The 57671-nt window shown below is 60.8% G+C and carries 53 protein-coding genes and 1 tRNA gene (2 of these 54 only partly in view); 29 read left to right on the top strand and 25 right to left on the bottom strand.

Annotated elements, in window-relative coordinates:
* Window positions 1–188 carry the 5' portion of an iron-sulfur cluster insertion protein ErpA gene (gene erpA, locus N434_RS08130; protein WP_065115845.1) on the bottom strand. It extends 145 nt beyond the left edge of the window, so only the first 188 of its 333 coding nucleotides appear in the window; it begins with the start codon at window positions 186–188; its stop codon lies off the left edge, out of view.
* Window positions 189–402: 214 nt separating this feature from the next.
* Between erpA and N434_RS08135 the strand changes: the two genes are divergently transcribed.
* The 13 genes from N434_RS08135 to N434_RS08195 all read left to right on the top strand — a co-directional run bounded on the left by N434_RS08135 (window position 403) and on the right by N434_RS08195 (window position 16218).
* Window positions 403–1620 carry a deoxyguanosinetriphosphate triphosphohydrolase gene (locus N434_RS08135; RefSeq protein WP_110757222.1) on the top strand — a complete coding sequence of 406 codons (1218 nt, stop codon included), beginning with the start codon at window positions 403–405 and terminating at the stop codon, window positions 1618–1620.
* A gap of 76 nt (window positions 1621–1696) precedes the next feature.
* Window positions 1697–3454 (top strand): arginine--tRNA ligase, encoded by a 1758-nt coding sequence (gene argS / locus N434_RS08140; RefSeq protein ID WP_065116225.1) that lies wholly within the window; start codon window positions 1697–1699, stop codon window positions 3452–3454.
* A 66-nt stretch (window positions 3455–3520) separates the two neighbouring features.
* A complete protein-coding gene (locus N434_RS08145; protein WP_110757068.1) occupies window positions 3521–6517 on the top strand; it encodes an SPOR domain-containing protein in 2997 nt (998 codons plus the stop codon).
* 247 nt (window positions 6518–6764) lie between these two features.
* Window positions 6765–7781 (top strand): beta-N-acetylhexosaminidase, encoded by a 1017-nt coding sequence (gene nagZ / locus N434_RS08150; protein WP_110757070.1) that lies wholly within the window; start codon window positions 6765–6767, stop codon window positions 7779–7781.
* A 58-nt stretch (window positions 7782–7839) separates the two neighbouring features.
* A complete protein-coding gene (locus N434_RS08155) occupies window positions 7840–8688 on the top strand; it encodes a segregation and condensation protein A (protein WP_110757072.1) in 849 nt (282 codons plus the stop codon).
* Window positions 8678–9412 (top strand): SMC-Scp complex subunit ScpB, encoded by a 735-nt coding sequence (gene scpB / locus N434_RS08160; RefSeq protein ID WP_065115842.1) that lies wholly within the window; start codon window positions 8678–8680, stop codon window positions 9410–9412. Before N434_RS08155 ends, scpB begins: the two co-directional genes overlap by 11 nt.
* Window positions 9413–9540: 128 nt before the next feature.
* Window positions 9541–9747, top strand: coding sequence for a twin-arginine translocase TatA/TatE family subunit (locus N434_RS08165; protein WP_003509722.1), 207 nt, complete (start codon window positions 9541–9543; stop codon window positions 9745–9747).
* 57 nt (window positions 9748–9804) lie between these two features.
* Window positions 9805–10524, top strand: a complete 720-nt coding sequence (tatB, locus tag N434_RS08170) for a Sec-independent protein translocase protein TatB (RefSeq protein WP_065115841.1) — start codon at window positions 9805–9807, stop codon at window positions 10522–10524.
* Window positions 10521–11324, top strand: coding sequence for a twin-arginine translocase subunit TatC (tatC, locus tag N434_RS08175; RefSeq protein ID WP_003495662.1), 804 nt, complete (start codon window positions 10521–10523; stop codon window positions 11322–11324). The genes tatB and tatC overlap by 4 nt, the downstream gene beginning before the upstream one ends.
* Window positions 11325–11429: 105 nt before the next feature.
* On the top strand, window positions 11430–12713 hold the full coding sequence (gene serS / locus N434_RS08180) for a serine--tRNA ligase (RefSeq protein WP_110757074.1): 1284 nt from the start codon (window positions 11430–11432) through the stop codon (window positions 12711–12713).
* 173 nt (window positions 12714–12886) lie between these two features.
* Window positions 12887–13657 (top strand): 5'/3'-nucleotidase SurE, encoded by a 771-nt coding sequence (surE, locus tag N434_RS08185; protein WP_065115839.1) that lies wholly within the window; start codon window positions 12887–12889, stop codon window positions 13655–13657.
* Window positions 13654–14307, top strand: coding sequence for a protein-L-isoaspartate(D-aspartate) O-methyltransferase (locus N434_RS08190; protein WP_065115838.1), 654 nt, complete (start codon window positions 13654–13656; stop codon window positions 14305–14307). The genes surE and N434_RS08190 overlap by 4 nt, the downstream gene beginning before the upstream one ends.
* A gap of 345 nt (window positions 14308–14652) precedes the next feature.
* Window positions 14653–16218, top strand: a complete 1566-nt coding sequence (locus N434_RS08195; protein ID WP_181423911.1) for a peptidoglycan DD-metalloendopeptidase family protein — start codon at window positions 14653–14655, stop codon at window positions 16216–16218.
* A gap of 298 nt (window positions 16219–16516) precedes the next feature.
* Here the strand turns inward: N434_RS08195 and mobB are convergent, their stop codons facing one another.
* From mobB to moaA, 5 genes are all read right to left on the bottom strand, one after another.
* Entirely contained in the window at window positions 16517–17032 is a 516-nt protein-coding gene (mobB, locus tag N434_RS08200; protein ID WP_110757078.1) for a molybdopterin-guanine dinucleotide biosynthesis protein B, read from the bottom strand.
* Between the two features lie 36 nt (window positions 17033–17068).
* Complete coding sequence (mobA, locus tag N434_RS08205) at window positions 17069–17707, bottom strand: molybdenum cofactor guanylyltransferase MobA (RefSeq protein ID WP_110757079.1); 639 nt, start codon at window positions 17705–17707, stop codon at window positions 17069–17071.
* Window positions 17704–18903 carry a multidrug effflux MFS transporter gene (locus tag N434_RS08210; protein ID WP_110757081.1) on the bottom strand — a complete coding sequence of 400 codons (1200 nt, stop codon included), beginning with the start codon at window positions 18901–18903 and terminating at the stop codon, window positions 17704–17706. The genes mobA and N434_RS08210 overlap by 4 nt, the downstream gene beginning before the upstream one ends.
* A gap of 1 nt (window position 18904) precedes the next feature.
* Window positions 18905–19873: a DMT family transporter gene (locus tag N434_RS08215; RefSeq protein WP_065115833.1), complete on the bottom strand. Its 969-nt coding sequence runs from the start codon at window positions 19871–19873 to the stop codon at window positions 18905–18907.
* Window positions 19874–20046: 173 nt separating this feature from the next.
* Complete coding sequence (gene moaA, locus N434_RS08220) at window positions 20047–21096, bottom strand: GTP 3',8-cyclase MoaA (RefSeq protein ID WP_110757224.1); 1050 nt, start codon at window positions 21094–21096, stop codon at window positions 20047–20049.
* Window positions 21097–21203: 107 nt separating this feature from the next.
* Between moaA and N434_RS08225 the strand changes: the two genes are divergently transcribed.
* The 3 genes from N434_RS08225 to N434_RS08240 all read left to right on the top strand — a co-directional run bounded on the left by N434_RS08225 (window position 21204) and on the right by N434_RS08240 (window position 24354).
* Window positions 21204–21572: a gamma-butyrobetaine hydroxylase family protein gene (locus tag N434_RS08225; RefSeq protein ID WP_110757083.1), complete on the top strand. Its 369-nt coding sequence runs from the start codon at window positions 21204–21206 to the stop codon at window positions 21570–21572.
* 312 nt (window positions 21573–21884) lie between these two features.
* Window positions 21885–23696: a monovalent cation:proton antiporter-2 (CPA2) family protein gene (locus tag N434_RS08235; RefSeq protein ID WP_110757085.1), complete on the top strand. Its 1812-nt coding sequence runs from the start codon at window positions 21885–21887 to the stop codon at window positions 23694–23696.
* A 49-nt stretch (window positions 23697–23745) separates the two neighbouring features.
* Window positions 23746–24354 (top strand): pyridoxamine 5'-phosphate oxidase family protein, encoded by a 609-nt coding sequence (locus N434_RS08240; protein WP_110757226.1) that lies wholly within the window; start codon window positions 23746–23748, stop codon window positions 24352–24354.
* A gap of 226 nt (window positions 24355–24580) precedes the next feature.
* Here the strand turns inward: N434_RS08240 and N434_RS08245 are convergent, their stop codons facing one another.
* The 8 genes from N434_RS08245 to N434_RS08280 form a co-directional block, all read right to left on the bottom strand.
* On the bottom strand, window positions 24581–25651 hold the full coding sequence (locus N434_RS08245) for a GGDEF domain-containing protein (RefSeq protein WP_065115830.1): 1071 nt from the start codon (window positions 25649–25651) through the stop codon (window positions 24581–24583).
* A 499-nt stretch (window positions 25652–26150) separates the two neighbouring features.
* Window positions 26151–27368, bottom strand: coding sequence for a molybdopterin molybdotransferase MoeA (locus tag N434_RS08250; protein ID WP_110757087.1), 1218 nt, complete (start codon window positions 27366–27368; stop codon window positions 26151–26153).
* Window positions 27369–27860 carry a cyclic pyranopterin monophosphate synthase MoaC gene (gene moaC, locus N434_RS08255; protein ID WP_110757089.1) on the bottom strand — a complete coding sequence of 164 codons (492 nt, stop codon included), beginning with the start codon at window positions 27858–27860 and terminating at the stop codon, window positions 27369–27371.
* Between the two features lie 7 nt (window positions 27861–27867).
* The gene (trpC, locus tag N434_RS08260) at window positions 27868–28683 is read right to left on the bottom strand and encodes an indole-3-glycerol phosphate synthase TrpC (RefSeq protein ID WP_110757091.1); all 816 of its coding nucleotides are present in this window, start codon (window positions 28681–28683) and stop codon (window positions 27868–27870) included.
* Between the two features lie 19 nt (window positions 28684–28702).
* Complete coding sequence (gene trpD / locus N434_RS08265; RefSeq protein ID WP_110757093.1) at window positions 28703–29737, bottom strand: anthranilate phosphoribosyltransferase; 1035 nt, start codon at window positions 29735–29737, stop codon at window positions 28703–28705.
* Between the two features lie 16 nt (window positions 29738–29753).
* Window positions 29754–31646 (bottom strand): peptidyl-prolyl cis-trans isomerase, encoded by a 1893-nt coding sequence (locus N434_RS08270; protein ID WP_077767593.1) that lies wholly within the window; start codon window positions 31644–31646, stop codon window positions 29754–29756.
* 270 nt (window positions 31647–31916) lie between these two features.
* Window positions 31917–32051, bottom strand: coding sequence for a hypothetical protein (locus N434_RS26085; RefSeq protein ID WP_256387174.1), 135 nt, complete (start codon window positions 32049–32051; stop codon window positions 31917–31919).
* 40 nt (window positions 32052–32091) lie between these two features.
* Entirely contained in the window at window positions 32092–32271 is a 180-nt protein-coding gene (locus N434_RS08280; RefSeq protein ID WP_003503030.1) for a hypothetical protein, read from the bottom strand.
* 437 nt (window positions 32272–32708) lie between these two features.
* On the opposite strand from N434_RS08280, the gene coaD reads away from it, so the two are divergent.
* From coaD to N434_RS08315, 6 genes are all read left to right on the top strand, one after another.
* Entirely contained in the window at window positions 32709–33203 is a 495-nt protein-coding gene (gene coaD, locus N434_RS08290) for a pantetheine-phosphate adenylyltransferase (RefSeq protein ID WP_110757098.1), read from the top strand.
* A gap of 29 nt (window positions 33204–33232) precedes the next feature.
* A complete protein-coding gene (locus N434_RS08295; protein WP_065115823.1) occupies window positions 33233–33802 on the top strand; it encodes a peptidylprolyl isomerase in 570 nt (189 codons plus the stop codon).
* 36 nt (window positions 33803–33838) lie between these two features.
* Window positions 33839–34348, top strand: coding sequence for a peptidylprolyl isomerase (locus N434_RS08300; RefSeq protein WP_065115822.1), 510 nt, complete (start codon window positions 33839–33841; stop codon window positions 34346–34348).
* 237 nt (window positions 34349–34585) lie between these two features.
* Complete coding sequence (queA, locus tag N434_RS08305; RefSeq protein ID WP_110757099.1) at window positions 34586–35668, top strand: tRNA preQ1(34) S-adenosylmethionine ribosyltransferase-isomerase QueA; 1083 nt, start codon at window positions 34586–34588, stop codon at window positions 35666–35668.
* Entirely contained in the window at window positions 35668–36798 is a 1131-nt protein-coding gene (gene tgt / locus N434_RS08310; RefSeq protein WP_110757101.1) for a tRNA guanosine(34) transglycosylase Tgt, read from the top strand. The genes queA and tgt overlap by 1 nt, the downstream gene beginning before the upstream one ends.
* Before the next feature lie 196 nt (window positions 36799–36994).
* On the top strand, window positions 36995–38152 hold the full coding sequence (locus N434_RS08315; protein ID WP_110757103.1) for an aminodeoxychorismate synthase component I: 1158 nt from the start codon (window positions 36995–36997) through the stop codon (window positions 38150–38152).
* Here the strand turns inward: N434_RS08315 and N434_RS08320 are convergent, their stop codons facing one another.
* From N434_RS08320 to N434_RS08340, 5 genes are all read right to left on the bottom strand, one after another.
* Window positions 38153–39430, bottom strand: a complete 1278-nt coding sequence (locus N434_RS08320) for a type III PLP-dependent enzyme (protein ID WP_181423912.1) — start codon at window positions 39428–39430, stop codon at window positions 38153–38155.
* Window positions 39414–40946, bottom strand: a complete 1533-nt coding sequence (locus N434_RS08325) for an AMP-binding protein (protein ID WP_110757105.1) — start codon at window positions 40944–40946, stop codon at window positions 39414–39416. The genes N434_RS08320 and N434_RS08325 overlap by 17 nt, the downstream gene beginning before the upstream one ends.
* Window positions 40943–41206, bottom strand: coding sequence for an acyl carrier protein (locus tag N434_RS08330; protein WP_020810249.1), 264 nt, complete (start codon window positions 41204–41206; stop codon window positions 40943–40945). Before N434_RS08330 ends, N434_RS08325 begins: the two co-directional genes overlap by 4 nt.
* Before the next feature lie 104 nt (window positions 41207–41310).
* On the bottom strand, window positions 41311–42051 hold the full coding sequence (locus N434_RS08335) for a hypothetical protein (RefSeq protein ID WP_110757230.1): 741 nt from the start codon (window positions 42049–42051) through the stop codon (window positions 41311–41313).
* 283 nt (window positions 42052–42334) lie between these two features.
* Window positions 42335–43462 carry an S-(hydroxymethyl)glutathione dehydrogenase/class III alcohol dehydrogenase gene (locus N434_RS08340; protein WP_110757107.1) on the bottom strand — a complete coding sequence of 376 codons (1128 nt, stop codon included), beginning with the start codon at window positions 43460–43462 and terminating at the stop codon, window positions 42335–42337.
* Window positions 43463–44101: 639 nt separating this feature from the next.
* Here N434_RS08340 and N434_RS08350 point away from each other — a divergent pair.
* The 3 genes from N434_RS08350 to N434_RS08360 are packed head-to-tail and all read left to right on the top strand — an operon-like array spanning window position 44102 to window position 46318.
* Window positions 44102–45223 (top strand): pilus assembly protein, encoded by a 1122-nt coding sequence (locus tag N434_RS08350; protein ID WP_286172160.1) that lies wholly within the window; start codon window positions 44102–44104, stop codon window positions 45221–45223.
* Complete coding sequence (locus N434_RS08355; RefSeq protein WP_110757112.1) at window positions 45204–45743, top strand: TadE/TadG family type IV pilus assembly protein; 540 nt, start codon at window positions 45204–45206, stop codon at window positions 45741–45743. The genes N434_RS08350 and N434_RS08355 overlap by 20 nt, the downstream gene beginning before the upstream one ends.
* Complete coding sequence (locus N434_RS08360; protein WP_110757114.1) at window positions 45740–46318, top strand: TadE/TadG family type IV pilus assembly protein; 579 nt, start codon at window positions 45740–45742, stop codon at window positions 46316–46318. Before N434_RS08355 ends, N434_RS08360 begins: the two co-directional genes overlap by 4 nt.
* 46 nt (window positions 46319–46364) lie before the next feature.
* Here N434_RS08360 and trmFO read toward each other — a convergent pair whose 3' ends face one another.
* From trmFO to N434_RS08380, 3 genes are all read right to left on the bottom strand, one after another.
* Window positions 46365–47822: a methylenetetrahydrofolate--tRNA-(uracil(54)-C(5))-methyltransferase (FADH(2)-oxidizing) TrmFO gene (gene trmFO, locus N434_RS08365; protein ID WP_174031545.1), complete on the bottom strand. Its 1458-nt coding sequence runs from the start codon at window positions 47820–47822 to the stop codon at window positions 46365–46367.
* Between the two features lie 599 nt (window positions 47823–48421).
* Entirely contained in the window at window positions 48422–48565 is a 144-nt protein-coding gene (locus tag N434_RS08370) for a DUF1127 domain-containing protein (RefSeq protein ID WP_003495735.1), read from the bottom strand.
* A 480-nt stretch (window positions 48566–49045) separates the two neighbouring features.
* The gene (locus N434_RS08380) at window positions 49046–49192 is read right to left on the bottom strand and encodes a DUF1127 domain-containing protein (protein WP_004433052.1); all 147 of its coding nucleotides are present in this window, start codon (window positions 49190–49192) and stop codon (window positions 49046–49048) included.
* Between the two features lie 662 nt (window positions 49193–49854).
* Between N434_RS08380 and N434_RS08390 the strand changes: the two genes are divergently transcribed.
* From N434_RS08390 to N434_RS08405, 4 genes are all read left to right on the top strand, one after another.
* Window positions 49855–49937 (top strand) — tRNA-Leu (locus N434_RS08390).
* A gap of 239 nt (window positions 49938–50176) precedes the next feature.
* Window positions 50177–51655, top strand: coding sequence for a trigger factor (gene tig / locus N434_RS08395; RefSeq protein ID WP_004433050.1), 1479 nt, complete (start codon window positions 50177–50179; stop codon window positions 51653–51655).
* A 214-nt stretch (window positions 51656–51869) separates the two neighbouring features.
* Window positions 51870–52397 (top strand): AAA family ATPase, encoded by a 528-nt coding sequence (locus N434_RS08400; protein ID WP_110757117.1) that lies wholly within the window; start codon window positions 51870–51872, stop codon window positions 52395–52397.
* Window positions 52398–52658: 261 nt separating this feature from the next.
* Window positions 52659–53309, top strand: a complete 651-nt coding sequence (locus tag N434_RS08405; protein ID WP_110757119.1) for a hypothetical protein — start codon at window positions 52659–52661, stop codon at window positions 53307–53309.
* Window positions 53310–53540: 231 nt separating this feature from the next.
* Here the strand turns inward: N434_RS08405 and sthA are convergent, their stop codons facing one another.
* From sthA to N434_RS08425, 3 genes are all read right to left on the bottom strand, one after another.
* The gene (gene sthA / locus N434_RS08410; protein ID WP_004433043.1) at window positions 53541–54944 is read right to left on the bottom strand and encodes a Si-specific NAD(P)(+) transhydrogenase; all 1404 of its coding nucleotides are present in this window, start codon (window positions 54942–54944) and stop codon (window positions 53541–53543) included.
* A gap of 600 nt (window positions 54945–55544) precedes the next feature.
* Entirely contained in the window at window positions 55545–56078 is a 534-nt protein-coding gene (locus N434_RS08420; RefSeq protein WP_065116220.1) for a DUF1003 domain-containing protein, read from the bottom strand.
* A 114-nt stretch (window positions 56079–56192) separates the two neighbouring features.
* Window positions 56193–57671: the 3' portion of an LTA synthase family protein gene (locus N434_RS08425; RefSeq protein ID WP_181423913.1), read on the bottom strand. It continues 462 nt past the right edge of the window; only the last 1479 of its 1941 coding nucleotides appear in the window; its start codon lies off the right edge, out of view — the gene reads right to left on this strand; the stop codon is at window positions 56193–56195.

Raw genomic sequence — 57671 nt, forward strand, 5'->3', positions numbered from 1 at the left:
GCGTCGCCGCGGGCGATCACGATATCGTCATCGGCGGGGTCTTCGGCCAGATCGAACTTGTAGGAGAAGCCCGAGCAGCCGCCGCCTTCCACCGAGACGCGCAGCGCCTGTTTGCCCGCATCCGCTGCGACGATCTCGGCGATTCGCTTCGCTGCGGCTTCCGAAAGGGTAATGTCGCTGTTTTCCATGTCGTTTCTCCTGCCGGGGTCAAGAACCGGAGAGCAATAATCTCGTTGTCACTATTATAAACCGGTCAAATTAGCGGTCTATAGCCTGTTGAAGGCGGTCCGCGCGGCGATGATGCTTTGCGCTGACCTCTGCGATAGGTATGAAGGGTGAATGAAAAGGTCAATGGCCGAGACCAAAAGGAAGTTCCGGCCGGAGAAGACAACAGGTGGATGCATGATCATAGACCAGCGCGCATTGGGTTTCGGAAGCGGCGAGAGGGCGGTTTTCGCCTCTGATCCATGGACCACGCGCGGGCGTCTTTTTTCCGAAACCGGAAGCCTGACGCGCTCGGAGTTCCAGCGCGACCGCGACCGCATCGTCCACACGACGGCCTTTCGCCGCCTGAAGCACAAGACGCAGGTCTTCATCAGCCCTGACGGCGACCATTATCGCACGCGTCTCACCCACACCATCGAAGTGGCGCAGATCGCCCGGGCGCTCGCCCGCGCGCTGAAGCTCGATGAAGATCTGGCTGAGGGCGTGGCGCTGGTGCATGATTTCGGCCACACGCCCTTCGGCCATACCGGCGAGGATGCGCTGGATGCGGTGCTGCTGCCCTATGGCGGCTTCGATCATAACGCCCAGTCGCTGCGCATCGTCACCAAGCTGGAGCGCCGTTATGCCGAATATGACGGTATCAACCTGACATGGGAGACGCTCGAAGGGCTGGTCAAGCACAATGGACCGCTGGTGAATGCGAAGGGCGAGGGGATCAAGGGACCGGTTCCGTTGCCCATTCTCGAATATTGCGAGCTGCAGGATCTGGAGATCGGCAGCCATGCCAGCCTTGAGGCGCAGGTGGCGGCGATTGCCGACGACATTGCCTATAATACCCACGATATCGATGATGGGTTGCGCGCCGGTTATCTCACCTTCGAGATGCTGGAGGAAGTGCCGTTCCTGAGCGGCCTGATGGCCGAGGTTCGGGGAAAATATCCCGTGCTCGACAAGGAGCGTTTCGCCAATGAGATCATGCGCCGTCAGATCACCCATATGGTCGAGGACGTGATCGGGGTCGCGCAGCAGAATCTTGCCCGTCTGAAACCGCAGAGCGCTGCCGATATTCGCGCCGCCGATTTCACCGTCGCGACGTTCTCGCCCGAGATGGCCGAGACCGACCGGCAGATCAAGAAGCTGTTGTTCGGCCATATCTACCGGCATCCGGAAATCATGCGCATCCGCGCCGGCGCGACGCAGATCGTCACCGATCTCTTTAACCGTTATATGGAAACGCCGGCGGAAATGCAGAGCCACTACTGGGTGGACAGCATTTCCGGCATGAGCGTGGCCGCCAAGGCCCGCCATGTGGGCGACTATCTGGCCGGCATGACCGACAGTTATGCACTGCGCGCCCACCAGCGGCTGTTTGACCACACCCCCGATTTGCGATAGGGCAGCGGGCGATCGCGAAGCCGACCCGGTTATGATGGCCGGACATAAACAGAAGCCCTTCGCGCAGGTTGGAACGATGAACATTTTTGCCGATTTCGATACCAGGATCAAAAACGCGCTCGAGACCCTCGATCTCGTGAAAGAGAACCGCGAAAAGGTCGATTTCAGTCGAATTACCGTCGAATCCCCGCGTGATCTGAGCCACGGCGACGTCGCAACCAATGCCGCCATGGTGCTGGCGAAGCCGCTCGGCACCAATCCGCGCGCGCTGGCCGAACTCATCGTGCCCGCCCTTCAGGCCGATGGCGATGTCGATAGCGTCAATGTCGCAGGTCCGGGCTTCATCAATCTCAAGGTTTCCGTCGGTTACTGGCAGCGTCTGCTGGCCGACATGATCGGGCAGGGCATCGATTTCGGCCGCTCCACCATTGGCGCGGGCCAGAAGATCAATGTCGAATATGTCTCCGCCAACCCGACCGGCCCGATGCATGTCGGCCATTGCCGTGGTGCCGTGGTGGGTGACACGCTGGCGAACCTGCTTGCTTTTGCCGGTTATGGCGTCACCAAGGAATATTACATCAACGATGCCGGCTCGCAGATCGATGTGCTGGCCCGTTCCGTGTTCCTGCGTTACCGCGAGGCGCTCGGCGAAGATATCGGCACCATTCCGTCCGGTCTTTACCCCGGTGACTATCTCGTTCCTGTCGGCCAGGCGCTGGCGGATGAATATGGCATCAAGCTGCGCGCCATGCCGGAAGAAAAATGGCTGCCTATCGTAAAGGACAAGGCAATCGACGCGATGATGGCGATGATCCGCGAGGATCTGGCGCTGCTCAACGTGCGTCACGACGTGTTCTTCTCGGAGCGCACGCTGCATGAGGGCAATGGCGGACCTATTCTCTCGGCGATCAACGATCTCACCTTCAAGGGCCATGTCTACAAGGGCACGCTGCCGCCGCCGAAGGGTGAATTGCCTGAGGACTGGGAAGACCGCGAGCAGACGCTGTTCCGTTCCACGGAAGTGGGCGACGACATGGACCGGGCGCTGATGAAATCGGACGGTTCCTACACCTATTTCGCCGCCGACGTCGCCTATTTCAAGAACAAGTTCGACCGTGGTTTCTCCGAGATGATCTATGTGCTCGGCGCCGACCATGGCGGTTATGTGAAGCGTCTGGAAGCCGTTGCGCGTGCCGTATCGGAAGGAAAGTCGAAGCTGACGGTTCTTCTGTGCCAGCTTGTCAAGCTGTTCCGTGATGGCGAGCCGGTGAAGATGTCGAAGCGCTCCGGCGACTTCGTCACGCTGCGCGATGTTGTCGACGAAGTGGGTCGCGATCCCGTGCGATTCATGATGCTTTATCGGAAGAATTCCGAGCCGCTGGACTTCGATTTCGCAAAAGTGACCGAACAATCGAAGGATAATCCGGTTTTTTACGTGCAATATGCGCATGCCCGCTCGATGTCGATCTTCCGGCAGGCGCAGGAGGCGTTTCCTGGGCTTTCTCCCTCTGCGGAAGAGATGGCGGCATCCGTTGCTTTGATCAGCGATATCAATGAGTTGCAGCTGGTTGCGAAGCTTGCCGAATATCCGCGCCTGATCGAATCCGCGGCCCTTTCGCACGAGCCGCACCGGCTTGCTTTTTACCTCTACGATCTCGCCAGTTCCTTCCATGGACACTGGAACAAGGGCAAAGACCAGCCGGAATTACGTTTTATTAACGATAAAAACCGAGAATTGAGCATTGCCAGACTTGGGCTGGTGAATGCTGTCGCGAATGTTTTGAAGTCGGGCCTTACGCTTTTGGGAGCGGACGCACCTGACGAAATGCGATAACATGTCACCATTATTTGCTCACAATACGCTGGCAAGAGCTGCAATGCGTAGATGGTGGAACACGTAATGGTCGAAAAAAATGTCGCGTATAACCGGGACGCCCGGTCCGAAGGGTTCGCTGACAACGATCCTCTGGCAGAACTGGCGCGTATCGTCGGCTTCGAAGATCGTCCTTCGCATGCGGGTTCCGAGGCTGCGCCAGCGGTTACCCGCCGCGAACCCGAATTCAATCTCGAAGACGAGCTGCTTCGGGAATTCGAGGTTTACGATGCGCCGCACGCCGATCCGGTCGTTCTTGATCCGGCGAACGATGTCCGCGCAGGTATCCATCCAAACGATTTCATGCAGCGTGTCGAATCGGTTTTCGCCCGCCGCGAGCCGGAGCTTGAGCCGGTGGCCGAGGCCGCGTCTCAACCCGAGGTGAGGGAAGAGCGGCTTCCGGAGATCGATCAGGCCTATATCCACAATTACGTTGAAACGTCGGCGCAGCAGGATATTCGTGCGGATTTCCGCGACGATGCCGGTGCTGTGGCGGAAGTTTTCGATGTGCATTCACGCCAGCCGCGCGCCGCCGAGCCTGTTGCCTATCAGCAGGCCGCGTGGGAAGAGCCGCAGGCCGTGGAGCCGTCCCAGCCCGAATGGCATGCCATGCCGGAGCTTCCGGCCGATGTGTCGAGCAATGTTGCTTCGGCGGCTCATGTCTATACGCCGGAGCCGCAGGCTTTCGATCTCGCTGACGAGGTCGAGATTGCCGTCGCGGAGGAGGCGCCTGCGCCGCTTTCCGTGCGCCCGCCGTCGCATGGTGGCCGCTCGTCGCTGGAGTTCTCCAGCCTGCGCCTGCCGCTTGCCAATTTCGGCGCCCGCCGGGACGTTTCTGCCGCTGATCCGCGAAGGGTGGAGCCGCGCTCCGAGCCGCAGCCGGTTGCGGTGCGTCCAGAGCCGCAGGCCGAGCCCGCTCCCGCACCTGCCGTCGTTCAGGCGGAGGAAACCGCGCCGTCTTTCGCGCCTTCCGTCGCCGAGACCTTCACGCCTGCCGAGCCGCCCGTTGCGCCTGCGGTTGCCGAACAGCCGGTCGCGAGAAATCTCTCGCCGATGGACGAGCTGATCTACGACGTTGCCAAATATTCCATTCCCGGACGCGGTGAAGAGCCCGTGGTGCAATCCGCGCCGGTCGTGCAGGCTGCGAAAGCCGAGCCGGTGGCTGTCGCCGCCGCGGCTCCTGTCGCCGCAGCGGCCGTCAAGCCGACGCCGGTTGCTTCCACTGCGCCCTCATCGCCTGCTCCGGAACCGGATTTTACGGATTTCGCCGGCTTCAACGATGATGATTTCGAACTGGCGCTCGATGATCTCGATCTTGATCTCGACCTTTCGGAGATCGCCGAAGCCGAGGTTGCGCCCGCACCCGCGCCGCAGCCGGTTCGCCAGGAGCCCGCCGCGCCCGTTGCTGTTGCCGCGCCCCAGCCGGTGAGGGAACAGCCTGCACCGCAGCCGCGCCCGGCGCCCGTCGCCGTCGCCGCACCTGTCGCTCCGCCTCAGCCGCGTCCGGCAGCGGCCGCGCCGCAGCCGGCTGCACCGCAGACGCTGGAAAGCCTGCCTTTCGATCCCTCGCAGATCGGCGAGACGGAAGAGCACCCGGAAAACATCGTCGAGATGGATGTTCCGGAACTGCCGGTCGGGGTTTTCGAACCCAAGCCGCAGGTTCGCCGTCACGAGGAAGACCTTGATATCGATACCGAGCTTGCGACGCTGTTTGCACCGGCTGTTGCCGGTGGCCTCGACCGTCACAAGCACGCCGAAAACCGTGGTGCCGCGCAGGCGCGCCCGGCACAGGCCCCGGAAGAAGCCGACGAGTTCGAACGGGCGCTGGAAGAGGATTTCCGTCGCTCCATGCAGGAGGCTGCGGCTTCCCGTGGCAACGCCTCGCGCGATGCCGAGAATACCTATGTCGATCATCAGGCGGCTTATCGCGATGAAGACGAACGCGGCGGTCGCCGCTGGATCATGCCGGTGGCAGCCGCCATCGGTCTGGTGCTTGTCGGCGGCGGCGTTTACGCGCTGATTTCCGGCGGTTCGTCCAGCACCGGCTCGAACGGCGCGCCGGTCATCATTTCCGCTGATAACGATCCGATGAAGGTCGTGCCGGAAAATCCGGGTGGCCGCGTCGTGCCTAACCAGGACAAGGCGGTCTATGATCGCGTTGCCGGTGGCAGCGCCGCCGATCCGAAGCAGCCGGCGCTGATTTCCAGCAACGAACAGCCGGTGGATGTGGTGCAGCGCACCCTGATCCCCGAGCAATTGCCGCTGGAAGGCGAGAATGACGGCGATATGCAATCCGCCGGTACGCCGGTTGGCGAGACGGAAGATCCGCGCCTGCTTTCGCCGGAAGAAAAGGCCGCCCAGAACGAAGCTGCCGGTGCAACCGGCGTTTCGCCGCGCAAGGTCCGCACCATGATCGTCAAGCCGGACGGCACGCTCGTCGCCCAGGAAGTCGATGCGCCGGCAGCCCAGCCGCCGAAGGCCGAAAAGGTCGAGGAGCTTGCCGCGCCGCAGACCGCCAAGCCGGGTGAGGGCGCTCCTGCCGTCATCGCCGCTTCGCGGGTTCCGGTAGCGCCAGAGCAGCCGCAGGCCAATACGCCTGCCGCCGCCGCCACGCCGGCCGCGCAGTCTGCCGCACCCGTTCCTTCGGCGCGTCCGTCCTCGCAGCCCGCCAACGTGGTGGCAACGGTTACCAATCAGGGCAATGTCCGCCCTGCGGCGACCGCTCCGGCTGCGCAGCAGACCGCCGCCGCCACGCCTGCCGCGACAAGCACGCCATCTGCCGGTGGTTATTACATCCAGATCGCGTCGCTGCCGAGCCAGGCCGAGGCCCAGAAGTCCTACCAGAACATGTCGGCCAAGTTCGGCTCGGTCATCGGTGGACGCGGTGTCGACATCAAGGCGGCTGAAATCGCCGGCAAGGGCACCTTCTACCGTGTCCGCATCCCGGCGGGTGACAAGAACGAAGCCGTGGCGCTGTGCGAGAAGTTCCGCTCGGCCGGCGGCAGCTGCCTGGTGGCACGCTGATAGCGGCCAATGTGGCTCGCAAGATTGGGGTTGCCGTCTAAGGCAACCCTTCTTTGGGTGGGGAAGGGTTTTCCCCACACACGACGTCATCCTCGGCCTTGTGCCGAGGATCTGCCAACGTTTCGCCAGCCGGTCGGTTGCAGATGCTCGGGACAGGCCCGAGCATGACGGCGGAGAGTTTGACACTCCTCCCCACGCCTTTCGGTACAAGGCCATTTCCCATTCCATTTCCTGCGAGCGTGACACCATGACCGATTGCAAAGCTATGATCCTCGGATGCAGCGGGCTTTCGCTGACCGCCGACGAGATCGCCCTTTACCGCGACCAGCAGCCGTGGGGTTTCATCCTGTTCGGCCGCAATATCGGCGAGCCGCAGCAGATCACCGATCTCGTCGCCGCCATGCGTGATGCCGTCGGGCGGCCAGACGCGCCGGTGCTGATCGATCAGGAAGGCGGGCGCGTGCAGCGCATCAAGCCGCCGATCCTGCAGGCCTATCCGAATGCCCGTATTCTCGGTGAAATCTACGAGCGCGACCGGGGCGCCGGCCTGCGCGCCGCCTGGCTGATGTCGCGCCTGCACGCTTTCGACCTGATGAGATTCGGCATCAATGTTGATTGCCTGCCGGTGCTCGATGTGCCGGTGGAAGGCGCCAGCAATGTCATCGGCAACCGCGCCTATGGCTACACGCCGACCATGGTGGCGGAGATGGGGCAGGCGGCGGCCGACGGTCTGAAGGCGGGCGGGATGCTGCCTGTCATGAAACATATGCCGGGCCATGGCCGCGGCATGGTGGATTCGCACCATGAACTGCCTGTTGTCGATGTGCCGCTCGATGAGCTGGACGCCCATGATTTCGTGCCGTTCCGGGCGCTGAACCGCGAATTGATGGCGATGAGCGCGCATCTGGTGTTCAACGCCGTCGACCGCGAGCGGCCGGCGACGACCTCGCCAAAGGTGATCGAGGAGATCATTCGCGGCCGCATCGGCTTTGACGGCCTGCTGATGTCCGACGACAGTTCCATGAATGCGCTGAAGGGCACGCTTGGTGAAAGAGCTGCGAATATTGTTGCGGGCGGCTGCGATATAGTCTTGCATTGCAACGGCGTGATGGGTGAAATGCTGGAGGTCGTGAAGGAGGTTCCCATTCTTTCCGGCCGTTCGCTGGAGCGGGTGCGGGCCGTGGAAGCGGGTTTCCCCGCTGCGGACCCTTCCGACGAAGCGGAGCTGAGAGCCGAATTCAACGCCATGTGGGCCGTTTCCTGACGATCGGGCGGCGGCCCGTTACTCGGGACGACAGGCCGGACGCCCGGCGGATGGAACAATGGCCGCAGACAAGTCTCGCAATTCGACACCGATGGACAAGCTCTGGCAGGATGTGACGCCGGAGCGGCTGACGGGTGAGGCCGGGCTGGTCATCGATGTCGCGGGTTTCGAAGGCCCTCTCGATCTACTGTTGCATCTTGCCCGCACGCAGAAGGTCGATCTGTCGCGCATTTCGGTGCTGGCGCTTGCCGAACAATATCTGCAATTCGTGGAAAGCGCGCGGCGCGTGCGTATCGAGCTTGCCGCCGATTATCTCGTCATGGCGGCGTGGCTCGCCTTCCTGAAATCCAAGCTTCTCATTCCGCAGCAATCGAAGGATGACGGTCCCTCGGGTGAGGAAATGGCCGCGACGCTCGCCTTCCGGCTGAAACGCCTGGAAGCGATGCGCGAGGCGGCCGAACGCCTCGTCAACCGTGCCCAGCTCGGCCGCGATGTTTTTGCCCGTGGTGCGCCGGAGCATATTCCGCATGTCAACCGCTCGGCCTATGAGGCCAATCTTTATGATCTGCTCAGCGCCTATGCCAATCTGCGCCAGCGGCAGGCGATCACCCAGGTCACGATTGAAAAGCGGCAGGTCTGGTCGCTGGTCGAGGCGCGCGAGCTTCTGACCAATCTGCTTGGCGATGTCGGTGAATGGACCGTGCTCGATCAATATCTGCTGCAATATGTGCCGGATCCCGCCATGCGGGTGACGGCGATCGCCAGCGCCTTTGCCGCCTCGCTGGAGCTGGTGCGCGAGGGGTCGCTGCAAATCCGGCAGGAGGGGGCATTCCAGCCCATCTATATGCGCCGGGGCACAAGGGACGACCGTGCGGTGAATGCCGAAAGGACTGGCAATGATGAATGACGATGAGACCGCCGAGGCCACCATCGTGACAGATGGTGCGGGCGCCGAGCCCCCGGTATTTTCCGAGCGCCAGCTTAAGGAGGCCGAGCGTATCGCCGAGGCTTTGGTCTTTGCTTCCGCCGAACCGGTGTCAGTAGGCTTCATCGCGGAACGTCTGCCGCGCGGCATGGATGTCATCGCCATCCTGCAACGCCTGAAGGTTCTTTATGCCGAGCGCGGCGTCAATCTCGTGCAGGTGGGCGGGCAATGGGCCTTCCGCACCGCCGGCGATCTCTCCTTCGTCATCCGCGCCGAGGAAAAGGAGCCGAAGAAGCTGTCACGCGCCGCGCTGGAAGTTCTGGCGATTATCGCATATCATCAACCGGTGACACGCGCCGAAATCGAGGAAATCCGTGGTGTGCAGACCTCGCGCGGCACGCTTGATGTGCTGATGGAGGCGGGCTGGGTCAGGTTCCGTGGCCGCAGGCGCACACCCGGCAGGCCGGTGACGATCGGCACCACGGTGGAGTTTCTCGACCATTTCGGCCTTGAGGAATTGCGCGATCTGCCGGGCCTTGAGGAGCTGAAGGGCGCGGGGCTGCTTTCCGGCCGCATACCCTCGAATTTCGGCGTGCCTCTGCCGATGATGAGCGATGAATTGCGTGAGGACGAAGACCCGATCACGCAGCTCGATCTCGAGGAACTGGGCCTGCTCGCGCCGGGCGGCGGCGATGGCGACGACTGATATTGCCGACATGCGGGCGATGCCACGAAAACTTTATGTACACTCGCTGTAGAAGCGACGATTTGTCGTTTGAAAAAGCGTTTCAAACGTCTTACATCGTCTGAAAGCGAAATTCAGGAGTTTCAGTTATGGGTTCTTTTAGTGTGTGGCATTGGCTCATCGTGCTGGTGATTGTTCTCGTCCTTTTCGGACGCGGCAAGATCCCGGAACTGATGGGCGATGTCGCGAAGGGCATCAAGAGCTTCAAGAAGGGCATGGCTGACGAAGACCAGACGCCGCCGCCGGCCGATGCCAACACGAAGACCGTCGACCACAAGGCTGACGAGATCAAGTAAGCGGCCTTTGCCGCTTGGTGTGAGACTGACTGGCGTTAGGGTCTCGGGAGCATATTGATGTTTGATATCGGCTGGAGCGAGCTTCTGGTGATTGCGGTCGTGCTGATCGTGGTCGTCGGACCAAAAGACTTGCCGCCCATGATCCGCGCCTTCGGCAAGACGATGGCCGGCCTTCGCAAGATGGCGGGGGACTTCCGCACCCAGTTCGATGAGGCCTTGAAAGAGGCCGATATGGACGATGTGCGCCAGACGATTTCAGATGTCCGCAATCTCAACCCCACCAATTCGCTGCGCGATGCGATGAACCCGCTTCGCCAGCTCGGCAACGAGATCAAGTCCGATCTCCAGAAGGCGACCACTCCGCCGGAAGGCCTTTCGTCCACACCGGCACCGGCGGCAAGCGAGCCGGTCGCGCCGCTTGTGAGCGTGCCTGAGTCAGAGATGAAGCTGCCGGATGCGCCGCCTGTCGCCGCCGCACCTGTCGCTGCGGCCGAGAAGCCGAAGCGGGCACGGGCGAAATCGATTGCGACCGTGGAGGCCGAAGCGGTTGCCGCCAAGCCGAAACGCACCGCCCGCAGCAAGGCCGCCGCAACGCCGGAAACCGTCGCTGCTGCGAAGACCAGCGAACCCGCCGCTCCGAAACCTGCCGTGAAGGCCGTCGCCAAAAAGGCGGCCGTCAAGAAGGCTGAAGCCGAGAAGGCCACGGTGGTGGCCGATGCCAAACCGGCGAGAGCGGCAAAAACAAAGGCTGCAAAGCCGAAAAAGGATGAAGCATGAGCGGGGATATCGAGGATAAGCCGCAGCCGCTTATCGAGCACCTCATGGAACTGCGCACGCGGCTGATCTGGTCGCTCGGCGCGTTTTTCGTCGCCTTCATCGCCTGTTTTGCCGTTGCCAAACACCTCTTCAACCTGCTTGTCATCCCCTATAAATGGGCGGTGCTCTGGGCGGGGCTGGATGTGACGAAATCGTCGCTGATCTATACCGCGCCGCAGGAATTCTTCTTCACGCAGATCAAGGTCGCGATGTTCGGCGCCATGGTGATCTCCTTTCCGGTGATCGCCTCGCAGCTCTATAAATTCGTGGCGCCCGGTCTCTACAAGAACGAGCGCGCCGCCTTCCTGCCGTTCCTCATCGCATCGCCGATCCTCTTCCTCATCGGTGCGGCGCTCGTCTATTTCTTCTTCACGCCCATGGTCATGTGGTTCTTCCTCGCCATGCAGCAATTGCCCGAGGATGGCGAGGTGGCGATTTCGCTGATGCCGAAGGTGTCGGAATATCTCAGCCTCATCATGACGCTCGTGCTCTCCTTCGGCCTGGTGTTCCAGCTGCCGGTCGTCACCACGCTTCTGGCGCGCGTCGGGCTTCTGACCAGCGACTGGCTGCGTGAAAAGCGCAAGTTCGCCATCGTCATGGCCTTTGTGGTCGCGGCCGTCCTGACGCCGCCCGATCCCATGTCCCAGATCGGTCTTGCGCTGCCTGCGATCATTCTCTACGAGATTTCCATCTACATGGCTCGACTCGTGGAGAGGAAACGTGCGGCGGAATCCAAAAGCACGGAGCTGGAAGAGACCTGACGGGTTCGCCCCGGTCTTCCCGCTCATTCAATCTCCTCGCGCCGGGCCTTTCGCCCGGCGTTTTGCTGATAAACACGGGTGAAGCAACAACGGTCTGGAACGACGATGCACGACATTAAATGGATACGCGAAAACCCCGAAGCCTTCGATGCGGCTCTTGCACGGCGTGGCGTTGAGCCTGCCGCGAGCGGCCTGATCGCCCTTGATGAAAAGCGCCGTTCCGTCATCCAGTCCCTGCAGGACATGCAGTCTCGGCGTAATGCCGCCTCCAAGGAAATCGGCGCCGCCATGGCGCAGAAGAACACGGAGCTTGCGGAGAAACTCAAGGCCGAAGTCGCCGACATCAAGGAAAACATGCCGCGCGCCGAGGAGGAGGACCGTCAGGTCACCGCCGAGCTGAACGACGCCCTGTCGCGCCTGCCGAACATTCCCTTCGACGATGTGCCCGACGGCAAGGACGAGCACGACAATGTGGTCACCCGCGTTGTCGGCCAGAAGCCCGGCTGGAACCATGCAGCCAAGGAACACTTCGAGATCGGCGAAGCGCTCGGCTACATGGATTTCGAGCGTGCCGCCAAGCTGTCGGGTTCGCGTTTTACCGTTCTGACCAGCCAGCTGGCGCGGCTGGAGCGGGCGCTCGGCCAGTTCATGATCGACCTGCACACGACGGAACACGGTTACACGGAAGTTTCCTCGCCGCTGATGGTGCGTGACGAGGCGATGTTCGGCACCGGGCAATTGCCGAAATTTGCCGAGGACCTGTTCAAGACCACCGATGGCCGCTGGTTGATCCCGACGGCGGAGGTGACGCTGACCAACCTCGTGTCCGGCGAAATTCTCGAGCAGGAAAAACTGCCGCTGCGCTTCACTGCGCTCACACCGTCCTTCCGTTCGGAAGCGGGGTCGGCCGGCCGCGACACGCGTGGCATGCTGCGCCAGCATCAGTTCTGGAAATGCGAACTCGTCTCCATCACCGATGCGGAAAGCGCTGTTGCCGAGCATGAGCGCATGACGGCCTGCGCCGAAGAAGTGCTGAAGCGTCTCGGCCTGCATTTCCGCACCATGACGCTGTGTACTGGCGACATGGGTTTTGGCGCGCGCAAGACCTACGATCTGGAAGTCTGGCTGCCGGGCCAGGACACCTATCGCGAAATTTCCTCCTGCTCGGTCTGCGGCGATTTCCAGGGCCGACGCATGAATGCGCGTTATCGCGGCAAGGACGACAAGGCGACGAAGTTCGTGCATACGCTGAACGGTTCCGGCACGGCCGTCGGCCGCTGCCTGATCGCGGTTCTCGAAAATTATCTGAATGACGACGGTTCCGTCACAATTCCAGACGTGCTGCTGCCCTATATGGGCGGTCTGAAGCGCATCGAGAAGGCGGCTTGAGAATTACACTACCGTCATGCCGGACTTGATCCGGCATCCAGCCAGCCCAAGTCCTTGGGCTGAAAAGAGTGCTTCCCGCCGCGCAGACGCGCGTCGGCTGGATGCCGGATCAGGTCCGGCATGACGGAGGAGAGGATGCGTCGTCCCCTGCGACATGAAAGCGGAGAAAAAACATGCGGATTTTGCTGACGAATGACGACGGTATCCACGCCGAGGGTCTGGCCGTGCTGGAGCGTATAGCCCGCACGCTGTCCGACGATGTCTGGATCGTCGCGCCCGAGACCGACCAGAGTGGCCTCGCTCATTCGCTGACGCTTTCCGAACCGCTGCGCCTGCGAAAAGTTTCCGACAAACATTATGCGCTACGCGGCACACCGACCGATTGCGTCATCATGGGCATTCGCGAAGTTCTGCCTGAGAAGCCCGACCTTGTGCTGTCAGGCGTTAATGCCGGCGCCAACATGGCCGATGACGTGACCTATTCCGGCACCATTGCCGGCGCCATAGAAGGCACGCTGCAGGGCGTGCGTTCCTTCGCGCTCAGCCAGGCCTTCAGCCATGCCGACGGTCGTGTCGTGCCTTGGGAAGTCGCCGAAACCTATGCGCCGGATCTTCTGCGCAAGCTGATGAATGTCGATCTGCCTGATGGCACCTTCCTCAATCTCAATTTCCCCAATTGCGCGCCCAAGGATGTGCAGGGCGTTTCCGTGACCGGGCAGGGCAAGCTCGATTTCGGCCTGACGGTGGAAGAACGACAGGACGGCCGCGGTTTCCCCTATTACTGGCTGCGCTTCGGCGAGCGTCTCGGCACCTTCCGCGAAGGCACAGATATCCACGCCCTGAAGCATGGCAAGATTTCGGTCACGCCGCTTAAGCTTGACCTGACGGACTACACGGTGAAGGATCGGGTTGCGCAAGCACTTGGATTCGGAGTCGCCGATTGAAATCCGCAATGGTCGAAAAGGAAGGTTTTGCCGCTCTTGTTCTCCGCCTAAGGGGCGAGGGGATTTCCGACCTTGATCTTTTGACGGCGGTCGAGCAGACGCCCCGTTCGAAATTCGTGCCGCCGCAATTTGCGGCCGATGCCTATTCCAGCCGCACGATCCCCATCGACTGCGGCGCCTTCATGGAAGGCGCCGACATGGCGGTGAAGATCCTGGCCCGCCTGCAGCTGAAACCCGGCCAGCGCGTGCTGGAAATCGGCACCGGCAGCGGTTTCATGACGGCGATCATTGCCCGCCGGGTGGAGCGGGTGTTTTCGCTGGAGCGTTACAAGACGCTGGTGCAGCAGGCGCAGAACTGTCTCGATGATCTTTCCATCCGCAATGTCGTCATTCGCCAGGCCGACGGCAGCAACGGGCTTGTGGGCGAAGGCACCTTCGACCGGATTGTTTCCACGGCTGCCTTTACCACCATGCCCCGCTTCTTTGCCGAGCAGATCGTTTCCGGTGGAATGATGATCGCGCCGATCATCGTCGAGGACGACCGTTGCGTGATGACCCGCTTTTCCAAGACCGGCAGCCGCTTCGAAAAGGAAGAGCTGTTTGAGGCGCCTTATCTGCCGCTCAGCACCCATATTGCGCGGCATTTGTGACAAAATGAAAATTTTGAAGGCAATTCATTTTTGTCTTCTAATGTTCTGAATTCTCGCAACTATCTGATTTTCAATATCATTATTGTCCCGACATGACGCACCCTGTTTTCGTCATGGTTATCGAAGTGTCAAAAAAGCTCCAGGTGGCTTAACGTTTTAACGGCGTGGTAACACTAACGCGCTTTAATCATAAACATCGACGCATGGTTTTCCCCACCTTGGGAAATGGGCCTTGCAAGAAGTGAAATTTGTGCCGGATCGGTCTCGATGCGGCGGGTTGGCGTCAGTGTAGATCGAGTCATGCGTATGAGACATTCGTCTAAAATCGGAAAATCAGTCGCAAAAATGTTCGCAGCGGCATTGCTGGCAAGCGTCGCAACGGGCTGTAGCTCGGATGCAACGCGGTTCGGCGGCCTCTTTTCCAGTGGACCGGATCAGATGACCACGGCGTCAATTCCAGCCCGTCAGGGCGGCGGTGCTTATGCGCAGGCCCCGGTCCCGCAGGGCGACATGAATGGCGGTTACGCTTCTGCCGCGCCGCAGGGTGGGTATGCCAACCAGAACATGGCCGGCAATTCCTATCCGCAGTCCGGCGGTTACGGCGGCGTCCAGCCCTCAACGGCCCGCTCGGCTTCGGCTTCGCCGGTGCAGCGCTCCGAACTGTCTGCGCCGACGGCGGTGGCAAGCCGCGATCCGTCGACCCGCAACGAAGCCATGGCCCAGCCTTTCCCGTCCGCGCAGCGACAGGCCGCCCCGTCTCTGGCCGCGCCCGCCCGTCAGGCCGTCGCACCCGTTGCCGACAATCTCACCACCGCAACCGTCCGTTCCGACAAGAATGGCTGGCATACGGATGGCGCTTCCTCCGTGACGCTGCGTCCGGGCGAAAGCATCGCCACCATCTCCAACCGCTACGGCGTTCCGGAAAAGGAACTGCTGCGCGTCAACGGCCTGAAGTCCGCCTCTTCGGCGCAGGCCGGCCAGTCGATCCTCATTCCGAAATTCGGCCAGGCGCGCAACGCCGCCAAGGATGCGGCCGGCAATATCGCGCTGAACCGCAATGGCGACCAGCCGACGCCGCTGCGCAGCCCCGAGGGCAATGTGGCCGTGCTGCCTTCGCAGGCTGCGGCTCGCGACAAGGTTTCCTCCGAGGCCGGCAAGCTGACGCCTCCCGGTGGCAAGCCGTTGCCGCCGACCGGTGGTTATAAGGTTCAGCCGGGCGACAGCCTTGCGAAGATCGCCCGTGAAAACGGCGTATCGGTAGCTGCGCTCAAGGCCGCCAACGGTCTTTCCAACGAAAACATCCGTATCGGCCAGACACTTTCCATGCCGGGTGCCGGCACTGACAATGTCAAGACGGCCTCCGTTCCCGCCCGGGAAGCGGCTGCCGTCAGGCAGGTTGAAACCGCATCCGTCAAGCCGGAGCCTTACAAGGCGCCCGCCGCCGCTGCGACCGTACCTGCCACGCCGGCCACCGCAAGTGTCAGCGATATCGAGAAGAAGGCCGACATGGCCTCCGTCGCTCCGGAATCCACGGGCATCGGCAAATATCGCTGGCCGGTTCGCGGCGCGGTCATCAACAATTTCGGTGACAATGTCGAAGGCAGCCGCAATGACGGCATCAACATCTCGGTTCCCGAGGGTACGCCGATCAAAGCCGCTGAAAACGGTGTGGTCATCTATGCCGGCAACGGTCTGAAGCAGCTCGGCAACACGGTGCTGGTGCGCCACGACGACGGCAAGGTCACCGTTTACGGCAACGCCGCCAATCTCGACGTACAGCGCGGCCAGAAGGTCCAGCGTGGCCAGACCATCGCCACCTCGGGCATGACCGGCAGCGCCAAGCGTCCGCAGGTTCACTTCGAAGTTCGCAAGGATGCGACACCGGTGAACCCATCAGGTTTCCTTGAATAGGTATTGCGTCTCAAGGAATGATGAAGCCGGGTGAAGAGCCCGGCTTTTTCATTTTTGGGGGTGAGGGATCATGGGAGCTTGCGTCGTCGTTGCGACAGGCGTTGTGGGTTTTGGCTTCATGGCACTTCTCTTCCGTCATGCCGGACCTGATCCGGCATCCAGCCGACGCGCGTCCGCGCGGCGAGAAGGACTCCTTTTCAGCCCAAAGACTTGGGCTGGCTGGATACCGGCTCGGGGGCCGGTATGACGGAAGTGGGGATGCAGTCGGCTCGGAAATCGTCCCCGGTTCCAGGGGCAGTTACCGTCTCACCAACCCAACCGTCTTTTCGATGAAATCCGCAATCCTCGCGGTATCATCGAGATCGAAAACCGGCAGCGCCGTGTCCGCCACCTCATGATCGGCGGCAATCGCGACGATATGCGGATCGAGCGGCGCAAGCGGTTCGGTTTTCATTGCTTCCAGCCGGCGCGCCTCGATCTTCGGCACCGGCTCGTATTTGTAACCTTCGATCAGCACGAGATCGCAGGGGGCGAGGCGGGAGAGGATATGCTCGAAGGACGGCTCCGGTTCGCCGCGCAATTCATGCATGATGGCGAAACGGGTGCCGGAAACGATGGTGACTTCATGCGCGCCGGCCTGCCGGTGACGCCAGCTGTCGGCCCCCACCTTGTCGATATCGAAATCATGATGGGCGTGCTTGATGGTGGAGACGCGGTAGCCGCGCGCCGTCAGTTCGGTGACGACGCGCACCGCAAGGCCGGTCTTGCCCGAATTTTTCCAGCCGGCAATGCCAAAGACCTTTTGTGTCGTCATGGTTGCAGCTCCATCTCTTTGTTTCAACGCATTATCCTACTGGAAATGCTCCAGATAGCTACGCGCCAGCGCCAGCTCGTCCGGGGTGTTGATGTTGAAGAATGGATCGAGGCTGCCCTTTGCCGTTTCCACCGGCGGGAAGGCCACGCCGATGGTGACATGCCGGGCAAGATAAGCCCGGATACGGCGGTTGGCATCGTTCTTCAGCCACGCCTCGAGATCGTCGGCAAGCGCCACCGGCCACAGCGCGAAGACGGGGTGAAGCTGGCCGCTCGAGGCAGCGATGACGATCGTATTATCCGATATGTGTTCGCACAGCCGGGCGACGAGATCGTCTGGAAAGAACGGGCTGTCGGCAGGTGCCGTCAGGAAATGGCTGCCGGTGGCCTCGCGATTGCGGAAATGCCGCATGCCGGCGAGAACACCTGCAAGCGGCCCGGCATGGCCGTTCAGCGTATCGGGCAGCAGCGGCAGGCCGAAACTATCCGCCCAGCCGCCCCTGTCATTGGTGGCGGCATTGATGGTGACATCCGAGACCTGTGGCGCGATGCGGCGCACGACGTGGGAAAGCAGCGGTGCATCGCCAAGCGTTACCATTGCCTTGTTGCTGCCCATTCGCCGCGACAGGCCGCCGGCGAGCACGAGACCGGGTATCTCAACGGGAAGGGTGCTCATTGCCGCTGTTCCTGCAGCCTTACGACATAGGTGGTGAGGAGGGCGACAAGGCCGGTCGCCAGCATCACCATAAGGAGCGGCCAGGTTCCGTCCTCCTTCGACAGGACCGAGGAGGCGAGTACCGAAAGGGCGGCGCCGCCGCCGATGGTCATCGCGCCGCCAAGACCGGAGGCCGACCCGGCCAGATGCGGCTGGACACTGACCATGCCGGCATTGGCGCTGGGCAAGGTCACGCCGTTGCCGACGCCGATCAGGGCAAGCGGCACGAAGAACGCATAGGCGCTTTCCGCCCCGCCGGTGATCAGCACGATGGTCGTGACGATGCCGGCAATGGCGATGACATTGCCCGAGAGCATCATGCGGGTGATGCCGATCTGGCTGGCATAACGGCCGGAGACGAAATTACCGAACATGTAACCGCTGGCCATGAAGAAGAATTGCAGGCCGAGCATGGCCGGGGCAAGCCCATAAAGCACGCTGCCGACGAAGGGCGCGCCACCGAGGAAGGAAAAGAACATGCCCGACGAGAAGGTCGAGGTCAGCGCATAACCCCAGAACAGCGGCGAGCGCAGGAGTTCCGGCCAGGCGTGGAACTGCTGTGAAAAACTCGCCGACTTATTGTGGTTGGTTTCGCCGAGATCAAACCAGGCGAGCACCAGAATGCCGACGCCGAGCAGGGCAAGGAGCGCAAAGCTCGACTGCCAGCCGGAAATGTCGTTGAGCAACCCGCCGACCGTCGGGCCAACCATCGGCACCACCGACATGCCCATGGTCACATAACCGATCATCGAGGCGGCCTGTTCCATCGGCACCATGTCGCGCACGATGGCGCGGGCCAATACGAAGCCGGAAACGACGGCCGCCTGTGCGACGCGCCCGATCATGAAGACGGTGATATTCGGCGCCAGCATACAGACGAGCGTGGCAGCGATCATGATCGCGATGCTGGCAAGCATGACGGGCCGGCGGCCGAAGAGATCGGAGAGCGGGCCGATGATGAGCTGCAGGCAGGCGGTGGCGGCGAGGTAGCCTGAAACGGCAAATTGCATCACCGCGTAATCGGTCTCGAAATAGATCGCCATCGCTGCGAGCGAGGGCAGGAACACATTCATGCAAAGCGCCGCGACGCCGGCGATGACGACCAGTGTGATGATATGGGGTGGGGTGGTCCGATCGAGAAAACGGCCGCTTTTCATCTCATTCTCCCGCCTCTTCCGTGACGGCAGTTTTCGTTACGGAAGCTGGCCGCACCGTGGTCGCAGCCGTTGGTGTCGCGGCTGCGCGTTTGGCCATCTGCGAACGCTTGCGCAGGCTTTCGCGGTAGAAGGTATAAAGGCCTGAACCGATGACGATCATGGCGCCGATGATGGTGAAACTGTCGATCTTTTCGTTGAAGAAGAACACACCGATCATGAAACCCCAGAGCAGGCCGGTATAACGGAACGGCGCGACGAAGGAGATTTCGCCCGATCTCATTGCGAGAATGATCGCCTGATAACCGACCAGCACCAGAATGGCCGAAGCGGCGAGATGCGAGACGATCGTGACGTTCATCGGCTGCCAGCCGCCGAAAGGCACGATCAGAAGGCCGCCCACCGCCATGTTGACGAAGGCGGTGATGACGGTGATGGCGAGCGAGGGCACATCGGCATACATTTTCCGGGTCAGCAGATCGCGCGCGGCGGTAACGGCGAGCGATGCGACGACCAGTAGTGCACCCGGCGTGAAGCCTTCCGGGCCGGGCCTGATGATGACGAGTACGCCGATGAAGCCGACGATGATGGCCACCCAGCGCCGCCAGCCGACCGGCTCACGCAGGAACAGCGCCGCACCCAGCGTCACCACCAGCGGCAGGGACTGCAATATGGCCGAGGCATTGGAAAATTCGATGAGGCCCAGCGCCGTCAGATAAAGCACGGCAGCAGTCACTTCGCAGAGACAGCGCAGGATGATGATGGGGCGCAGCAGGGTCTTGAGCGGTCTCAGGGCGCCGAAATGCCGGGCGGCGATATAGATCAGCACCACGGTCATGATGCCGCGCACGAACATGATCTGGCCGGTGTTGATGTAGGGTGTGACGGATTTCGTCAGGGCGTCGTTGGCCGTGAAGCTTGCCATGGCGAGCGCCATGAAAAGCGCGCCGCGCGTATTGTCCGTCAATGCCATTCCATACGATCCCAGACCATGCGCAGTTTGACCCTGATCGCCCTTTCAGACGGTTTCGGGCGGCCTCGCGGGCGCGGCGGCGCATTCCTCCATGTAAAGAGACGTGGCACGGAGCCGCCGGCAATTCAACCGTTTATATGGGTGGGTGGATGAGAAAGAGGTTCAGCTGTCGCTCAGCCGCCGGTCACGCTCATATGGCGGGCGACGGCGGGACGCTTGTGGGTGCGGTCGATGATGAAATCATGCCCCTTGGGCTTGCGCAGAAGGGCCTCATCGATGGCGCTGGACAGATAGGCGTCGCTGTCGGAGGCGCGCAGTGCCGTGCGCAGGTCGGCGGCGTCATCCTGGCCGAGGCACATATAAAGCGTGCCGGTGCAGGTGAGACGGACACGGTTGCAGCTTTCGCAGAAATTATGGGTCATCGGCGTGATGAAGCCGAGCCGTCCGCCGGTTTCCTTCACCGTCACGTAACGGGCGGGGCCGCCGGTCTGGTAATCGCTGTCGATGAGCGTGAAGCGCTTTTCCAGATCGGCGCGCAGCTGTGACAGCGGCAGGTAGCGGTCGGTGCGGTCTTCCTCGATCTCGCCCATCGGCATGGTTTCGATGACCGTCAGGTCCATGCCGCGACCATGGGCGAAACGCATGATTTCGGCAATTTCGGTGTCGTTGAAATCCTTCAGCGCCACGGCGTTGAGCTTGATCCTGATGCCGGCGGCCTGCGCGGCATCCAGCCCTTCCATGACACGGTCGATATCGCCCCAGCGGGTGATCTGGCGGAATTTATCGCGGTCGAGCGTATCGAGCGAGACGTTGATGCGCTTGACGCCGCAATCGGCAAGTTCGGCGGCGAATTTGGCCAGCTGCGAGCCATTGGTGGTCAGCGTCAGTTCTTCCAGCGCACCGGTGCGCACATGGCGGCCAAGATTCCGCACCAGCGACATGATGTTCTTGCGCACCAGCGGCTCGCCGCCGGTGAGCCTGAGCTTGCGCACGCCGCGAGTTATGAAGACGGAACAGAGCCGGTCGAGCTCTTCCAGCGTCAGAAGGTCTTTCTTCGGCAGGAAGGTCATGTGCTCGGACATGCAATAGGTGCAGCGGAAATCGCAGCGGTCGGTGACTGAAACGCGCAGATAGGTGATGGCGCGGCCGAAGGGATCAATCATCGGTGCGTTGTTTTCCGTCAGGAATTGCGCTTTTTCAAGCGATCCGGGGAAACCGTTCACGTCTCCATCCTCATTGCGCGATGCGCCTTTCAAATGATGTAGTGGCTTGCCTATCGTGAGGCAAGTCCGTAATTCTGACGCATATGACGAGCTTGCGGAAGTGAAAAATGAGCGATGCCTGGCCGACCGAGCTGCTTGTGTCGAAAGACCGGCGGGAACTGACCGTTTCCTTTGACGATGGAAGCGTTTACCGCCTTCACGCCGAGATGCTGCGCGTGCTTTCGCCCTCGGCGGAAGTACAGGGGCACGGGCCGGGACAAAAGGTCACGGTTCCCGGCAAACGCGATGTTGCCATCCGTTCCATGGTCGCGACCGGCAATTATGCGGTTCGCATCGTTTTCGATGATGGCCATGACAGCGGCATCTACACCTGGAAATATCTGCGGGAACTGGGTGAGACCGGCGACGCGCTGTTTGCCGACTATGAACGGCAGCTCGCCGAAAAGGGCCTGAGCAGGGAACCGCGATACCGGTAGACGGATGCAAGGTCTGCGGACGCTCCCCACCCTCATTCCTGTGCCTGTCACAGGAAACCAGCCAGCCCAAGTCCTTCGGCTGAAAAAGACTCCTCCCGCCGCGCCGGCGCGCGTCGACTGAATTTCTGTGACAAGCACAGGAATGAGGGGGGAGGAGGAAAGGGGCATCTGAAGCCCGCATGCTCGAGGGACAAATAACCCGTTGAATCTGCGCATCGCCCTTCAGTAAAATCGTTTTCGCTTTTCACGCTGATGCGTTAGGAAGTGAGGGAGGGAACACCCTCGTCTTATCGATTTTCAGCGGGGTGGCGTGTGGCTGTAGAAGCGAACGGAAATGATCTGGCCCAGGTGGTCGTGCTTTTGGCCGCGGGCGTTGTGGCTGCGCCGATCTTCAAGCGCATCGGCCTCGGCTCGGTGCTGGGTTATCTGGCCGCCGGCCTGGTGATCGGGCCTTACGGTCTCGGTTTCTTTTCCGATTCGCAGGCCATTCTGCATATTGCCGAACTCGGCGTTGTGATGTTCCTGTTCATTATCGGCCTTGAAATGCAGCCGTCGCGGTTGTGGTCGATGCGGCAGGATATTTTCGGGCTCGGGGCGCTGCAGGTGCTGGTCTGTATGGCCGGCCTGACGCTGGTGGGCGTGGCCATGGGTTTCCCGCTTATTCCCTCCTTCGTTGCCGGTACGGGTTTCGTGCTGACCTCGACGGCGATCGTCATGCAGATGCTGCAGGAGCGCAACAGCATGTCGAGCCTGAAGGGCCAGCGCATCATCGCCATCCTGCTGTTCGAGGATCTGGCCATCGTGCCGCTTCTGGCGCTCGTCGCCTTTCTCGGTTCGGGCGGCGAACATGTGACGCCGTCGGAACGTTGGATCTCCATCGGCATCGCGCTTGCCGCCGTTGGTGCGCTCATCCTTGCCGGGCGTTATCTTCTCAATCCGTTCTTCCGGCTGCTCGCCGCCTCCGGTGCGCGTGAGGTGATGACGGCCGCAGCCCTGCTGGTGGTGCTGGGGTCTGCGCTGCTGATGCAGGTCAGCGGGCTTTCCATGGCCATGGGTGCCTTCCTTGCCGGCGTGCTTTTGTCCGAATCCTCCTTCCGCCACCAGCTTGAGGCCGATATCGAGCCGTTTCGCGGTATTCTGCTCGGCCTGTTCTTCCTCGGTGTCGGCATGGCGATCGATCTTGCTGTCATCGCCTCCAACTGGCAGCTGGTGCTGGTCAGCGTCGCGGGCTACATGCTGCTCAAGGCCTTCCTGATCTATGGCGTGGCGCGGGCGCTCGGCACCACCCGGCGCGAAAGCCTGGAGCGGGCGGTGCTGATGGCGCAGGGCGGTGAATTCGCCTTCGTGCTTTATTCGGCCGCCGTCAGTGCCGGCATTCTCGACCGCGAATCCAACGCCATCCTGACGGCGACCATCATCATCTCCATGGTGCTGACACCGCTGATGGTCATCCTGCACGACCGGCTGGTGCCGGCGGCGGTGCCCAATACCGACGATCTCGATGTGCCCGAGAATGTCGAGGGCAGCATCCTGCTGATCGGCTTCGGGCGTTTCGGCCAGATCGTCAGCCAGCCGCTTCTGGCGCGGGGTTACACGCTGTCGCTGATCGACAAGGATGCCGACTTCGTGCGCGATGCGGCGGAATTTGGCTTCAAGGTCTATTATGGCGATGGTTCGCGGGCGGAAATCCTGCATGCTGCCGGCGCGGGCACGTCACGCGCGGTGCTCATCTGCGTCGATGACAAGGAAGCGGCCGTGCGGATCGCGGAGATCGTCAAGCACGAATTCCCGCTGGTTCCGGTTCTCGCCCGTGCCTATGACCGTGGCCACGCGATCGATCTTCTGAAGGCAGGCGTGGACTACCAGATCCGCGAGACGCTGGAATCGGCGCTGAATTTCAGCGAGGAAGTGCTGGGCGCCATGGGTGAGGAGCGGGAAGACGCCGCCCGTCTGGTGGAGGAATTCCGCGACCGCGACGAGGAACGTTTCGCCATGGAGGTCGTCGGCGGCATCTATGCCGGCCGTTCGCTGATCCGCGGCAATGCCCAGCCGGCCGACCTCGTCGCCGCGCGCACCGCACGCGAGAGGGCAGAACGGGAAAAGGCGGAAACGGCGGAAGAATAAAGGCGCCGTCTTTGCAAGCGACGCAGATTGATTTGAAGGGATGGCGGACATGACGATCATTCGCACGGTGGAAGAACTGAAGGCCATCTATGACGGCACGAGCGAAGCCTCGGTCGCGAAGGTGACGGCAACGCTGACGGCGGAATACCGGCTGATGATCGAGGCGTCGCCGTTTCTGGCGCTGGCGACGGTGGGGCCGGAAGGCATGGACTGTTCGCCGCGCGGCGACAAGGGCGGCGTTGTGCGGGTGGCCGACGACAAGACCGTGCTTTTGCCGGACTGGCGCGGCAATAACCGCGTCGACTCGCTTTTGAACATCGTGCGCGATCCGCGGGTGGCGCTGATGTTCCTGATCCCCGGTTCGAATACCACGATGCGTATAAACGGCCGGGCCGTTGTTTCGGTTGATCCGGAGCTGCTGCAAAGCTTCGAGATGGATGGCAAACATCCGCGTACCGTCATCGTGGTCACCATAGACGAGGTCTATTTCCAGTGCGCCAGGGCACTGATGCGCTCCGAACTGTGGAACCCCGGCAATTTCGTCGATCCGACATCGCTTCCAACACCGGGCCTGCTGCTCAAGGCCGCGAAGGCGGAGTTTGATCAGGAGACCTATGACCGGGAATGGGCGGCGCGGGCGGCGAAGACCATGTGGTGAGGCGCAACAACGGGCGACCATCGGGTAGCCCGGCGAAGTCCTGCGGTCTCTACGCCATTGGTGATGACGGAGCGCGCCATTCCTTCACCCCGGGGTTGATCCGGGGTGAGGCGCGATCAGGTCTTTGATCGCACAAGGCTTTTTTACAGCGTAGACACATCGTCACGGGATGCCGGCACTCAAGCCCGGCATGACGAAGGAGATGGCGGCGGACATGCCATCCTTCTCACGTCCGGTAAATCAGCCAGTTCTTGCCGGTATAGTTCTTCTGCATGCCGTCCTCGTAAAAGACGGAACGGTTCCGGCCGGTTTCCTTGGCGTGGTAGAGCGCCGTATCGGCATGGCCGTAAAGCTCGCTTGGATTGCCGGCCTGGGAGGCGGAGGCAAAGCCGAGGGAAATCGTTACCGTGCCATAGTCGGCGCCCGACCTCGAATTGCGGAAGGGCGTGCTTTCCAGCGACAGGCGGATGCGCTCGCACATCACCATGACTTCCTCCGGCGTATTGCCGTCGAGAATGATGGCGAATTCCTCGCCGCCGCTTCTGGCGACAAAGCCGTCCTTGCGGACATTGGCGCGGATGACCGAGGCGACGGTGGCGAGTATCTTGTCGCCGACGGGATGGCCGAAGGTATCGTTGATCCGCTTGAAATGGTCGATATCGAGCAGGACCAGCGACGTATATTGCAGGCCGATGGAGGTGTCGTAGACGGAAGCCAGCCGGTCGTCGAAAGCGCGGCGGTTGGAAAGGCGCGTCAGCGAGTCGGTATTGGCGATACGCTTGTATTCATCCAGTTCCAGCCGGACCTGATGCATTTCCTCGGCATGGCGGTTGACGTCGTTGAACGCCTTTTCACCATCGATGATCTTCGTGCCGGTGGCTTCGGCCAGCAACGAGATCGCACTCTTCAGGATATTGGTGCTCGAGGCGTTCTTGTCGTCGATACGCTGGCGTGTTTCGCCAAGAATCCTGTTGTAGTTCTCGATGGAGGATTGCTCCCGCCGCAAAGTGCCCAGCAGCGCTTCCAGTTCGCGCCTGAGCTTTTCATGTGCGTCGTCGATCGCCCTTGCGGGATTGTTTTCGCCGTAGCGCGCGGAAAGCTCATCCAGATCCTCCTGCGTGGCCCGGCTTCCAAGTGCTGCCAGATCTTTCGTCAGGGCGGGGTTCGAGCCGATATAGGCTTCGTAGAACAGGCTGTAATTGCGCGGGATCGGTGAAACACCCATGCTCCGCATGGCGTAGGCAATCTGCCCGGCAATGTCGGGTCCCGTTGTTTTGGGCGTGGATGCCGTGTTCATCAAGAAACTCCAGTGAGTCTGCTTATAGACTATGATTATTATTATGCGGGCTGTTTTGGAAAGCTTAATTTATGGAAAACTAATTTTTGTTCCCGAAAATTCCATTTTTGCCGATTTTTATCTTATTTAATTGATAATTATAAGTAATTTTCATTTTTAGAGATTTCCGGAGTTTTTTCCCTCTACTATTCGCCTTGGTGACAGCATCGTATTTATTCTGTCAATCCCGATAACGCTTTTCAGGTGGTTTATTTTGGCACAGCAACGCAGGGTTCATGTCAGGGGAAGATCAGGGCGGGGCATTTTTCACTTGGCGAAGACATGACCTATAGGCGGCGAACTTTGCCTTTCATGTCTAAACGCAAGAATGTTACAGTTTTTATTTGCCGGCCTCAACGCCAAACGGCGTGGTTTGCCCCGCTTCATGTCGGCCTCGGGATGATATTCGTCAATTTTTTGAAACAGCGCGTCGTTCCGCTCCGTTCGCCGGGCGGCGGCGTCAGCTCCTGAGCTTTATGACCGGGCATTCCGTGCCTGCCGGCACTTCCGGCGCATGGGGCGGGCGCACGATCAGCATGTCGGAATGGGCAAGGATGTTCATCATCGATGAATCCTGCCTGACATAGGCTTCCGCCACCGGCCTGCCGTTGTCGTCGGTGCGCAAACGGGCGCGGAGATAATCCTGCCGGTGGTCGTTGGCCTTCAGCGCGGTCGCGGTCGTTGCGGTCGTGGCGCGTTCCAAAGGCGCGCGGCGAGCGATCCGGCGAATCAGCGGTTCGAGAAACAGCAGGCTGCAGACGAGGCTGGCCACGGGGTTTCCGGGCAGGCCGAGAACCTGCATGGCGCCGATTGCGCCCACCATCAGCGGTTTTCCGGGCCGCATGGCAATACGCCAGAAATCGAGCTGCATGCCTTCCGCCTTCAAGGCGGCCTGCACGAGATCGTGGTCGCCGACGGAGGCGCCGCCCAGCGTCACCAGCACGTCCACCTTGGCTGCGACTGCCTTGCCGATGGCGGCGCGGATCAGGGTGTCGTCATCGGCGATGATGCCGAGATCGATGACATCGGCGCCGGCCTGTCTTGCAAGGGCTGCGACCCCGAAGGTGTTGGAGGCGATGATCTGGGCCGGCTGCGGCGTGCTTCCCGGCGGCAGCAATTCGTCGCCGGTGGCGAGAATGGCGATGCGCGGCTTGCGGTAGACGGCAAGAGCCGCGTGGTTCATGGCCGCCGCAAGTGTCAGGTCGGTGAAGCGGAGTTCCCGTCCGGCTTCCAGAACCGTTTCGCCTTCGGTGAAATCCTGACCGCGCGGGCGAATATGTCTCCCGGCGGTGACTGCGAAAGTGGTGCGGATTTTGCCCGCTTCCAGCACTTCGGCATCTTCCTGAATGAGAATCGTATCGGCGCCCTCAGGCACCGGCGCGCCGGTGAAGATGCGCACGGCTTCGCCTTCACCTATCGTGCCGGCAAAGGCATGGCCGGCAGCCGCCTGGCCGATGACGGTGAGGACGGAGCCGATTGCGGGCGCATCGGCGCTGCGCAGCGCATAACCGTCCATGGCCGAGGCATCGAAGGGAGGCTGGGTGAGGCGCGCCGCCAGATCGGCCGAAAGAACACGGCCATCACATTCCGCGAGCGGCAATATCTCGTTTTCCGCTACCGGAACCGCCGCATCCAGAAGGCGCCTTGTGGCATCATCTACGGGCAGCAGCGGTTTCATTCAGCTCTCCTGCCGGCGAAAATCACCGGATTTGCCGCCGCTCTTTTCGAGCAGGCGGATATTGACGATTTCCATCGCCTTGTCGGCGGCCTTGGCCATGTCATAGATCGTCAGACAGGTGACAGAAACGGCGGTCAGCGCCTCCATTTCCACACCGGTCTTGCCGGACAGTTTCACCATGGCCTCGACGCGCAGGCCGGGCAGGGCGGTGTCTTCGGTAATGTCCACCGCAACCTTGGTCAGCATCAGCGGGTGGCAGAGCGGGATGAGATTGGCCGTCTGCTTGGCGGCCATGATGCCGGCGAGCCGCGCGGTGCCGATGACATCGCCCTTCTTGGCGTTGCCGTCGCGGATGAGCGCCAGCGTTTCCGGCTTCATCTTCACGAAGCCTTCGGCGACGGCCACGCGGACGGTCTCGGCCTTGTCGCCGACATCGACCATGTGCGCCTCGCCGGAGGCATCGATATGGGTGAGCTTCTGGCCATCGCTCATCGGGATATTATTCCGCTGCCAGAATGCCGGACTGGCCTGTCAGAAGGGCTTTGGTGGCCGCCGTCACGTCATCCTTGCGCATCAGGCTTTCGCCGACAAGGAAGGTGCTGATGCCGCTTTTTTCGAGACGCCGGCAATCCTCGAAGGTGAAGATGCCGCTTTCGCTGACCAGCAGCTTTTCGGCCGGCACGAGGCCCGCCAGTCTTTCGCTGGTTTCGAGGCTGACCTCGAAGGTGCGCAGGTTGCGGTTGTTGATGCCGAGGAGCGGCGAGGCGAGCTTCAGGGCCCGTTCCGTCTCTTCCTCGTCATGCACTTCCACCAGCACATCCATGCCAAGCGCGAAAGCCTCGTCCTCGAGGCGCTTCGCCTCGTCGTCGGAGAGCGATGCCATGATGAGGAGAATGCAGTCCGCGCCCCAGGCGCGGGCCTCATGCACCTGATAGGTCTCGAACATGAAATCCTTGCGCAGCGCGGGCAGGGCACAGGCGTTGCGGGCGGCGGTCAGGAATTCCGGCGCGCCCTGAAAGCTTGGGCTATCCGTCAGCACGGACAGACAGGCGGCACCGCCCGCCTCATAGGCAGCAGCCAGTGCCGGCGGATCGAAATCGGGACGGATCAGGCCCTTGGAGGGGCTCGCCTTCTTGATTTCGGCGATCAGGCCGAACTTGCCCTCGGCCTGTTTTCCCCGAAGCGCCTTGTAGAAACCGCGCGGCGCGGTCTGGTCGGCGGCCATCGCCTTGAGGTCGGCCAGAGAGGTCTTCGCCTTGGCGGCGGCGATTTCCTCGCGTTTGTAGATTTCGATCTTTTTCAGAATGTCGCTCATGATCTCGCTCTCATTCCTTTTAATGGTCGGCCTGCCGGGGGTCGGCTTCGTTGGAAACCGCGACCAGACGGTCGAGCGCGGCGGCGGCCGCACCGCTGTCGAGCGCCTGGCTGGCGATGGTCATTGCCTGACCGAGCGTTTCCGCCTTGCCGGCGATCACGAGCGCCGCAGCCGCGTTGCAGAGCGACACGTCACGATAGGCGTTGCGCTTGCCCGACAGAACGTCGCGCAAGGCTGCCGCATTGGCAATGCCGTCGCCGCCCTTGAGATCGGCCATTACAGCAACGTCGACGCCGAAATCCTTCGGGGTCAGATCGAAGGTGCGGATTTTGCCGCCTTCCAGCGCCGCCACATGGGTGACGCCGGTGGTGGTGACTTCATCCATGCCGTCGCCATGCACGACCCAGATGCTTTCCGAACCGAGATCGCGCAGCACTTCGGCAAGCGGCACCAGCCAGCGCGGCGAAAAGACGCCGAGCAATTGGCGCTTTGCACCCGCCGGGTTGGAAAGCGGGCCGAGCAGGTTGAAGATGGTCCTTGTGCCGAGTTCGACGCGGCTCGGGCCGACATGGCGCATGGCGGAATGATGCATCTGCGCGAACATGAAGCCGAGACCCGCCTCCGCGATGCAGCGGGCGATGAGATCGGGACCGATATCGAGCTTGACGCCGAGCGCCGACAAGGCATCCGCCGTGCCGGATTTGGAGCTCAGCGCCCGGTTGCCATGCTTGGCGACCGGCAGGCCCGTGCCGGCAACGATGATCGAAGCCAGTGTCGAGATATTATAGGTGCCGATGCCGTCGCCGCCGGTTCCGACGATATCGATGGCATTGGCGGGAGCCGAGACCGGCAGCATGCGGGCACGCATGGAGGAGACGGCGCCGACGATCTCGTCGACCGTTTCCCCGCGCACGCGCAGCGCCATCAGGAAACCGCCGATCTGCGACGGCGTGGCTTCACCCGACATCAGAATGTCGAAAGCCGCCCGCGATTCCTCGCGGTTCAGGCTTTCTCCGTTCGCGACCTTGGCGATCAGCGGCTTCAGTTCGGCCATGGTTTCCGCCCCCCGGTCAGAAGCCGACCATCGCCTGATCGGCGAGGGCCTGGTTGATGGTCACACCATAGTCATTCTGCAGGCGGTTGACCATCTGGTCCAGCATATCGTCGCCGGCCGCGCGGGCGATGGCGTTGAACTGCTGGTCGTCATTGGCAAGCGCATCGGCCGGAGCGTTGGTGTCGACCGCGGTGACCTTGAAGAGAATGCGGCTGGAACCTTCGGCGTCCGCCGCCGTGCCAACCACGCCTTCAGCGCCGGAGAAGACGGCGGCAATCGTCTGGCGGCCGAAAATCGCGTCCTCGCTGGTGCGGCGCAGGCCGGATTTCTGCTCGACGGCAAGGCTCAGTTCGCCGGCCACGGCCTCAAGCGTCTCGCCCTTTTCAACGCGGGCCTTCAGCTCATCGGCCTTGGCGGCAAGCGCGGTGCGCTGCTGCTCCGCCGTCCAGTCGGCCACGACATCGTCGCGGACTTCGGCAAGCGTGCGGTCGCGGGCGGCGATGATCTGGTCGACATCGAACCAGATGTAGCCTTCGCGGCCGAGATTGATCGGCAGGGCTTCGGTGCCGGGTTCGGTCTTGAAGACTTCCTGCGCCAGCTGCGGTGAGGGCAGGCCCTCGATTGCATCACCCTTTTCATCAAGGCCGGCGGCATCGATGGCGGCAATGGTGACGGGTTTCAGGTTCAGCTGCTGTGCCGCATCGGCAAGCGAGGAGCCGCCGGCACGCAGATCTTCATAACGGTCGTGCACATTGGTGATTTCTTCCGCGGCGGCGGCGGTGGCGAGATCCTTGCGGATGTCTTCCTTCGCTTCGTCCAGCGTGCGGGTGGTTTCCGGCTTGATGCCCGTGACGCGCAGGATGACCGGGCCGAAGGAACCTTCGACCACCGGCGAGACGCCGCCATCCTTCTGGATGGCAAAGGCGGCATCGGCAATCGACTGGTCGGGGATCGTATCCTTGGTGAATTCACCGAGCGTCACGTCGGCGGCGGTCTTGCCCTGGTCCTTCACCACCTGATCATAGGTGGTGTTGCCGAGACGAATCTGTTCGGCGGCGGCGGCGGCCATTTCCTTGTCCGTAAAGGTCAGCTGTTCAACCGTCCGGCGGCCGGCGGTGCGGAAGCTGTCCTTGTGGCTTTCATAATAGTCGGCAATCTGCGCGTCGGTTACCGAGGCCGGCTCGGCAATGTCGGAAGGCTCGAGCTTCACATAGGTGAACTTGCGGAATTCCGGTGCGCGATATTTCGTCTTGTTGGTCTCGAACCAGGGCGTGAGCACGTCGTCGCCCGGCGCCTTGACCGGCGGGATGACGGCATTGGAGAGAATGACGTAATCGACCGCGCGCTGTTCGTTGCGATACTGTTTCAGCGCGTCCACCAGCACCTGCGGTGCGGTAAAACCATCCGACACGGCTTCGACGATCTGGCTTCTGACGGCAACCTTGCTGCGTTCCTTGATATAGTCGTCCTCGCGGAAACCGGAATTGCGCAGGCGTTCGCTGAACAGGTTGCGGTCGAACTGGCCGTTGACCGACTTGAAGGCCGGGTCCTCGGCGATCAGGTTGGCAAGGCGGTCTTCCGAAAGGCCGAGATTCATCCTGGAAGCCAGCTCATCAAGCGCTGCACCCGCCGCAAGCTGGCTGAAGACCTGACGGTCGATGCCGAAGGCCTTGGCCTGTTCGGTCGTCAGCCTTGTGCCGAACTGGCGGCTGAGATCGGAAATCTGGCGCTGATAAGCGAGGCGGAATTCCTCCGGGCTGACCGTCTGGTCGCCCACCGTCATGACGGCGTGGGAATTGGCGGTGACAAGCGATGCGGAGACGCCCCAGACGCCGAACGAAACAACAAGCAGGAGAAGCAGCAGCTTGGCTGCCATGGTTCGAGAAGCATTTCTCAGGGAATCGAGCATCGTTATGCAAACCTCACAGGAACGTCATCGCGGTCGCCGGCTGTCCGGCCCGCAACGTATCGGCGTTCCTTAAATCAATCCAAACGGAAATTGAAGGGAATTTGCCTTGGAAAAACGGGGTTTTGAAAACGGTTATGTGATTGGAGCGGCGTTTTTTCGCCTTCATCTTCGCCGCATTGCCTTCATGAGGCGCAAAATAAAACCGCCCGGAGCGGCCAGGCGGTTGTGAAGAATCGTTCCTGAATCGGCTGTCAGGCCGGTCTGACGCGCTCAGAAGGCGCGGTCGCGCCGGATCATCGCCTTGAATTCCTCGTCTTCCCGCCGCATCTCGGCGACGACGGAGATCATTGACGTCACGAACATTACGCTGATCAGGGCCAGAAGCATCGTCAGAAATGTGAACATGATATCGTCTCCGGGAGTTTCGAGGAAATTCTCCCCGTTATCAGTAATAATTCATATACTGGTAACGGGCGGTCAGCTGCGGATAGTCCGGTCCCTGGGTTTCAGGCTTCTGCTCATAAAGGCTAAACGTCGTTGCTACCATTGCGATAACCAGTACTGTCCAGGCGGTGCTGATGACGCTGATTTTCGCCGAAGTAGACTGTTTTTCTCTTACAAACATATGTCCGTTCCTTTGGTTCTTTCTTAACGCGCCATGTCTCGACATGTTCCGCGTCAACCGTAAAAATCGATTAGCATCGCGCCTGTGAAACTTCCTTGAATGGCTCGTTCATCTGGCGTTCAGGAAACTGGCTGAGGTCGTCATTCGAGAAAAAGATACTCGGCTGCGAATGAAGCGATGATCGAAAGGACGATCATGAAGGCCAGCATTTTCAATTCTCCGGATGTTTAACGGGTGAGGGGCGTTTCGGTTTCCCGATGCTGTGCATTTAAACAAAATAGCTCTGAAACCGCACTGAACGGCCCATTCATCGCGGGTTCACGCGCCAGCCCCGGTTGGGCTGCGCGGTTATAAAGTCTTGCGCCGCGTGGCTCTCCATGACAAAAGGCGGGCACATGGTACCCAGCATCGAAGCGTGCCCACCATCTGAGAGCGATATGACGATTGCCTTTTATCCAGGATCATTCGATCCGATGACCAACGGACATCTGGATGTGCTTATCCAGGCGCTGAACGTGGCGTCGAAAGTCATCGTCGCCGTCGGCATTCATCCCGGAAAAGCGCCGCTGTTCAGTTTCGATGAGCGGGCGGCGCTGATAAAGCAGGCGCTTGCCGAGCAGCTGCCCGATGAGGCGGCGCGCATGGAAGTCGTTTCCTTCGACAATCTGGTCGTGGATGCCGCCCGAAAGCACGGCGCGCGCCTCCTGCTGCGCGGCCTGCGCGACGGCACCGATCTCGATTATGAAATGCAGATGGCCGGCATGAACCGCCAGATGGCGCCCGATATCCAGACAGTGTTCCTGCCCGCCGGAACATCGTCGCGACCCATTACAGCCACATTGGTCCGGCAGATCGCCGCCATGGGCGGCAATGTCGATGCCTTCGTGCCGAAAGCCGTGCTTGAAGCCCTCAACGCCAAGCTGAAGCGCTGACTTCAGCCCCACATTCTGGAGCCAATCCGATGAAACTCGTTCGATTTGCCTTTGCCGGCGCCATGTTTGCAGGCGCGCTTGCCGCCAGCACCATTGCTTCCGCCGCCGAACTCTTGACCGTGCAGCTGAAGGACGGTCCCGTCGTCATCGAACTGATGCCGGAAGTCGCGCCCAAGCACGTGGCGCAGATCGAGGCGCTGGCCAAGAAGGGCGCTTATGACAATGTCGCCTTCCACCGCGTCATCGACGGTTTCATGGCGCAGACCGGCGACGTGCAGTATGGCAACATGGAAAAGAGCTTCAACGCCCAGCGCGCCGGCACCGGCGGTTCTGACCTGCCGGATATTCCGGCTGAGTTCTCCAAGACGCCGTTCACGCGCGGTGTGGTCGGCATGGCCCGCTCGCAGGATCCGAATTCCGCCAATTCGCAGTTCTTCATCATGTTTGCCGATGGCCCGTTCCTGAACGGCCAGTATACCGTGGTCGGCAAGGTCGTGTCCGGCATGGAAGCCGTGGACAAGATCAAGCGCGGGCAGGGCAGCAACGGCGAAGTTTCCAACCCCGACCGGATGATCAAGGTCACCGTCGGCAAGAAGTAAGGTAGGGCAATAGAGCCCGAACAGAGGAGAATAGTCATGGCCGAGATCAAGGATCCGGAAAACACCATCATCATGGAAACGACGACCGGCAAGGTCGTGATCCAGCTGCTTCCGGAAGTTGCTCCGGGCCACGTTGCCCGCATCAAGGAACTGGTATCGGAAGGCGCTTATGATGGCGTCGTGTTCCACCGCGTCATCGAAGACTTCATGGCCCAGACGGGCGACGTGAAGTTCGGCAAGAAGGGTTCGGAAAGCTTCAACCCGGCACGCGCCGGCATGGGCGGCTCTGAAAAGGAAGACCTGAAGGCTGAATTTTCCGCCATTCCGCACGTGCGCGGCACCTGCTCCATGGCCCGTTCGCAGAGCCCGAACTCCGCCAACTCGCAGTTCTTCATCTGCTTCACCGATTCGCCCTGGCTGAACAAGCAGTACACCGTCTGGGGCCAGGTCATCGAAGGCATGGAAGCCATCGACAAGGTCAAGCGCGGCGAGCCGGTGAAGGACCCCGATTCGATCGTTTCCATGAAACTTGCTTCGGCGGCTTGAGGTTAAAGAGTTTCTCCCGCCTTGCTGAACTGCAGGGCGGGCGGATGTTTTGCTGATGGAGTGTTCCTCGCACTCGACGTCATCCTCGGGCTTGACCCGAGGATCCATTCCCGCCAGCGTCATGGGTCCTCGGGTCAAGCCCGAGGATGACGTGGAGGGGAGGAAGCCCCTTCACCAACAACGACCCGCCGGCAGTTTGCTGCGAGGCGGGTTTTGATATTTTCGAGAGCCCCTGCAATGCGTGTAGACCTGTTCGATTTCGATCTGCCCGAGGATAATATCGCCCTTCGCCCGGCGAACCCGCGCGACACTGCGCGCCTGCTGGTGGTCGATCCGAATGAAAACCGCATGGAAGACCATCACGTCTTTAACCTGCCGTCTTTCCTGCAGCCCGGCGATGCGCTTGTTTTCAACGATACCCGCGTCATTCCGGCCCAGCTGGAAGGCGTGCGCCTGCGCGAAGGTGCGCCGGAGACGTCGGTTTCGGCCACGCTGCACATGCGTGCCGACCAGTCGCGCTGGAAGGCTTTCGCCCGCCCCGGCAAGCGCATCAAGGAAGGCGACCGCATCCGGTTCGGTTATGAGCGCGACAATGCCTGCGGCCTTGCCCATCTGGAGGCCACCGTCGAGGAAAAGGGCGAGGATGGCGAGATAACGCTGTTGTTCGACGTTTCCGGCCCTGTTCTGGACGAGGCGATTGCCTCGGTCGGCCATATTCCTTTGCCGCCTTATATCGCCGCCAAACGGCCGGAAGATGCGCAGGACCAGACCGACTACCAGACCATTTATGCCCGCGAGAAGGGTGCGGTTGCCGCCCCCACCGCCGGGCTGCATTTTACCCCCGATCTGTTCGAAGCACTGGACAAGGCCGGCATCGAGCGGCATTTCGTGACGCTTCACGTTGGGGCAGGCACTTTCCTTCCGGTGAAGTCCGACGATACCGACGATCACAAGATGCATTTCGAGATCGGCCATGTTTCGCAGGAAACGGCCACACAGCTCAATGCGGTGAAGGCGCGCGGCGGGCGTATTATCTGCGTCGGCACCACTTCGCTGCGGCTTATCGAAAGTGCGGCCGACGAGAATGGTGTTATCCACCCATGGTCCGATGCCACCGGCATCTTCATCACGCCTGGTTACCGTTTCCGGGTGGTTGATATGCTCATGACCAATTTCCACCTGCCGAAATCCACGCTGTTCATGCTGGTTTCGGCTTTCTGCGGTCTCGAAACGATGCGTGACGCTTATAAGCGTGCCATCGAAACCGGATACCGTTTCTATTCCTATGGCGATTCCAGCCTGTTGTTCCGGAAAAACTGATGCACGACAAATTCACCTTCACCCTGAAAGCCACGAGTGGCGGCGCGCGCCTCGGCGAAGTCGCCATGCCGCGCGGCGTCATCCGCACGCCCGCCTTCATGCCGGTTGGCACTGTTGGCACCGTCAAGGCCATGTATCTCGATCAGGTGCGCGAGCTGGGGGCCGATATCATTCTCGGCAATACCTATCACCTGATGCTGCGGCCCGGCCCGGAACGTGTTGCGCGTCTTGGCGGTCTGCATGAGCTGATTCGCTGGCCGCATCCGATCCTCACCGATAGCGGCGGTTTTCAGGTGATGTCGCTTTCTGGCCTGCGCAAGCTGGACGAGCAGGGCGTGACCTTCAAGAGCCATGTGGACGGTTCGCTGCACCACATGTCGCCGGAACGCTCGATCGAAATTCAGGGCATGCTCGATTCGGACATCCAGATGCAGCTCGACGAGTGCATTGCGCTGCCGGCCGAGCGCAAGGAAATCGAGCGCGCCATGGAAATGTCGCTGCGCTGGGCGGAACGCTGCCGCGTCGCCTTCGGCGAGCAGCCCGGCAAGGCCATGTTCGGCATCGTGCAGGGCGGCGACCAGCCGGATCTGCGCATTCGTTCCGCCGAAGGGCTGAAGCAGCTTGATCTGAAGGGCTACGCCGTCGGCGGTCTTGCCGTCGGCGAACCGCAGGATGTGATGCTCGGCATGCTCGATATCACTCTTCCGGTGTTACCCATCGAAAAGCCGCGTTACCTGATGGGCGTCGGCACGCCTGACGATATCCTGAAATCGGTGGCGCGTGGTATCGACATGTTCGACTGCGTGATGCCGACCCGCTCCGGCCGTCACGGGCTTGCCTTTACCCGTCGCGGCAGGGTCAATATCCGCAACGCCCGCCATGCCGAAGATATGCGCCCGCTCGACGAGCAGTCCAACTGCCCGGCCTCGCGCGATTATTCCCGCGCCTATCTGCACCATCTCACCCGCTCCAACGAGGCGCTGGGGGGCATGCTGCTCTCCTGGCACAATCTTGCCTATTATCAGGAGCTGATGCAGGGTATCCGCAAGTCTATCGAGGAAGGCCGTTTCGCCGATTTTTATGCGGAAACCATAGAGATGTGGGCGCGGGGCGACATAGACCCGGTTTAATGGAGATGGCGAGCCTTTCTTCCACACTCGACGTCATCCTCGGCCCTGTGCCGAGGATCTGCCGAGGCAACTAAAGTCAACGGGCGGTAGATCCTCGGGACATCCTCGGACTTGATCCGATGACCGAGGATGACGATGGAGAGGTTTCTTTCCGACGCCCTGAAGTCTCCAGATTTACCTTCTACGGATTTTTTCCTTGGCACATGCGCCTTACGTTCTTTTCCGGGATGACACGACCGGCACGGTGACAGCCTTCGCCGAGCCGGAGGAAATCATCGTCGCGGATGAGCCTGAGGCGTTTTTCGCCGCGCTCAAGCGCATGGAAGAACTGCGCCGGGCCGGTAAATATCTTGCCGGCTATATGTCCTACGAGGCGGGTTTCCTGTTCGAACCAAAGCTTGCGCCTTTTGCCGCCGAGCCTCGCAACGTGCCGTTTCTGACCTTTGGCGTCTTTTCCGGTCCGCAGGCGGATGCGGGGCGGTTTGCGCGTCCCGATGCGCTGCCGGATGCGGATGCGTTTCTTTCCGATCCCGTGCCGGCCTGGACGCTCCAAGAATACCAGCAGCGCTTTGCGCGACTGCACGACCATCTGCGTCGCGGCGACTGTTACCAGGGCAATCTGACCATGCCCGTCACCGCCCGCTGGAGTGGCGATCCGCTCACCGCCTTCTGGTCGCTGATCGAGCGGCAGCCGGTGAAATACGGCGCGCTGGTCGATCTTGGCGGCCCGGTGATCCTGTCGCGCTCGCCGGAACTGTTTTTTTCGGTCGATGGCGAAGGTTTCATCGAAACCCATCCGATGAAGGGAACCACACCGCGCGGGGCGGATGCGGAGGAGGACCGGGCGATTATCGCGGCGATGCTGGCGGATGAAAAGACGCTGGCCGAAAACCGCATGATCGTCGATCTGCTGCGTAACGATATTTCCCGTATCACCGAGGTTGGCAGCCTTCATGTGCCGCGGCTGTTCGATATCGAGACCTATCCCACGGTGCACCAGATGGTCAGCCATATCAGGGCGAAGCTTCTGCCTGAGGTGACGGTGGAAAACATCTTCGCCGCGCTGTTTCCCTGCGGCTCCGTCACCGGCGCACCGAAAATGTGGGCGATGAAAATTCTGCGCGAGCTGGAAGCTGGCCCACGCGACGCCTATTGCGGCGCGATCGGCTTTATATCCCCTGACGGTGATATGCGGTTCTCAGTAGCGATCCGCACACTCAGCCTGTTCGATGATGGCCGTGCCGTCTTTAATGTCGGGGGCGGCATCGTCTTCGATTCCGTCGCGGAAGCCGAATATGACGAGTGTCTGCTGAAATCGAAATTCGCGGTGGGGGACAGGTTGCTGCGGGTGTGATCAGCGTCCGATCGCCTCAAACACACCATCCTCCACCAGCACTTCCTTCGCCGCCGCATGGCTGAGAAAACCCGCAGGGCTGGCGCTGGCGCCATAGGCGCCCGATTGCAGGATGGCGAGCAGATCACCGGCCTTCAGTTTCGGCAGAGCCGCATTGCGGGCCAATGTGTCGAGCGGTGTGCAGAGCGGGCCGACGATGGTTGCGGTCTCGTCGTAGTCTGCCTGCATCTTGGCGGGCGCGACGATGGGGTAGTTGCGCTTGACGATCTGGCCGAGATTGCCCGAGGCCGCCAGATGGTGGTGCATGCCGCCATCCGTCACCACGAAGGTGGTGCCGCGCGAGTTTTTTACCGAATTTACTTCCGCCACATAGATGCCGCCGGGGCCGGCGAGGAAGCGGCCGGGTTCGACGATGATATGGGCGTCGGTTATCAGCGGATGCGCTTTCACAAGCGTCTTGAGATCGGGAATGGCGGCGCTGACCGTTGCAAGATCAAGCGGCGTTTCCCCGGCGAAATAGGGGATGCCGAGGCCACCGCCGAGATCGATGGTTTCAAGCGATCTGCCCAGCATTTGCGCCATGCGTGCGGCAAGGGAAATGGCGTGTCGCCATTGGGAGACAAGCATGTCGGCGTCGAGGATCTGCGTGCCGCCATAGATGTGCACGCCGACGAGATCGATATGTCTGGCACCCTTGAAGAGCGGCAGGACGTTTTCCAGCTCTTCCTCGTCGAAACCGAAAGCGGTGGCCTTGCCGCCCATGCGCATGGCGCCGGCCTGCGCATCCGGCACGGGGTTGATGCGGATCGAGGCTTTGACCGGTTTGCCGATCTCTTCGATGCGGGCGATTTCCTCGGCGCTTTCAATATGGATTTCGCCGATGCCGCCCTCGATCACCTCGCGCAATTCGGCCATGCCCTTGCCGGGGCCGGCGAAGATGATGTTCGCAGGTGCGACGCCGGCCTTGATGGCGGCGCGATATTCGCCGACGGAGGCGATTTCCGCGCCCGCGCCCTGCTGCCGGAAGAGCGAGATAATGGCGGGCAGGGGATTGGCCTTTACCGAATAATAGATATCGGCAAAGCCCGAGAGCGCCGTTTCAAGGCTCCGATAGGCGCGGCGCATGGCGCTTGCATCATAGAGGAAGCACGGCGTTCCGGTTTGGGCGACGATATCGCGCACCGCAAGCCCGCCGATGACGAGATCATTGTCAGTGACCGCAAATTGCGCAGCCGCAAGGGCCGGGCCGTGGCTCTGGGTTTTATCCGTGGGCGACATTGTCCGTCCGTTCGCGCACCAGCGCGCGGTAATCCACCTTGCCATTGGCGGTGACCGGCAGCCGGTCGACCAGTTCGATGGCGCGCGGGATCATGAAGGGAGCGAGCATTTCGGCGGCTTTCTTAAGGGCTGCCGAAACGTCGATATTTTCATTGGCGGCGGTTGCCACCGCATGTACCCTTTCACCGGCAAAGGGGTCCGGCAGACCGATGACGGCGACCTGCTGGAACAGCCCTGTCGACATCAGGCTTTCCTCCACCTCGGTCGGGCTGATGCGATAGCCTGACGATTTGATCATCGCATCGTTGCGGGCAACGAAGCTGAAGAAACCGTCCTCGTCCTCCACGGCCAGATCGCCGGAATAACAGACGGTTTCGCCGCCCAGCGCCGCTGGAATGAAAGGATGAGGGCGCAGCACTTTTGCCGTGTCTTCCGGCCGGTTCCAGTAGCCGAGCGATACGGTCGGGCCGCGGTGGACGAGAATGCCGGGCTCGCCCGGTCTTGCCCGCTGTCCCTTGTCGGTGACGATGAAGATCTCGCATTCCGGGATAGCCTTGCCGATGGAGGTCGGGCGGCTGTCGATTTCTTCCGGTGGCAGGAAGGTGGAGCGGAAAGCCTCGGTCAGACCATACATCAGGTAGATTTTGGTGTCCGGCAGCTTTTCGCGCAGCGCTTTTACGGTTTCCTGCGGCACACGCCCGCCGGAATTGGTGATGTAGCGCAGATGCGGCAGTGGCGTCTTTGCGAGCGACGGGGCCGCTCTGGTCAGGATTGCCCAGACGGTCGGCACGCCGGCGAGACCTGTCACGGCATGGTCGCGCAGATCGCGGACGATATCGTCGCCCAGCCGGAAGGTGGAGATGATCGTGGTCGCGCCCTGTTCCACCGCCGTCAGCAGCTGGTTCAGGCCATAATCGAAGCTGAAGGGCAGGAGGGAAAGAATGCGGTCTCTGGCCGTGATCTCCAGATAGGTGCGCACGATGCGCGCGCCGGCCAGAAGATTGCGGTGCGACAGCATCACGCCCTTGGGCGAGCCGGTGGAGCCCGATGTATAGAGGATGGCGGCGAGGTCTTCGCCGATTGCCGCCGAAGGGCGGGCAGGCAGGCTTGTGTGGCCTTCGATATCTTCCGCCAGCAACAGGGTCACATCGGTCAGCCCTTGCAGCGCAGCATCCAGTTCCGCCTGCATTGCCCTGTTGCTGATGACGATTTTCGCGCCGCTATCCGCGACGATATGGCGGATCTGCTGCGATTTCAGCAGCGCATTGACCGGAACGAAAACACCGGACGCCATGCTGACACCGAAGATCGACCAGCATTCCTCAATGCCGCGTGGCAGATAGATGACGACGCGGTCGCCGCGTTCCGCGCCGGCCTGCTGCAGGGCCGCCGCGCATCGCGCCGCCGCTGCGGCGAATTCGCGATAACTCAGCGATTGTTCTTTATGAACGAGGGCCTGATCGTCGCTTGCCGCGCGCGCGGCAAGAAGATGGTGCAGCAGGAAATGGGGTGTCATCTCCTCCGTTCCCTGAGGACGAAGGCGATGAGGTCTGCGGGCGTGCCGAGATTTTCCGGCGTGAAATGCTCGTCATCGAGAATGATGCCGAAACCCTCGCCGAGAAAGATCATCAGCTCCAGAAAGCCAAGCGAATCGATCACGCCGCCTTCGAGAAGCAGCGTGTCGGCGGAAAAGGGCGCATAGGCGGGGAAACGGTTGGAGAGATAGGAATAGATGGTATCAGCAACGTCGATTTCGCTCTTTTTCGCCGCAAGCATGCTTGTTCTCCGATTTCCCGTGTTTCCCATAAACCTGCCCGGAAAGGCGCTTTTTTTTGTAAAGGTCAAGATTCCGTCAGGTCGTGCAGGCACCACTAAAATACCTAGGGTGGCAATAACACCAACTCTGAGTATGTTTCGTTAATAAATCGTGGGTTCCATACGCCTTTTACTTGTATCGGCGCTGATTTATGTGCGGCAAATCCGCCGGCGTTTCGTTCACCCTCCAGTGCGGCCATGGTGAGGGCGAGCCTGCCCTGGCCAAGAAGATGGCGGGCGATCGCGGATATGTGCCTCTGGGCGATCTCCCGGTCCTCGCAATAGATCAGGCGGGCGGAGGGCAGCTTTCTGGTTGTGGTCTTTAGAAACACCAGCGGATGCTGACGGCCATCCGCCTGCATAACGGCGACGATGCAGCCCAGCCGCGCATGATCTTCAAGCATGTCGCGCATTGCATCCGGCAGGGTATCCGCAGGCATGGCGGCAAGCGGGCTGAGCCGCGCGCCTGCCGGACGGGGTGCGGTGAGCGGCAGGGGATAAAACAGCGTGCAATCCGTCACCGTGTGGAAACCCAGCCGCTCATTCAGCCTGCAGGCTTCGGGAGAGGGAGTGAGGTCGGTGAACAGTTCCTCCTCGGCGGCGGAGGCCATCTGCAACATGCGCGGCGCAAACCACCGGCAGGAGGGTTCGACATACCAGCTGGACAGATTGACGACGATCCTGCCGCTATCCGGCAGGCGGTTGCGGATCGTCAGCAGGACACCTTCCGCATCCTCGCCCTTCAGCAGCAATTGCCCGATTGCGCCGAGTTCCCGGCGCTGGTGGTGTTCATTGATGAGCGCCAGCCCGCGCGACCAGAAGGCCTCGCTTTTTTCGGGGAAACCTTTCGCCAAAAGGGTAACAGCGGCGGCGCGGTTTCCGTTGTCGATCGGTACGATTTTCAGGGGTCACTCTCCGCTGTCTGGCATGATTTGGCCGGGGAAAGAGATTTTTCAACTTCGCCGCGTAATATCGGCTTACGACGATAGATTTACCGTCCCGTTAATCGCGCCGGATGCAGGGCGGCCGGCGCGATCACATTTGCATGAAGGGCAGGCGCAAAAGGCGCTGCCCTTCATCTGTTGTCGATCAATAAACGACCACGCCGCGGATGCTCTCACCCTTGTGCATCAGCTCGAAGCCCTTGTTGATGTCTTCGAGCGGCATGGTGTGGGTGATCATCGGATCGATCTGGATCTTGCCTTCCATGTACCAGTCGACGATCTTCGGCACATCCGTGCGGCCGCGCGCGCCGCCGAAGGCCGTGCCCATCCAGTTGCGGCCGGTGACGAGCTGGAAGGGGCGCGTGGAGATTTCCTGGCCGGCACCGGCAACGCCGATGATGACCGACTTGCCCCAGCCGCGATGCGAGGCTTCCAGCGCCTGGCGCATGACCTTCGTGTTGCCGGTGCAGTCGAAGGTATAATCAGCGCCGCCGATCAGGTCGCCGTTGCGCTTCGTCATGTTGACGAGATAGGGCACGATATCCTCGCCGACTTCCTTCGGGTTGACGAAGTGGGTCATGCCGAACTTCTCGCCCCAGGCCTTGCGGTCGGGGTTGATGTCGACGCCGATGATCATGTCGGCGCCGGCAAGGCGCAGGCCCTGCAGCACGTTGAGGCCGATGCCGCCGAGACCGAAGACGATGGCCGTTGAGCCAATCTCGACCTTGGCGGTGTTGATGACCGCGCCGATACCTGTTGTCACGCCGCAACCGATGTAGCAGACCTTGTCGAAGGGCGCGTCGGGATTGATCTTGGCCAGTGCGATTTCCGGCAGGACCGTGTAGTTCGAGAAGGTCGAGCAGCCCATATAGTGGTGGATCTTGTCCTTGCCGATGGAGAAGCGCGAGGTACCGTCAGGCATCACGCCCTGGCCCTGGGTGGCGCGGATGGAGGTGCAGAGATTGGTCTTGCGCGACGTGCAGGAGTAGCACTCGCGGCATTCCGGCGTATAGAGCGGAATGACATGGTCGCCCTTCTTGACCGAGGTGACGCCGGGGCCGACATCAACCACGACGCCAGCACCTTCATGGCCGAGGATCGCCGGGAACAGACCTTCAGGATCGGCACCCGACAGGGTGAAATCATCCGTGTGGCAGATGCCGGTCGCCTTGACCTCAACAAGCACTTCGCCGGCGCGCGGACCTTCAAGTTGAACGGTCATGACCTCAAGCGGTTTTCCTGCCTGAATGGCAACAGCGGCGCGTACGTCCATTTTCGATCTCCTGGCGTTTGTCTCATGATTGGATAGGGCTGTTTTGCCCGAGCTTGGCGGCAGGGACAAGGGGCAAAGGGGCTGGTGCCTGTCCATGACGCTCAAAAAAATGTGGCCGTTTCAGCTCTTGCCGGGAAAAGATATGGCGGGAAAATCATATTCGCCATCGAATATCCAGCCGGTCCATTACATCGAGTATTTCGACTATAATAAATTATGAATACCTTATTTAACTACATGATTTTACTTACTGTTTTTGGTATTCGGGTGACCTTTAATTTACGAATCTGGTGTTTAATTCGCCATATAGAATGACGAATGGAATTGGGCTGCCTTTGATTGGCGGCTTGGGAAATATCTTTGTCTCGCGAATGCGATTGAACCACGCCATTCGCGTCACGCCGCCATGATCGCGGCATCAGCGGTTTTGCTGAATTTGTTTTCTGCGGCCCGGCATCTTGCCCGGCGGCAGCCTTTGCGTGTCCGGCTGGGGAGGGGGCGGCACGATCCGTTGCGATTGGACGAAAGCGATAGTTGCAGATGTTGTATGTTGAAAGAATATTGAAGGCGTCGACGCGCCATTTCCGCTCGCTTCTTCAGGACCGGCGGGCAAATTTCGCGATTATCACGGCATTGATGATGCCGGTTTTTCTTTTCACCTTCGGGCTGCTTTTCGAAGGCGGCCGGGCGCTGGCTTATTACAGCCAGTCAAAGCGGGTGATCGCGCAGGCCTGCGAGCGCTCGACGAAACCGACCCGCACGAATGTGCCTCTCGATGAAGTGCGCCGCAAAAATGTGCTCGATACGTTCGATGCGCTCATCGGCTCCACCAAGCAGAAGGTGGTGAGCCGCGAAGTGAAGATCGACTGGCTGACCACCGATATCGAAGCGAAATTCACTTACAGGACGGTGCTGGGCAGCATGTTCAATGTCGAACAGATGGATTACGCGCTGACTTACCGTTGCGACGGCATTCCTCCCTATCCGCATGATGGCGAGGTGATCGTCAACAACACGTTCGAGATACTGAATGGCAAGGAGCGGGTTCTCAAATTCGGCAAAAGCCCCAACACCAAGAACGGCTGCTGGGGTGTCTACAGCTATGAGGAACTTGGATGGGACGGCGGCACTGGCCCCGGTATCGAGCTTCAGGACTGGAGCAGTGCCGAATGTCGCAAGAAATTCGGCTGGCAGGGCTATGAGGAGCCGCAGAAGGATGCCGGGTCTGCCTGCGCCAGCGTTTCGCAGCAGGACACTTCCCCGACGGATAAAGAACCCGGCAAGGATGCGTCACAATCCCCGGCGGCCAATCCGTGTTCACCGCAACCGGACGACCCGGCAAAATCTCCCCAGTGGAGTGCCGAAAACGCCCGGATACCGCCGACCAAATATGTGGTGGAACTGGACAGCGACTGGCAAGGGACAGGCAGACGGGATGCCAACAGTTCGATCTTCAAATATGTGGAACTGCATCCCGGCACATATGAGGTTTCGGTCTGGTACAATGGCCGTAACGATGCCTATGGCGGCACCAACGACATCGATATCTTCCTGCAGGTTCTGCGCCCGAAGCTGGGTTCGGAAAAGAAGATCATTGAAATGGCCCAGAAGGGCAAGGTCTACTGGGAGCGCCGCAGCTATTCGATCACGGTCGATACCTACTCCGTCTACAAGCTGACGATTGCCGCCGGTGGAAAAAGCGACAGTCTCGGTGGCATCATCACGGCGTTCGAGGTGAAGTATGTCGACGCACCGAAGTGATTTGTTCCTTCGCCGTTGCCGCATCCGGTTCAGCTCCTACGCTGCCGACATCCGGGCGGCGACGGCGGTCGAGTTCGGCCTGCTCCTGCCGGTGTATTTTCTGCTGGTGTTCGGTATTTTCGAAGTTGGTCTGGCGCTGCTGTTCAGTCTCAATCTGGCAATGGCGGCCAATGCCGGGGGAGAATTTCTGCGCAAGGCGGCGGCAAGCCAGACGACGGTTACCGAAGCTGAATTCAGGCGAGTCATCGCCTCGAACTTCCTGCTTGGCACGACGGACGAGGATATGAAGATCACGCTCGTCCCGATCCCGGATGCGGATTTCACCGCCGTGCCGTTGACATTCCCGGTCGAGAACAAGTTTCAGACGCCGGACAGAAGCGCCGGGCAATATCTTCTGGCGCTCGGTTTCAACTGGCGATTCATTCTGCCCACCACGCGTCTGTTGATTCCCGGTGGCGGCAAGCAGCCGCAATTGCAGAACGTATCTTTGGCGATCACCGCCGTTCGGGTGACGGAATGATGGTCTTTCGGCTGAAATCTGTCCTCGGCGCCATGATACGGTCGCGTTCCGGCGTGGCTGCGGTGGAATTTTCCCTGCTGTTGCCGATGCTGATCATCTTTCTGGCGGTGATGATCGAGACCGGTCGTGGCTGGTTGAGTTACGACCGTTTTGTCACGGTCGTCGACAATACCGCCCGCTGGTCTGCGCGTTTCCCCGAATTTGAGGAGCGGGTAAGGACGGGTGTGAAAACCTTCGTCATCGACGCCGGCCAGCCGCTCGACCCCGACAAGCTCGACCTGACCCTGCGGAGCGCCAAACTGGTGGGCGGTGTCGCCGTCACTGAGTTCGCGCCCTATAATTTCTTCGGCTCGGCCGAAAACGTCGTCTGGGACAAGATGCTGAAGGCAGGGAACTTCAAGGAGGAAGAGGCCGTCATCGTGATTTCGGGGCGGTATAAATACAGCCCCCTGTTTTCGTTCCTCAGCGCGACCACCTTCGAGTTCGAATATGTGGCGACGGTCAATCCGTATTTCTCGCGGCACTACAAATATCAGAAGGGCAAGTCGGACTGGGCCTTCTGGAACGTTCGCTGACGGCAGCGGCCACGGTCGGAGTGTTCCGTGGCCGATGTTTCGCCGTTCAGTGATCCCGAACGGTGCCGGAAATCGGAGCGGTCTCGACCGTCCCCAGCCACTGCGCACAATCCCTCAACGCCCGCGCCGCAATCAGCTGGCGTTTCATGATCGTCTTGTCCTTGCCGCGAAAACGTTTGACGCCTTCCGGTTTGACGATTGCGCCCGGCGCCAGTTCCGGGAACAGGCCGAAATTGATGTTCATCGGCTGGAAGGAGCGTTTGCCCGGCTCATCATCGGAAGAGAGGTGGCCGCCGGTGATGTGGTTGAGGAGCGAGCCGAGCGCGGTGGTGGCCGGCGGCAGGCTCGGGGCTTCGCCCTTCTGTTCGGCGGCGGCGAAGCGGCCGGCGAGGAGGCCGACGGAGGCGCTTTCCACATAACCTTCGCAGCCGGTGATCTGGCCGGCGAAACGCAGGTCGGGCCGGGATTTCAGCTTCAGCGAATGGTCGAGCAGGATGGGGGAATCGATATAGGTGTTGCGGTGCAGGCCGCCGAGGCGCGCGAACTCCGCATTTTCCAGACCCGGTATCATGCGGAACACATCCGCCTGCACGCCGTATTTCAGCTTGGTCTGGAAACCGACCATGTTGTAGAGCGTGCCAAGCGCATTGTCCTGGCGCAGCTGGACGACGGCATAGGCCTTGACGGTGGGGTTATGGGCGTTGGTCAGGCCCATCGGCTTCATCGGGCCGTGGCGCAGCGTCTCGCGGCCGCGTTCGGCCATGATCTCGATCGGCAGGCAGCCGTCGAAATAGGGCGTGCCTTCCCATTCCTTGAAGCCCACGGTGTCGCCGGCGATCAGCGCGTCGATGAAGGCGTTATATTGTTCCTCGTTCAGCGGGCAGTTGATGTAATCCTTGCCGGTGCCGCCGGGGCCGACCTTGTCGTAACGCGACTGGTACCAGCAGATATCCATATTGATGCTGTCGCGGTGCACGATGGGGGCGATGGCGTCAAAGAAGGCGAGCGCATCCTCACCCGTCTCGGCCTGGATGGCGGCGGCGAGATCCGGAGAGGTCAGCGGGCCGGTGGCGATGATCGAGTTGCCCCATTCCTTCGGCGGCAGGCCGTTCACCTCTTCGCGGATGATCGTCACCAGCGGGTGACTTTCCAGCTCTTTCGTTACGGCCTCGGAAAACCCGTCGCGGTCCACGGCAAGTGCACCGCCGGCCGGCACCTGGTGCCTGTCGGCGCAGGCCATGATCAGCGAGCCGGCAAGCCGCATTTCGGCGTGGATGACGCCGACCGCATTGGCCGTCGCGTCGTCGGAGCGGAAGGAGTTGGAGCAGACCAGTTCCGCCAGCGTATCGCCCTTATGCGCATCCGTGCCGCGCACGCCGCGCATTTCATGCAGGATGACGGGCACGCCGCTTTGCGCGATCTGCCACGCGGCTTCCGAACCGGCCAGTCCGCCGCCCACGACGTGAATGGGAGAAGTGGTCTTGTCTTGCATGCTGCTGTCCATGGGCGGCCGCGGGGCAAAGGCTCCCGTCCGGCGGCTGTCTCTTGAGTGATTGTTCCGCGCGGGTCCCGGAGGACGCGGCATTGTTGCGGGATGCACTAGCATGCATGGCCGGGGCAGCCAAATGTTTTTGCGGGTGGGGTGGGCGAGGGATATGAGGGAGGATGTGGCTTTACGCCCACAAGTCGCCCGAATGCGGTTAGCGACCTCGTTTCCGTCTTCGATGTGTAATTCGCTGTGATGGTCGGCAGCGTTTTTTCGCAAGAGGCCATCTCCTCCGTCATTCCGGCCTCGAGCCGGAATCCAGCCAGCCCAAGTTTTTGGGCTGAAAGGAGTCCTTCCCACGACACAGACGCGCCGTGACTGGATGCCGGATCAAGTCCGGCATGACGGGAGAAGAGCGTAGCGAAACAGCAGCAGGCAAGAAGGGGACGATGCCGTATGCGCTGTGTGCCGGACCGATGTTTGTCAATCGCCAACTGGAGAGAATTTCCAGTAGATTCCACCAGAATCAAAAACGGCGCCAGAGGCGCCGTTTTCTTAAAACCTGTCGCTCGATCGTCGCGCCCTGGAGGTCGGGCAGCGGGACGATCGTTTACGCCTTAGCGGAACGAACGGGCTGCTACGTTACGGATGTCGTAACGGGTCAGACCGATGTCGCTCAGAGCCTGGTTGGAGAGGCTGCCGAGTTCGTTGATCGTGCGGCGGTAGGAGATCCAGTTCTTTGCAATGCGGATAGGGTTCATGGTCGTTTCCTCAATCTATCTCTGTTGATTTCGTCTGCCGGCTCAGCGTTTCCCTGTGCTCTCGGCTGTTGAGGTTTATATATAGACATTAAGCCATGTTGTGCAGTGCAGAATTTAGGCTACTGCCATGCATTTGTGCACTATGTCGGCTAAATTTGCGGCTTTGAATATCATCTGGACAAAATATGAGCGGAAATGCCTGTGTTTCAGGCGGTTTTGACAGGTTTGGCGACCTTTGGTGGCGCTAAAGAGGCTTTCAGGCGTGAAACGGCGCATCGGGAGGGGCTCAGACGCTATCCGGGCGCTGCGCAAATGGTCGGCCATCGATGCATTTTTCACCTGCCGACCCTGCGGGCGGCTGTGGCAGTGCCGCTTCCACCCGGAGAACCGCCCAAAACGAAAAAAGGCCGGAGGCGGGAGCCTCAGGCCTTTTTGGGTAGGTTGTCTCGCATCCGCCGCAAGGAGCGGCGGGGCGTATGATCAGAAGCCGACGGCGGTCTTGGCGACGCGGCGGATGTCCTGACGGCCAATGCCGAGGTCACTCAGTTCGCGGTCGGTCATGCGGCCGAGTTCGGTTACGGTCTGACGATACTTGCGCCAGTTGGTCAGCGAGCGTGCAATGTTCATGTTCATCTTCCTCTTCGTGCTGTTCAGTCTCTGCGGCCAGTCTTGGGAGGCTTTGGTCCGGGGCTGAACTCGATCTCTGTATGACCATGAATATAATCGGTTTAATCAAAACAAAAACAGACAAAGCAAGATGTCACCTATGCGCGGAATGCACGGCAAGCCGGTAAATCAGCCTGATTGCGGCGTTTCATGCATAATTTGTGACCAATTTATGTGCTTTTGGTGACGCTGGCGGGTTGTGCATTGCGAAGCCGTGCGGCGGGGCCGGGTGATGGTGGCGGGGAGAGGGCGGAAGCCGGCATATCGGACGGGGAGGGCTGGCGGCAATCCGGTTTTTCAGGCCGCAGGCCATGCTATATATAATGTCAATGTAGCCGCATAAATATCGCGGGCTCCGGCTGCCGGTATTTCTCGCCGATGCGAAGGCCAGACAGGCCGGGTGAGGCGGTGACGCGAGCGCGGCCGTGGCGGTCTCCGGTCCGGGATCGCCGCCGCTTTCACCTTTGTGTCATTTCTCCTCGCGCTCCCTGCCAAACAGCGAAAGAGGGGCCGCCGTCTTTCGCCGCCCGAGCGGGAGCCAAGAAAAGTCCGGGCGAAACGAAAGGCAGGGAAACGGCGTGCTTGACCCTTTCTGAACATTGTGACATACCGCCGCCCAACGTGCGGGTATGGCGGAATTGGTAGACGCATTGGTTTTAGGTACCAACGCTTCGGCGTGGGAGTTCGAGTCTCTCTACCCGCACCACAAGCAAGGCATGGCTGCGCCACGCTTGCGCCAGAGTGCATCTTTATAAGATGCGGGGAGCTTCGGGGTTTATTTCTCCCCATTGGTCTTTTCTCCGGTGCAGGCGCAATGGTGTCCGGCAGGCGCTTGTGTAAAGAAATAAGGGAAGCCACGGCCGGGGAACGATGTTTCCGGCGCAGTGCTCGAAAGTAAACCAACGGCTGTCTGAGCACCGCCGCCATGATGTGAAGGTTAGGAAAATGCAGGTTATCGAAACGCTCGCTGAAGGGCTGAAGCGCGAACTCAAGGTCGTTATTCCGGCCGCCGACATGAAGGCCCGTCTGGACGAGCGCCTGGTTGACGCCAAGGACAAGGTTCGCATCAACGGCTTCCGTCCCGGCAAGGTGCCGATGGGCCACCTGAAGAAGATGTACGGCAAGTCCATCATGGCCGACCTCGTCAACGAGCTGGTTCGTGAAAAGCCGACTGAAATCCTCTCCAGCCGCGGCGAGAAGTCTGCGACGCAGCCGGCCATCTCCATGACCGAAGACGAGCAGGAAGCCGAAAAGATCCTGTCGGCCGAATCCGATTTCGAATTCACCGTTGCCTACGAAATCATTCCGGCCATCGAACTGAAGGCCAATGACGGCATCAAGGTTACCCGCGAAGTTGTTGAAGTCTCCGAAGACGAAATCAACGAGCAGATCCTCAAGATCGCCGAAAGCGCCCGCACCTACGAGACCAAGAAGGGCAAGGCCGCTGACGGCGACCGCGTCACCATGAACTATCTCGGCAAGGTTGACGGCGTTGCCTTCGACGGCGGCGCTGCTGAAGACGCTGAACTGGTTCTCGGTTCGGGCCGCTTCATCCCCGGCTTCGAAGACCAGCTGGTCGGCGTCAAGGCTGGCGATGAAAAGACCATCACCGTGACCTTCCCGGCCGATTACCCGGCTGCGAACCTTGCCGGCAAGGACGCCAACTTCGACATCACCGTCAAGGAAGTCGCCGCCGCTGCTGCCGTCGAAATCAACGACGAGCTGGCCACCAAGCTCGGTCTCGAATCGGCTGAAAAGCTGAAGGAAATCGTCAAGGGTCAGATCGAAAGCCAGTACGGCAACATCACCCGCCAGAAGGTCAAGCGTCAGATTCTCGACCAGCTGGACGAAATGTACAAGTTCGACACGCCGGCTGGCCTGGTCGACGCCGAGTTCGACAACATCTGGCGCCAGATCAACACCGATCTCGCCCAGTCCGGCAAGACCTTCGCTGACGAAGACACGACCGAAGAAGAAGCCCGCGAAGAATATCGCAAGCTTGCTGAACGCCGCGTCCGTCTCGGCCTCGTTCTCTCCGAAATCGGCGAAAAGGCCGGCGTTGAAGTGACCGAAGAAGAAATGCAGCGCGCGCTGTTCCAGCAGCTGCAGCAGTTCCCGGGCCAGCAGAAGGAAATCCTCGATTTCTTCCGCAACACGCCCGGCGCTTCCGCTTCGCTGCGCGCTCCGATCTTCGAAGAAAAGGTCATCGACAAGCTGCTCTCCGAAATCTCGGTAACGGACAAGACCGTTTCCAAGGAAGAGCTTCTGGCTGACGACGCCGAAGAAGCTACGGAAACCAAGAAGAAGGCCCCGGCCAAGAAAAAGGCTGCCGCCAAGGCTGACGACGCCGCTGAAGGCGAAGAAGCCGCTCCGAAGAAGAAGGCTCCGGCCAAGAAGAAGGCCGCCGAAGGCGACGCCGAATAATCTTCTTCACTGGAAGCTGATTGAACAAGGGCCGTGGCGAAAGCTGCGGCCTTTTTGTTTGGGCGTCTGGTTTCCTGGCGGCGCTGTTTGCCCGATTTCAGACTTTTGACATCGTTGCGTTATTCTGGATCGCTATCGTCAGAGAGCGTGGCCGCCGGATCGGAAGGTATCGGCACCATCGCCACAATGCCTGGGAAGGTCGAAGGGTCGTGCCATGGGTGTCAGAAACTATTTGATCGAGGGTGTTTCCGGCACGGGTAAGACCTCGGTGGCAACGGAACTCCAGCGGCGTGGCTATCACGTCATCCACGGTGACCGTGAACTTGCCTACAAGGGCGACCCGGGAACCGGCGAACCGGTCGATCTCTCCCTGTTTCAGGGCGATGGAGATATGGTCTACCGTCACCGGCGTCATATTTGGGATGTCGAAAGAGTTCAGGCGCTGGTGACGGATCGGCGTCACGCAATCACGTTCTTCTGCGGTGGTTCAAGGAACTTTCAGCGTTTTATAGACCGCTTCGATCAGGTCTTCGTTCTGGATGTCGATGTCGCGACCCTGCGAAGACGGTTGACGGAGAGGCCGGAGGACGAGTTCGGCGGAAAACCGGCCGAACGCGAATTTGTCCTGCAACTCCATGCGACGAAAGAAGACCTTCCCACCAATGCAACGGTCATTGATTCATCGAGGTCTTTAGAAGTGGTGGTCGATGATATTCTGGCCCGCTGCGTTGGACCGGCCTGAGGAAACCAGCAGCGTGGGGGCTTTTGTGCCTTCGCTTCGATCACAATGCAGTGCAGCATGATTTTTTGCTGCATCTGCTCTTGTTCATCTCCCGTTCATCTGGCACCCTGCGCAGCATGATTTGCCCCGGCCGCTGCATGCGGTCGTTCGGGCATTGTGGGCTGCTTTATGTGGCCTAGACGCTGCCAAACCATTGGCCTCCGCTTTTACCGTGCCTGCCGGGTTCTCCCGGTGCGCCCTTAATCTGTCAGGGGACAAGATATGTCACTCCGAACGGGTTCCGCCCTTTTCATCGCGCTTTATGCCCTGACGGGAACAGCCGTCCATGCGGATGAGGCCGGGCTGATCTGGAAACCGGTCAAGAATTCCGACCGCTCCTATACGGCGCGCATCGGTGCGAAACTGCCGGTCGATACGCCGATCCGGGCGGGGCTGGAAATGGGCATGAATGCCTCGAAGACCGGGCAGGTGGTGGATACGCCGGTGCGTTTGTGGGGCAATGTCACGCTGCTTGCCGAGCAGCTGCCCGGTGTCTCGCTCGCACGCGATGTCGGCGTCATGTTCAATGCGCTGACGGGCTCGAGCAGCGTTTCCGTGACTTCGCAGCAGAAGCGCATCGTCACGCCGGAACTGGATATCGAGGCGAACCGCAATTTCACGGTTCGTTATGATGGCACGGCGCAGCAATGGAATGGGCTGGATGTGTCGCAGTCACTGCGCCTTTCCCGCTCGGAAACCGGCACCGCCTTCGTGCTGACGGGGGCGAGCCGCAACAGCTTCAACGAGTTCAGCAGCGGCGTGGCGGTGGAGCAGAAACTGGGCGATCACCTGACCGTGCGCGGGACGCTCGATCAGGGTTATGCGGATCATTTCCGGCCGGGGGTGAGCGCGCGGTATAGTATTCGCTGGTGAGGGGACGAAGTGCCTGCGCCGGGACCGTCCCCAGATAAGTGGGAAGGTGCAGATGAATGTCTCTCTTCCGTCATGCCGGACCTGATCCGGCATCCAGCCACGGCGCGTCTTTTCAGCCCAAGGACTTGGGCTGGCTGGACCCCGGATCAAGTCCGGGGTGACGGGGAGAGGAGGCTACGACCTTACCACGAGCGGCCGCATGGCATTTGGCAGTTCTGCCGAATACTCCGCTCAATCCTTCTTGATCTCACCCATCCGGTTCCACGCATCCAGCCCGGCAATCTTGTAGGCTTCGGCAAGGGTCGGATAGTTGAACGTATTCTCGACGAAATATTCCACGGTGCCCTTCAGGTTCAGCACCGCCTGGCCGATATGCACCAGTTCGGTCGCGCCTTCGCCGACGATGTGGACGCCGAGCAGGCGGCGGGTCTTTAGCGAGAAGATCATCTTCAAGAGCCCGCTATCGAGGCCCATGATATGGCCGCGCGAGGTTTCGCGAAAATGGGCGATGCCGCATTCATAGGGAATGCCGCGTTCGATGACTTCCTCTTCCGTCAGGCCGCAGGTGGAGATTTCCGGCACGGCATAGATGCCATAGGGGAAGAATTGCGGCGGTTCGCCGGCCGGTGCGCCGACGGCATGGCGGGCGGCGATGCGGCCCTGTTCCATTGACGTGGAGGCAAGGCTGGGGAAACCGATGATGTCGCCGGCGGCATAGATGTTCGGCACCGAGGTCTGGAAGGTTTCGGGATCGACCTTCAGGCGGCCACGGCTGTCGGCTTCCAACCCGCAGGCCGAAAGGTTGAGCGTATCGGTGGCGCCGACACGGCCGGCGGCAAACAGCACCGTCTCGGCCTTCAGCACGCGGCCATTGCCGAGAGAGACGAGGCATTTGCCGCTCTCGTCGCGTTCCACCTTTTCCGCCTTCTGGCCGAAGATCAGCTTCATGTTGCGGTCGCGCAGCTGATAGGTGAAATCCTCGACGATTTCCTTGTCGATGAATTCCAGCATGGTTTCGCGCGGCTCCACCACCGTCACCTGCGTGTCGAGCGCGCTGAAGATCGTCGCATATTCGATGCCGATGACGCCGGCGCCGACCACGACCATGGAGCGCGGCAATTCCTTGATCTCGAGAATCTCGTCCGAATCGAGCACCGCTTCGCCATCGAAGGGAATATGCGGCGGCCGGTAGGGCCGGGTGCCGATGGTGAGCAGGATGGAGGTGCCCGTCACGGTCATGATCTCACCGTCACTCTTCACCACTTTCATGGTGTTGGCGTCGATGAAGCTTGCCGTGCCGCGAATATGCTGCACGCGGTTGCGGGCGAACTGGTGTTCCAGCACCTCGACCTCGTGATCCAGCGTGATGAGCAGGCGGCGGCGCAGATCCTCGGCGTCGATCTCCTGCTTGACGCGATAGGCGCGGCCATAAAAACCGCGCTCGCGCCAGCCGGTGAGGTTGAGCGCCGTTTCGCGCAGGGTTTTTGATGGGATGGTGCCGGTGTGCACCGAAACGCCGCCGACACGGCTGCCTTTCTCGATGACCAGAACCCTCTTTTCGAGCTTGGCGGCCTGAATGGCGGCCCGTCTTCCCGCCGGACCGCTGCCGACAACAATCAGATCGAACTGGTGCATGAAAAACCCCGGAACAGAATTATTGCGATGACCGGATGTCGCATCCGGCATGGCGTCGCCGCGAAATGGTCGTGATGCCATTTTGACGATGGGGAGTGATTCCCCGTCAGCCTTGCCCGCAAGAGTGCAATGCAACAAACGCCTGCGTCAATCTGTAGCGCAAGATTCTGACGGATTCGTAACTGGGGGTGAGGTTTCAGGCGGTTGTGCGATTCATGGAGGGGCAGAGGGGGGTAAGCCCCACGCACCTCCGCTCACTTTCCCTGAACATGTGCCAAAAACCCAACAGCTTCATCCCGCACGGCGCTGCCGAACGGGGGATGGTCAGGGTGTGTCGGGCGATTGCCCGGCTGCGCTTTGGTTGGGGCTGGTGTGGGTCGGATGCGTTGCGCAGCCGGGCCTTTCCAGAATGCCGTATTCCGCAAGGGCGGTGCACCGCCTGCTGCGAAATGGTCCTGCCACCACGAACGTTGTCAGCGTTCCCATCATCAGGACCGTCCCTCGGTCTTCGCCACGTCTGGCGTCCACCCGGCGGGACTGCGGTCACTATAGCAGGGCAGGAAGGGGCGGGGAAAAGCGGGGACGATGCTGCCGGGAGCGTCAGCCGTCCCTGCGGGTGACGTGGTGGTGCAGCGCGGCGAGATCCTGTCTCAGTGCCGCCAGTTCGGCCAGCACCTTCACATCGATCTTTTCATGCAGCGACAGCACTTCCAGCTCGGCCTTCAGGTTCACCTCATAATCCTTGGCGGCCTCGAAACGGTCGCGGGCGGCCTGCCGGTTCTGCGACATCATGATGATCGGCGCCTGAATGGCCGCCAGCATGGAAAGCAGCAGGTTGAGGAAGATGAAGGGGTAGGGGTCGAAGGCGCCAGTTGTCAGGATGATGGTGTTGATGATCGCCCAGAAGATCAGGAAAAAACAGAAGCCGAGGATGAACCCCCAGGAGCCGCCGACCTTGGCGATATTGTCCGCCAGCCTGTCACCGACACTGGCGCCGGCGGAAAATTCCGCATTGATGTCGCTCGAAACCAGCTTCTTCTGGTGTGACAGCTCCAGAATGCGCCGCTCCACCTCACCGATTTCGCGGGAAGAGCGCTTGAAATGCGAAACGATATAGTCGGAGATATCTGACACGGTGTGTCTCCGGTTTTGGTGGGTGCCTGCACGTTTTGCGAGATAAACCCGCATGGTGGCGGAATTCAAACGATTTCCGCCGCCATGCGGTTCAGGCGTGCCCGCCAAAAACCGTCAGACGGCCGGTGTGCCCTCGTGCAGCCAGTTGAAACCGGGGAAGAAACGCTCGCGCCCATATTGCTGGCCGAACATCATGTCGAACTGCAGCAGGCGGTAATCGCGCACCACGTCGGGAACGGCGTTGGGGGCGATAGACCAGTCGGGCAGGGCCTTGCCATCGGTTGCCACCAGCATATGCCGGTCGATGACGGAAAAGGCCTGCTGCACCTCGCCGAGCGTGCCGGTATAGAAGGGATCGGAGAAGCCGGCGGTCTTCAGCACGTGATAGGGCAAAAGCGCCGGGCTGATGGTGCCGATATTCTTGCGCACGCCCTTTTTCGAGGACCAGACGACGAGCGGCGTCTCGTGTTCCTTCTTCATCACGTCAAGCGGCGCACGGCGGCTGGCCACCATGCCCGGCATATAACCGCTTTCCACGAAGGCCTGGCCAAGCGGCGGCAGGTGGTCGCCGAAGAGGACGATGATGGTTTCCCGGTCGCGCTTCTTTGCCCAGCGCATCATTTTCAAAAGCGCATCATCGGCTTCCACGACCCCTTGCGAATAGGTGGAGAGCGCCTGCGAGGCCGAGGCGGAGAGATCGCCTTCGACGCCGATGGTGTTTTCGGCGTAACGGGTCGCCTCGTAAGGCCCATGTCCCTGCAGGGTGACGGCGAAGAGGAAGAGTGGGTTCTGCGCCTTGTCGGCCGTCGCCATGATCTCGTCCATCAGCGCATCGTCCGAGGCGAAGTTGCCGCGCTTTTCCATCTCCGGCAGCGTCTCTTCGGAGCGGAATTCCTCGAAACCAAAATTTTTGTAGACCTGCTTGCGGTTCCAGAACCATTCCTGGAACGGGTGCATGGCGATGGCCGAATAACCTTCACCGCGGAAGAAGCTGGCGAGCGAGGGCACGGGGCGGCGGATATATTGCTGATAGGGAATGCTGCCATAGGGCAGGAAGGCGTTGGAAAAGCCGGTCAGCGCCTCGAATTCCACATTCGCCGTCATGCCGCCGAACTCGGGCGAAAACACGTTGCCGGACTGCTTGGCGCGGATGGTTGGCATTGGGTCTGCCGAGAGCTTCACGTTTTCAAGCCGGGTCGGGTCCCACAGCGATTCGCTCATCAGCATGATGACGTCAGGGTAATCGCCCTTGTTGGCGGCGAAAGAGGCGGGTTTGGATGTGAGATCGGCAATGCTGTTTTCACCGTAACCCTGCGGTGCCGAGACATTGGCCATGGGAATATTGAAGGCGAAGGCCATCAGGAAGCCGTTATGACGGTAGTTTTCCTGCTGGTCCCACATCATCGGAATGATGTTGAGGCGATCGCGCACCCAGGAATAATGCGAATAATCCATCAGCGAGGCGAGGCCGGCAAGAAGCGGCAGCGCCAGTGCCAGTCCCGCGACGCGCTCGCGCCAGCGCAGGACGGGCGAATGGCGGCGTGCCAGCAGCCACAGCGCCACAAGTGCCGCGATGGTGGCGCAGATGCCGAG

Source organism: Rhizobium sp. UGM030330-04 (assembly GCF_003208455.1).
Taxonomy (GTDB): domain Bacteria; phylum Pseudomonadota; class Alphaproteobacteria; order Rhizobiales; family Rhizobiaceae; genus Agrobacterium; species Agrobacterium rhizogenes_A.

Excerpts from the sequence above, each read along its gene's own strand:
- N434_RS08165 (WP_003509722.1), top strand. The coding sequence starts at position 9,541 with ATGGGTTCTTTTAGTGTGTGGCATTGGCTCATCGTGCTGGTGATTGTT.
- argS (WP_065116225.1), top strand. The coding sequence starts at position 1,697 with ATGAACATTTTTGCCGATTTCGATACCAGGATCAAAAACGCGCTCGAG.
- N434_RS08360 (WP_110757114.1), top strand. The coding sequence starts at position 45,740 with ATGATGGTCTTTCGGCTGAAATCTGTCCTCGGCGCCATGATACGGTCG.
- scpB (WP_065115842.1), top strand. The coding sequence starts at position 8,678 with ATGATGAATGACGATGAGACCGCCGAGGCCACCATCGTGACAGATGGT.
- mobA (WP_110757079.1), bottom strand. The coding sequence starts at position 17,707 with ATGAGCACCCTTCCCGTTGAGATACCCGGTCTCGTGCTCGCCGGCGGC.
- tatC (WP_003495662.1), top strand. The coding sequence starts at position 10,521 with ATGAGCGGGGATATCGAGGATAAGCCGCAGCCGCTTATCGAGCACCTC.
- tatB (WP_065115841.1), top strand. The coding sequence starts at position 9,805 with ATGTTTGATATCGGCTGGAGCGAGCTTCTGGTGATTGCGGTCGTGCTG.
- mobB (WP_110757078.1), bottom strand. The coding sequence starts at position 17,032 with ATGACGACACAAAAGGTCTTTGGCATTGCCGGCTGGAAAAATTCGGGC.
- N434_RS08325 (WP_110757105.1), bottom strand. The coding sequence starts at position 40,946 with ATGACACCCCATTTCCTGCTGCACCATCTTCTTGCCGCGCGCGCGGCA.
- N434_RS08380 (WP_004433052.1), bottom strand. The coding sequence starts at position 49,192 with ATGAACATTGCACGCTCGCTGACCAACTGGCGCAAGTATCGTCAGACC.
- N434_RS08370 (WP_003495735.1), bottom strand. The coding sequence starts at position 48,565 with ATGAACCCTATCCGCATTGCAAAGAACTGGATCTCCTACCGCCGCACG.
- N434_RS08295 (WP_065115823.1), top strand. The coding sequence starts at position 33,233 with ATGAAACTCGTTCGATTTGCCTTTGCCGGCGCCATGTTTGCAGGCGCG.
- N434_RS08355 (WP_110757112.1), top strand. The coding sequence starts at position 45,204 with ATGTCGACGCACCGAAGTGATTTGTTCCTTCGCCGTTGCCGCATCCGG.
- coaD (WP_110757098.1), top strand. The coding sequence starts at position 32,709 with ATGACGATTGCCTTTTATCCAGGATCATTCGATCCGATGACCAACGGA.
- N434_RS08195 (WP_181423911.1), top strand. The coding sequence starts at position 14,653 with ATGTTCGCAGCGGCATTGCTGGCAAGCGTCGCAACGGGCTGTAGCTCG.
- N434_RS08215 (WP_065115833.1), bottom strand. The coding sequence starts at position 19,873 with ATGGCATTGACGGACAATACGCGCGGCGCGCTTTTCATGGCGCTCGCC.
- N434_RS08210 (WP_110757081.1), bottom strand. The coding sequence starts at position 18,903 with ATGAAAAGCGGCCGTTTTCTCGATCGGACCACCCCACCCCATATCATC.
- N434_RS08240 (WP_110757226.1), top strand. The coding sequence starts at position 23,746 with ATGACGATCATTCGCACGGTGGAAGAACTGAAGGCCATCTATGACGGC.
- N434_RS08405 (WP_110757119.1), top strand. The coding sequence starts at position 52,659 with ATGTCACTCCGAACGGGTTCCGCCCTTTTCATCGCGCTTTATGCCCTG.
- N434_RS08400 (WP_110757117.1), top strand. The coding sequence starts at position 51,870 with ATGGGTGTCAGAAACTATTTGATCGAGGGTGTTTCCGGCACGGGTAAG.
- N434_RS08340 (WP_110757107.1), bottom strand. The coding sequence starts at position 43,462 with ATGGACGTACGCGCCGCTGTTGCCATTCAGGCAGGAAAACCGCTTGAG.
- N434_RS08225 (WP_110757083.1), top strand. The coding sequence starts at position 21,204 with ATGAGCGATGCCTGGCCGACCGAGCTGCTTGTGTCGAAAGACCGGCGG.
- N434_RS08280 (WP_003503030.1), bottom strand. The coding sequence starts at position 32,271 with ATGTTTGTAAGAGAAAAACAGTCTACTTCGGCGAAAATCAGCGTCATC.
- trmFO (WP_174031545.1), bottom strand. The coding sequence starts at position 47,822 with ATGGACAGCAGCATGCAAGACAAGACCACTTCTCCCATTCACGTCGTG.
- trpD (WP_110757093.1), bottom strand. The coding sequence starts at position 29,737 with ATGGCCGAACTGAAGCCGCTGATCGCCAAGGTCGCGAACGGAGAAAGC.
- N434_RS08270 (WP_077767593.1), bottom strand. The coding sequence starts at position 31,646 with ATGCTCGATTCCCTGAGAAATGCTTCTCGAACCATGGCAGCCAAGCTG.
- N434_RS08320 (WP_181423912.1), bottom strand. The coding sequence starts at position 39,430 with ATGTCGCCCACGGATAAAACCCAGAGCCACGGCCCGGCCCTTGCGGCT.
- queA (WP_110757099.1), top strand. The coding sequence starts at position 34,586 with ATGCGTGTAGACCTGTTCGATTTCGATCTGCCCGAGGATAATATCGCC.
- tig (WP_004433050.1), top strand. The coding sequence starts at position 50,177 with ATGCAGGTTATCGAAACGCTCGCTGAAGGGCTGAAGCGCGAACTCAAG.
- N434_RS08330 (WP_020810249.1), bottom strand. The coding sequence starts at position 41,206 with ATGCTTGCGGCGAAAAAGAGCGAAATCGACGTTGCTGATACCATCTAT.
- tgt (WP_110757101.1), top strand. The coding sequence starts at position 35,668 with ATGCACGACAAATTCACCTTCACCCTGAAAGCCACGAGTGGCGGCGCG.
- surE (WP_065115839.1), top strand. The coding sequence starts at position 12,887 with ATGCGGATTTTGCTGACGAATGACGACGGTATCCACGCCGAGGGTCTG.
- N434_RS08250 (WP_110757087.1), bottom strand. The coding sequence starts at position 27,368 with ATGAAACCGCTGCTGCCCGTAGATGATGCCACAAGGCGCCTTCTGGAT.
- sthA (WP_004433043.1), bottom strand. The coding sequence starts at position 54,944 with ATGCACCAGTTCGATCTGATTGTTGTCGGCAGCGGTCCGGCGGGAAGA.
- N434_RS08155 (WP_110757072.1), top strand. The coding sequence starts at position 7,840 with ATGGCCGCAGACAAGTCTCGCAATTCGACACCGATGGACAAGCTCTGG.
- trpC (WP_110757091.1), bottom strand. The coding sequence starts at position 28,683 with ATGAGCGACATTCTGAAAAAGATCGAAATCTACAAACGCGAGGAAATC.
- N434_RS08135 (WP_110757222.1), top strand. The coding sequence starts at position 403 with ATGATCATAGACCAGCGCGCATTGGGTTTCGGAAGCGGCGAGAGGGCG.
- N434_RS08300 (WP_065115822.1), top strand. The coding sequence starts at position 33,839 with ATGGCCGAGATCAAGGATCCGGAAAACACCATCATCATGGAAACGACG.
- N434_RS08245 (WP_065115830.1), bottom strand. The coding sequence starts at position 25,651 with ATGAACACGGCATCCACGCCCAAAACAACGGGACCCGACATTGCCGGG.
- serS (WP_110757074.1), top strand. The coding sequence starts at position 11,430 with ATGCACGACATTAAATGGATACGCGAAAACCCCGAAGCCTTCGATGCG.
- N434_RS26085 (WP_256387174.1), bottom strand. The coding sequence starts at position 32,051 with ATGTTCACATTTCTGACGATGCTTCTGGCCCTGATCAGCGTAATGTTC.
- nagZ (WP_110757070.1), top strand. The coding sequence starts at position 6,765 with ATGACCGATTGCAAAGCTATGATCCTCGGATGCAGCGGGCTTTCGCTG.
- N434_RS08145 (WP_110757068.1), top strand. The coding sequence starts at position 3,521 with ATGGTCGAAAAAAATGTCGCGTATAACCGGGACGCCCGGTCCGAAGGG.
- moaC (WP_110757089.1), bottom strand. The coding sequence starts at position 27,860 with ATGAGCGATGGCCAGAAGCTCACCCATATCGATGCCTCCGGCGAGGCG.
- N434_RS08350 (WP_286172160.1), top strand. The coding sequence starts at position 44,102 with ATGCCGGTTTTTCTTTTCACCTTCGGGCTGCTTTTCGAAGGCGGCCGG.